This is a genomic window from Pseudomonas ulcerans (assembly GCF_036324125.1).
GTDB lineage: Bacteria > Pseudomonadota > Gammaproteobacteria > Pseudomonadales > Pseudomonadaceae > Aquipseudomonas > Aquipseudomonas ulcerans.
The window spans coordinates 1-55,469 of record NZ_JAZDQN010000042.1 but is presented as its reverse complement, the minus strand read 5'-3'; the positions used below and the strand labels follow the sequence as shown (position 1 = coordinate 55,469).

At 64.3% G+C, this 55,469-nt stretch carries 53 protein-coding genes and 2 tRNA genes; 27 read left to right on the top strand and 28 right to left on the bottom strand.

Annotated elements, in window-relative coordinates; translation table 11 throughout:
* Nucleotides 1-236: 236 nt before the first annotated feature.
* The 4 genes from tauA to tauD are packed head-to-tail and all read left to right on the top strand — an operon-like array spanning nt 237 to nt 3,693.
* Nucleotides 237-1,214, top strand: coding sequence for a taurine ABC transporter substrate-binding protein (gene tauA / locus V0R59_RS26285; protein WP_330077616.1), 978 nt, complete (start codon nt 237-239; stop codon nt 1,212-1,214).
* 14 nt (nt 1,215-1,228) lie between these two features.
* Nucleotides 1,229-2,008, top strand: a complete 780-nt coding sequence (tauB, locus tag V0R59_RS26280) for a taurine ABC transporter ATP-binding subunit (protein WP_330077615.1) — start codon at nt 1,229-1,231, stop codon at nt 2,006-2,008.
* Complete coding sequence (tauC, locus tag V0R59_RS26275; protein WP_330077614.1) at nt 2,005-2,835, top strand: taurine ABC transporter permease TauC; 831 nt, start codon at nt 2,005-2,007, stop codon at nt 2,833-2,835. Before tauB ends, tauC begins: the two co-directional genes overlap by 4 nt.
* A 24-nt stretch (nt 2,836-2,859) precedes the next feature.
* Nucleotides 2,860-3,693 (top strand): taurine dioxygenase, encoded by an 834-nt coding sequence (gene tauD, locus V0R59_RS26270; protein WP_330077613.1) that lies wholly within the window; start codon nt 2,860-2,862, stop codon nt 3,691-3,693.
* A 68-nt stretch (nt 3,694-3,761) separates the two neighbouring features.
* Here the strand turns inward: tauD and V0R59_RS26265 are convergent, their stop codons facing one another.
* From V0R59_RS26265 to V0R59_RS26255, 3 genes are all read right to left on the bottom strand, one after another.
* Nucleotides 3,762-6,098 (bottom strand): FdhF/YdeP family oxidoreductase, encoded by a 2,337-nt coding sequence (locus tag V0R59_RS26265; protein ID WP_330077612.1) that lies wholly within the window; start codon nt 6,096-6,098, stop codon nt 3,762-3,764.
* Complete coding sequence (gene fdhD / locus V0R59_RS26260; RefSeq protein WP_330077611.1) at nt 6,095-6,931, bottom strand: formate dehydrogenase accessory sulfurtransferase FdhD; 837 nt, start codon at nt 6,929-6,931, stop codon at nt 6,095-6,097. The genes V0R59_RS26265 and fdhD overlap by 4 nt, the downstream gene beginning before the upstream one ends.
* Before the next feature lie 95 nt (nt 6,932-7,026).
* A complete protein-coding gene (locus tag V0R59_RS26255; RefSeq protein ID WP_330077610.1) occupies nt 7,027-7,914 on the bottom strand; it encodes a LysR family transcriptional regulator in 888 nt (295 codons plus the stop codon).
* A gap of 83 nt (nt 7,915-7,997) precedes the next feature.
* Here V0R59_RS26255 and lysM point away from each other — a divergent pair, with 83 nt between their 5' ends.
* Nucleotides 7,998-8,438 (top strand): peptidoglycan-binding protein LysM, encoded by a 441-nt coding sequence (gene lysM / locus V0R59_RS26250; protein WP_330077609.1) that lies wholly within the window; start codon nt 7,998-8,000, stop codon nt 8,436-8,438.
* Between the two features lie 133 nt (nt 8,439-8,571).
* Here lysM and yrfG read toward each other — a convergent pair whose 3' ends face one another.
* Nucleotides 8,572-9,234: a GMP/IMP nucleotidase gene (gene yrfG / locus V0R59_RS26245; RefSeq protein WP_330077608.1), complete on the bottom strand. Its 663-nt coding sequence runs from the start codon at nt 9,232-9,234 to the stop codon at nt 8,572-8,574.
* A gap of 73 nt (nt 9,235-9,307) precedes the next feature.
* Here yrfG and nudE point away from each other — a divergent pair, with 73 nt between their 5' ends.
* Nucleotides 9,308-9,874 (top strand): ADP compounds hydrolase NudE, encoded by a 567-nt coding sequence (nudE, locus tag V0R59_RS26240; RefSeq protein ID WP_330077607.1) that lies wholly within the window; start codon nt 9,308-9,310, stop codon nt 9,872-9,874.
* Nucleotides 9,871-10,698, top strand: a complete 828-nt coding sequence (cysQ, locus tag V0R59_RS26235; protein WP_330077606.1) for a 3'(2'),5'-bisphosphate nucleotidase CysQ — start codon at nt 9,871-9,873, stop codon at nt 10,696-10,698. The genes nudE and cysQ overlap by 4 nt, the downstream gene beginning before the upstream one ends.
* Here the strand turns inward: cysQ and V0R59_RS26230 are convergent.
* The 7 genes from V0R59_RS26230 to rfbB are packed head-to-tail and all read right to left on the bottom strand — an operon-like array spanning nt 10,687 to nt 17,759.
* A complete protein-coding gene (locus tag V0R59_RS26230) occupies nt 10,687-11,142 on the bottom strand; it encodes a YiiD C-terminal domain-containing protein (protein WP_330077605.1) in 456 nt (151 codons plus the stop codon). The genes cysQ and V0R59_RS26230 overlap by 12 nt on opposite strands.
* Nucleotides 11,142-12,554 (bottom strand): sigma-54-dependent transcriptional regulator, encoded by a 1,413-nt coding sequence (locus V0R59_RS26225; RefSeq protein ID WP_330077604.1) that lies wholly within the window; start codon nt 12,552-12,554, stop codon nt 11,142-11,144. The genes V0R59_RS26230 and V0R59_RS26225 overlap by 1 nt, the downstream gene beginning before the upstream one ends.
* Complete coding sequence (locus V0R59_RS26220; protein ID WP_330077603.1) at nt 12,551-14,365, bottom strand: sensor histidine kinase; 1,815 nt, start codon at nt 14,363-14,365, stop codon at nt 12,551-12,553. Before V0R59_RS26220 ends, V0R59_RS26225 begins: the two co-directional genes overlap by 4 nt.
* A gap of 40 nt (nt 14,366-14,405) precedes the next feature.
* A complete protein-coding gene (rfbD, locus tag V0R59_RS26215) occupies nt 14,406-15,266 on the bottom strand; it encodes a dTDP-4-dehydrorhamnose reductase (RefSeq protein ID WP_330077602.1) in 861 nt (286 codons plus the stop codon).
* Nucleotides 15,263-15,808: a dTDP-4-dehydrorhamnose 3,5-epimerase gene (gene rfbC, locus V0R59_RS26210; RefSeq protein WP_330077601.1), complete on the bottom strand. Its 546-nt coding sequence runs from the start codon at nt 15,806-15,808 to the stop codon at nt 15,263-15,265. The genes rfbD and rfbC overlap by 4 nt, the downstream gene beginning before the upstream one ends.
* A complete protein-coding gene (gene rfbA, locus V0R59_RS26205) occupies nt 15,805-16,680 on the bottom strand; it encodes a glucose-1-phosphate thymidylyltransferase RfbA (protein WP_330077600.1) in 876 nt (291 codons plus the stop codon). Before rfbA ends, rfbC begins: the two co-directional genes overlap by 4 nt.
* A complete protein-coding gene (rfbB, locus tag V0R59_RS26200; RefSeq protein ID WP_330077599.1) occupies nt 16,677-17,759 on the bottom strand; it encodes a dTDP-glucose 4,6-dehydratase in 1,083 nt (360 codons plus the stop codon). The genes rfbA and rfbB overlap by 4 nt, the downstream gene beginning before the upstream one ends.
* 210 nt (nt 17,760-17,969) lie before the next feature.
* Between rfbB and V0R59_RS26195 the strand changes: the two genes are divergently transcribed.
* The 3 genes from V0R59_RS26195 to V0R59_RS26185 all read left to right on the top strand — a co-directional run bounded on the left by V0R59_RS26195 (nt 17,970) and on the right by V0R59_RS26185 (nt 22,515).
* Nucleotides 17,970-20,870 (top strand): aminotransferase, encoded by a 2,901-nt coding sequence (locus tag V0R59_RS26195; protein ID WP_330077598.1) that lies wholly within the window; start codon nt 17,970-17,972, stop codon nt 20,868-20,870.
* 141 nt (nt 20,871-21,011) lie between these two features.
* Nucleotides 21,012-22,121 carry an agmatine deiminase gene (gene aguA / locus V0R59_RS26190; protein WP_330077597.1) on the top strand — a complete coding sequence of 370 codons (1,110 nt, stop codon included), beginning with the start codon at nt 21,012-21,014 and terminating at the stop codon, nt 22,119-22,121.
* A gap of 193 nt (nt 22,122-22,314) precedes the next feature.
* Nucleotides 22,315-22,515, top strand: a complete 201-nt coding sequence (locus V0R59_RS26185) for a hypothetical protein (RefSeq protein ID WP_330077596.1) — start codon at nt 22,315-22,317, stop codon at nt 22,513-22,515.
* 83 nt (nt 22,516-22,598) lie between these two features.
* Here the strand turns inward: V0R59_RS26185 and V0R59_RS26180 are convergent, their stop codons facing one another.
* The gene (locus V0R59_RS26180) at nt 22,599-24,686 is read right to left on the bottom strand and encodes a TonB-dependent receptor (RefSeq protein WP_330077595.1); all 2,088 of its coding nucleotides are present in this window, start codon (nt 24,684-24,686) and stop codon (nt 22,599-22,601) included.
* Nucleotides 24,687-25,174: 488 nt separating this feature from the next.
* On the opposite strand from V0R59_RS26180, the gene V0R59_RS26175 reads away from it, so the two are divergent.
* From V0R59_RS26175 to V0R59_RS26165, 3 genes are all read left to right on the top strand, one after another.
* Nucleotides 25,175-26,452 carry an OprD family porin gene (locus tag V0R59_RS26175; RefSeq protein WP_330077594.1) on the top strand — a complete coding sequence of 426 codons (1,278 nt, stop codon included), beginning with the start codon at nt 25,175-25,177 and terminating at the stop codon, nt 26,450-26,452.
* Between the two features lie 169 nt (nt 26,453-26,621).
* Nucleotides 26,622-26,873, top strand: a complete 252-nt coding sequence (locus V0R59_RS26170; RefSeq protein ID WP_330077593.1) for a helix-turn-helix transcriptional regulator — start codon at nt 26,622-26,624, stop codon at nt 26,871-26,873.
* Nucleotides 26,866-27,039: a hypothetical protein gene (locus tag V0R59_RS26165; RefSeq protein WP_330077592.1), complete on the top strand. Its 174-nt coding sequence runs from the start codon at nt 26,866-26,868 to the stop codon at nt 27,037-27,039. Before V0R59_RS26170 ends, V0R59_RS26165 begins: the two co-directional genes overlap by 8 nt.
* A gap of 14 nt (nt 27,040-27,053) precedes the next feature.
* Here V0R59_RS26165 and feaR read toward each other — a convergent pair whose 3' ends face one another.
* On the bottom strand, nt 27,054-28,001 hold the full coding sequence (gene feaR, locus V0R59_RS26160; RefSeq protein ID WP_330077591.1) for a transcriptional regulator FeaR: 948 nt from the start codon (nt 27,999-28,001) through the stop codon (nt 27,054-27,056).
* 216 nt (nt 28,002-28,217) lie between these two features.
* On the opposite strand from feaR, the gene V0R59_RS26155 reads away from it, so the two are divergent.
* From V0R59_RS26155 to V0R59_RS26135, 5 genes are all read left to right on the top strand, one after another.
* The gene (locus V0R59_RS26155; protein WP_330077590.1) at nt 28,218-29,627 is read left to right on the top strand and encodes an APC family permease; all 1,410 of its coding nucleotides are present in this window, start codon (nt 28,218-28,220) and stop codon (nt 29,625-29,627) included.
* 23 nt (nt 29,628-29,650) lie between these two features.
* Nucleotides 29,651-30,952, top strand: a complete 1,302-nt coding sequence (locus tag V0R59_RS26150; protein ID WP_330077589.1) for an NAD(P)/FAD-dependent oxidoreductase — start codon at nt 29,651-29,653, stop codon at nt 30,950-30,952.
* A gap of 55 nt (nt 30,953-31,007) precedes the next feature.
* A complete protein-coding gene (locus V0R59_RS26145; RefSeq protein ID WP_330077588.1) occupies nt 31,008-31,397 on the top strand; it encodes a nuclear transport factor 2 family protein in 390 nt (129 codons plus the stop codon).
* A gap of 18 nt (nt 31,398-31,415) precedes the next feature.
* On the top strand, nt 31,416-32,705 hold the full coding sequence (locus V0R59_RS26140) for an alginate export family protein (protein WP_330077587.1): 1,290 nt from the start codon (nt 31,416-31,418) through the stop codon (nt 32,703-32,705).
* Nucleotides 32,706-32,797: 92 nt separating this feature from the next.
* Nucleotides 32,798-33,490, top strand: coding sequence for a CatB-related O-acetyltransferase (locus V0R59_RS26135; RefSeq protein WP_330077586.1), 693 nt, complete (start codon nt 32,798-32,800; stop codon nt 33,488-33,490).
* A 78-nt stretch (nt 33,491-33,568) separates the two neighbouring features.
* Here V0R59_RS26135 and V0R59_RS26130 read toward each other — a convergent pair whose 3' ends face one another.
* Together V0R59_RS26130 and V0R59_RS26125 are read right to left on the bottom strand one after the other, a co-directional pair.
* Nucleotides 33,569-34,021: a DUF2846 domain-containing protein gene (locus V0R59_RS26130; RefSeq protein ID WP_330077585.1), complete on the bottom strand. Its 453-nt coding sequence runs from the start codon at nt 34,019-34,021 to the stop codon at nt 33,569-33,571.
* A gap of 126 nt (nt 34,022-34,147) precedes the next feature.
* On the bottom strand, nt 34,148-35,281 hold the full coding sequence (locus tag V0R59_RS26125) for a Fic family protein (RefSeq protein WP_330077584.1): 1,134 nt from the start codon (nt 35,279-35,281) through the stop codon (nt 34,148-34,150).
* A gap of 521 nt (nt 35,282-35,802) precedes the next feature.
* On the opposite strand from V0R59_RS26125, the gene V0R59_RS26120 reads away from it, so the two are divergent.
* Nucleotides 35,803-36,117, top strand: a complete 315-nt coding sequence (locus V0R59_RS26120; protein WP_330077583.1) for a DUF3077 domain-containing protein — start codon at nt 35,803-35,805, stop codon at nt 36,115-36,117.
* A gap of 45 nt (nt 36,118-36,162) precedes the next feature.
* Here the strand turns inward: V0R59_RS26120 and V0R59_RS26115 are convergent, their stop codons facing one another.
* Nucleotides 36,163-37,179 (bottom strand): DNA topoisomerase IB, encoded by a 1,017-nt coding sequence (locus V0R59_RS26115; RefSeq protein ID WP_330077582.1) that lies wholly within the window; start codon nt 37,177-37,179, stop codon nt 36,163-36,165.
* Between the two features lie 196 nt (nt 37,180-37,375).
* Between V0R59_RS26115 and V0R59_RS26110 the strand changes: the two genes are divergently transcribed.
* Nucleotides 37,376-38,359 (top strand): NAD-dependent epimerase/dehydratase family protein, encoded by a 984-nt coding sequence (locus V0R59_RS26110; protein ID WP_330077581.1) that lies wholly within the window; start codon nt 37,376-37,378, stop codon nt 38,357-38,359.
* 131 nt (nt 38,360-38,490) lie between these two features.
* Here V0R59_RS26110 and V0R59_RS26105 read toward each other — a convergent pair.
* From V0R59_RS26105 to V0R59_RS26075, 7 genes are all read right to left on the bottom strand, one after another.
* Nucleotides 38,491-38,566, bottom strand: a tRNA-Thr gene (locus V0R59_RS26105).
* Between the two features lie 501 nt (nt 38,567-39,067).
* Nucleotides 39,068-40,312, bottom strand: coding sequence for a methyltransferase (locus V0R59_RS26100; RefSeq protein WP_330077580.1), 1,245 nt, complete (start codon nt 40,310-40,312; stop codon nt 39,068-39,070).
* A gap of 131 nt (nt 40,313-40,443) precedes the next feature.
* Entirely contained in the window at nt 40,444-41,133 is a 690-nt protein-coding gene (locus V0R59_RS26095) for an ABC transporter permease (RefSeq protein ID WP_330077579.1), read from the bottom strand.
* Nucleotides 41,130-41,825: an ABC transporter permease gene (locus V0R59_RS26090; protein ID WP_330077578.1), complete on the bottom strand. Its 696-nt coding sequence runs from the start codon at nt 41,823-41,825 to the stop codon at nt 41,130-41,132. Before V0R59_RS26090 ends, V0R59_RS26095 begins: the two co-directional genes overlap by 4 nt.
* A gap of 55 nt (nt 41,826-41,880) precedes the next feature.
* A complete protein-coding gene (locus V0R59_RS26085) occupies nt 41,881-42,633 on the bottom strand; it encodes an ABC transporter substrate-binding protein (RefSeq protein ID WP_330077577.1) in 753 nt (250 codons plus the stop codon).
* Between the two features lie 13 nt (nt 42,634-42,646).
* Nucleotides 42,647-43,420: an ABC transporter ATP-binding protein gene (locus V0R59_RS26080; protein ID WP_330077576.1), complete on the bottom strand. Its 774-nt coding sequence runs from the start codon at nt 43,418-43,420 to the stop codon at nt 42,647-42,649.
* A 506-nt stretch (nt 43,421-43,926) separates the two neighbouring features.
* Nucleotides 43,927-44,361, bottom strand: coding sequence for a hypothetical protein (locus V0R59_RS26075; protein ID WP_330077575.1), 435 nt, complete (start codon nt 44,359-44,361; stop codon nt 43,927-43,929).
* Nucleotides 44,362-44,481: 120 nt separating this feature from the next.
* Here V0R59_RS26075 and V0R59_RS26070 point away from each other — a divergent pair, with 120 nt between their 5' ends.
* Complete coding sequence (locus V0R59_RS26070; protein ID WP_330077574.1) at nt 44,482-45,024, top strand: hypothetical protein; 543 nt, start codon at nt 44,482-44,484, stop codon at nt 45,022-45,024.
* 3 nt (nt 45,025-45,027) lie between these two features.
* On the opposite strand, the gene ppk2 is transcribed toward V0R59_RS26070, so the two are convergent.
* The 5 genes from ppk2 to V0R59_RS26045 form a co-directional block, all read right to left on the bottom strand.
* Nucleotides 45,028-46,071 (bottom strand): polyphosphate kinase 2, encoded by a 1,044-nt coding sequence (gene ppk2 / locus V0R59_RS26065; protein ID WP_330077573.1) that lies wholly within the window; start codon nt 46,069-46,071, stop codon nt 45,028-45,030.
* Between the two features lie 242 nt (nt 46,072-46,313).
* Nucleotides 46,314-46,389, bottom strand: a tRNA-Phe gene (locus V0R59_RS26060).
* Nucleotides 46,390-46,479: 90 nt separating this feature from the next.
* Nucleotides 46,480-46,752, bottom strand: a complete 273-nt coding sequence (locus V0R59_RS26055; RefSeq protein WP_330077572.1) for an oxidative damage protection protein — start codon at nt 46,750-46,752, stop codon at nt 46,480-46,482.
* Nucleotides 46,749-47,816 carry an A/G-specific adenine glycosylase gene (gene mutY / locus V0R59_RS26050; protein ID WP_330077571.1) on the bottom strand — a complete coding sequence of 356 codons (1,068 nt, stop codon included), beginning with the start codon at nt 47,814-47,816 and terminating at the stop codon, nt 46,749-46,751. Before mutY ends, V0R59_RS26055 begins: the two co-directional genes overlap by 4 nt.
* Nucleotides 47,813-50,056: an AsmA family protein gene (locus V0R59_RS26045; protein WP_330077570.1), complete on the bottom strand. Its 2,244-nt coding sequence runs from the start codon at nt 50,054-50,056 to the stop codon at nt 47,813-47,815. The genes mutY and V0R59_RS26045 overlap by 4 nt, the downstream gene beginning before the upstream one ends.
* A 332-nt stretch (nt 50,057-50,388) precedes the next feature.
* Between V0R59_RS26045 and V0R59_RS26040 the strand changes: the two genes are divergently transcribed.
* From V0R59_RS26040 to hisF, 6 genes are all read left to right on the top strand, one after another.
* Nucleotides 50,389-52,050: an OFA family MFS transporter gene (locus V0R59_RS26040; protein WP_330077617.1), complete on the top strand. Its 1,662-nt coding sequence runs from the start codon at nt 50,389-50,391 to the stop codon at nt 52,048-52,050.
* A gap of 246 nt (nt 52,051-52,296) precedes the next feature.
* On the top strand, nt 52,297-52,890 hold the full coding sequence (gene hisB / locus V0R59_RS26035; protein WP_330077569.1) for an imidazoleglycerol-phosphate dehydratase HisB: 594 nt from the start codon (nt 52,297-52,299) through the stop codon (nt 52,888-52,890).
* Complete coding sequence (gene hisH, locus V0R59_RS26030; protein ID WP_330077568.1) at nt 52,890-53,528, top strand: imidazole glycerol phosphate synthase subunit HisH; 639 nt, start codon at nt 52,890-52,892, stop codon at nt 53,526-53,528. The genes hisB and hisH overlap by 1 nt, the downstream gene beginning before the upstream one ends.
* Complete coding sequence (locus tag V0R59_RS26025; protein ID WP_330077567.1) at nt 53,528-53,788, top strand: DUF2164 domain-containing protein; 261 nt, start codon at nt 53,528-53,530, stop codon at nt 53,786-53,788. Before hisH ends, V0R59_RS26025 begins: the two co-directional genes overlap by 1 nt.
* Before the next feature lie 42 nt (nt 53,789-53,830).
* Nucleotides 53,831-54,568: a 1-(5-phosphoribosyl)-5-[(5-phosphoribosylamino)methylideneamino]imidazole-4-carboxamide isomerase gene (hisA, locus tag V0R59_RS26020; protein WP_042120549.1), complete on the top strand. Its 738-nt coding sequence runs from the start codon at nt 53,831-53,833 to the stop codon at nt 54,566-54,568.
* 10 nt (nt 54,569-54,578) lie between these two features.
* Complete coding sequence (hisF, locus tag V0R59_RS26015; RefSeq protein WP_042120547.1) at nt 54,579-55,349, top strand: imidazole glycerol phosphate synthase subunit HisF; 771 nt, start codon at nt 54,579-54,581, stop codon at nt 55,347-55,349.
* Nucleotides 55,350-55,469: the final 120 nt, after the last annotated feature.

Below are 55,469 nucleotides of genomic sequence, written 5' to 3'. Positions count from 1 at the left end.
TGCCTCTGCACACAACCAACCACCGCACGGGGGGGCTTTTGGGGGCCCGGGTTCCCCCCGCTTTCAGTATCTTGATTCGACACCGTCATCGCGGGTGAACCCGCTCCTACAAGGTCCGCGCAAGGTTTTGGGAATTTGTCTCCTAAGCTAATTCTAAAAAGTTATTTATTTCTAATTTCTTAGATCAATTAGTCTTTCAACCGCTCACCACCGAATCCGCCCGCCAGGAGTCCTTCATGACCTTCTTCGCCCCGTTGCGCCTGTTTTCTGCCCTGACCCTGGCCGGTGCCGCCATGTTCGTGCAGGCCGCCGACCTCACCGTCGCCTACCAGACCACCGTCGATCCGGCCAAGGTGGCCCAGGTCGATGGCCGCTACGAGCAGGCCAGCAAGGCCAGCATCGACTGGCGCAAGTTCGACAACGGCGCCGACGTGATCACCGCCGTGGCCTCGGGCGACGTGCAGATCGGCTACCTCGGCTCCAGCCCGCTGGCCGCCGCCGCGAGCCGCAAGCTGCCGGTGGAAACCTTCCTCATCGCCACCCAGATCGGCGCCGCCGAAGCCCTGGTCGCCCGTGACGGCGCCGGGATCAACTCGCCGCAGGACCTGGTCGGCAAGAAAGTCGCCGTGCCCTTCGTCTCCACCGGCCACTACAGCCTGCTGGCCGCGCTGAAACAGTGGAACATCGACCCGTCGAAAGTGCAGATCCTCAACCTCGCGCCACCGGCGATCACCGCCGCCTGGAAGCGTGGCGACATCGACGCCACCTACGTCTGGGACCCGGCCCTGGGCGTGGCCAAGGAAAACGGCAAGGTGCTGATCACCTCCGGTGACCTGGCCAAGAAAGGCGCGCCGACCTTCGACGCCTGGATCGTGCGCAAGGACTTCGCCAGCAAGCACCCCGAGGTGGTCAAGGCCTTCGCCAAGGTGACCCTCGACGCCTACGCCGACTACCGCAAGGACCCGCAAGCCTGGCTGGCGGACAAGGCCAACGTCGACAAGCTGGCCAAGCTCTCCGGTGCCAAGACCAGCGACATCCCCGGCCTGCTGCAAGGCAACGTGTTCCCGCTGGCCGCCGACCAGGTCGCCGCCCTCGGCGCGCCGACCACCGAGGCGATCACCGAAACCGCGAAATTCCTGAAAGAGCAGGGCAAGGTCGAGGCGGTCCTGCCGGACTACTCGCCGTACGTCAGCTCGAAGTTCATCACCAACTGAGTCACGGAGTCGTCATGGCCCTGCTACAGCTGGAGCGCATCAGCGCACAGTACCCCGGCGCCGCCGAACCGGTGCTCGCCGACATTTCCCTGAGCCTGGGCCCGCAGCAACTGCTGGTGGCCCTCGGCCCTTCCGGCAGCGGCAAGACCTCGCTGCTCAACCTGATCGCAGGCTTCGTCAGCCCCAGCGCCGGACGCATCACCCTCGACGGGGTGCCGGTGCAAGGGCCCGGTGCCGAGCGTGGCGTGGTGTTCCAGGACGATGCCCTGCTGCCCTGGCAGGACGTGCTGGCCAACGTCGCCTTCGGCCTGGAACTGGCCGGTGTGCCCCGTGCCAGGCGTGAGCAGAAGGCGCGGGAAATGCTCGCCCTGGTGGACCTCGCCGATTTCGCCGAGCGACGCATTTGGCAGCTCTCCGGCGGCCAGAAACAGCGCGTCGGCCTGGCCCGCGCGCTGGCTGCCGATCCGCGGGTGTTGCTGATGGACGAACCCTTCGGCGCCCTCGATGCCTTCACCCGCGAGCAGATGCAGGAGCTGCTGCTGCAGGTCTGGCAGCGCACGGCCAAACCGGTGTTCCTGATTACCCACGACATCGAGGAAGCGGTCTTCCTCGCCACCGACCTGATCCTTCTCGCGCCCAATCCCGGGCGGGTGGTGGAGCGCCTGCACCTGGACTTCGGCCAGCGCTACGCGGCGGGCGAGTCGGCGCGTTCGATCAAGTCCGATCGGTCCTTCATCGAAACCCGCGAGCACGTGCTGTCCCGGGTCTTCTCGCAACGCAAGGAGTCCGCATGAGCAGCCTCGAACTGCCGGTCACGGCCAAACCCACTGCGGCGGCTCCCCGCGTGCGGCGGACCCTGAGCACCCGCTGGATCAGCGGCCTGACCCTCGGCGGCCTGCTTGCCCTGTGGTGGCTGGTGACCGCCGCGGAATGGATCGAGCCGCTGTTCCTGCCGTCGCCGGAAGCGGTGCTGGGCAAGGCCTGGATCCTGCTGACCCAGGGCTACATGGAATCGACCCTGTGGCAGCACCTCGGTGCCAGCCTCGGCCGTATCGGCCTGGCCCTCGGTGCGGCGATCCTCACCGCGATCCCGATCGGCATTGCCATCGGCCACAACCGCGTCGCCCGCGGCATCCTCGACCCGTTGATCGAGTTCTACCGGCCGATCCCGCCGCTGGCCTACCTGCCGCTGATCGTGATCTGGTGCGGCATCGGTGAGCTGTCCAAGGTGCTGCTGATCTACCTGGCGATCTTCGCCCCGATCGCCATTGCCACCGCCACCGGCGTGCGCACCGTCGACCCGGCCAAGCTGCGCGCTGCGCAGTCGCTGGGGGCGAGCAAGGTGCAGCTGATCCGCCACGTGATCCTGCCCAGCGCCTTGCCGGACATCCTCACCGGCGTGCGCATCGGCCTTGGCGTGGGTTGGTCGACCCTGGTCGCCGCCGAGCTGATCGCCGCTACCAGCGGCCTGGGCTTCATGGTCCAGTCGGCGGCGCAGTTCCTGGTCACCGACGTGGTGGTGCTGGGGATCCTGGTCATCGCCCTGATCGCCTTCGCCCTGGAGATGGGCCTGCGCGCCCTGCAACGCAAGCTGGTGCCATGGCACGGCCAGAGCCACTGAAACGAATTCATTAGTGAGACAGACATGAGCCTGATCATTACCCCGCTGAGCCCGGCGCTCGGCGCGCAAATCAGTGGCGTGGACCTGAGCCGCACGCTCGATGCCGACACCCGCGATGCCATCGAGCAGGCCCTGCTCGCGCACCAGGTGCTGTTCTTCCGCGAGCAGGCGATCAACCCCCGGCAGCAGGCCGACTTCGCCGCACGCTTCGGCGACCTGCATATCCACCCGATCTACCCCAACGTGCCGGAAACCCCGCAGGTGCTGGTGCTGGATACCGCCGTGACCGATGTGCGCGACAACGCCATCTGGCACACCGACGTGACCTTCCTGCCGACCCCGGCGCTGGGCGCGGTGCTGGCGGCCAAGCAGCTTCCCGCTTACGGTGGCGACACGCTGTGGGCCAGCGGTATCGCCGCCTACGAGGCGCTGTCGGAGCCGTTGAAGCAGTTGCTGGACGGGCTGACAGCGACCCACGATTTCACCAAGTCCTTCCCGCTGGCGCGCTTTGGCAGCACCCCGGAAGACCTGGCGCGCTGGGAGGCCACGCGCAAGGCCAACCCGCCGATTTCCCATCCGGTGATCCGCACGCACCCGGTGAGCGGGCGCAAGTCGTTGTTCGTCAGTGACGGGTTCACCACGCGGATCAATGAGTTGAGCGAGCTGGAGAGCGAAGCGATCCTGAAGCTGCTGTTCGCCCACGCCACGCGGCCGGAGTTCACCATTCGCTGGCGCTGGCAGGAGAATGACGTGGCGTTCTGGGATAACCGGGTGACCCAGCATTACGCGGTGGATGATTACCGGCCGCAGCGGCGGGTGATGCATCGGGCGACGATCCTGGGGGATGTGCCGTTCTGAGATCCTGAGGCCGATAGGAATTCTGTGGGAGCGGGTAAACCCGCTCCCACAGGGGGCCGTGTCCAGCCTTAGATGATCCGGGCCTCTGCACTGGCTGGCTTCAACTGGATCGCCACGAACTTCGACGTCGGCGTATGGCTGCCATCGCCGACACTCTCCAGCGGCACCAGCGGGTTCACTTCGGGGTAGTACGCAGCCGCCTGCCCCGCCGGGATATCGAAGGCCAGCAAGGTAAAGCCCGTCACCCGCCGCTCCAGCCCATCTCCCCACAGCGACACGATGTCGGCCTTGTCCCCAGGATTGAAGCCCAGGCGAATGATGTCGGCTTCGTTGGCGAACAGCACGTTGCGCTGCCCGCGTACCCCGCGATAACGGTCATCCAGCCCGTAGATGGTGGTGTTGTACTGATCGTGGGAACGCATCGACTGCATGATCAGGTCCGGCAGCTTGCCGGTGGCACGCACGCCTTCGTGGAGCAGGTCGTCCGGCAGGCGGTTGGCCTTGAAGTTGGCCTTGCCGCTGGCGGTCTTCCAGATGCGCTTGCCGGCGTTGTTGCCCAGGTAGAAGCCGCCCGGGTGCTGCAGCCGCTCGTTGAACTGCTCGAAACCAGGGATGGTGTGCATGATCAGGTCGCGGATGCGGCCGTAGTCGGCGATCAGCCAGTTCCAGTCCACCGGGTGGTTGCCCAGGGTCGCGGCGGCGATGCCGGCGACCACCGCCGGCTCCGAGCGCATGTGCCGCGACAGCGGCTTGAGCTGGCCATTGGAGGCGTGGACCATGCTGAACGAGTCTTCCACGGTCACCGCCTGCGGGCCTTCGCCCTGCTGATCGATGTCGGTGCGGCCCAGGCAAGGCAGGATCAGCGCTTCCTTGCCATGGATCAGGTGGCTGCGGTTGAGCTTGGTGCTGATCTGCACGGTCAGGTCGCAGTTGCGCAGGGCCTGCGCGGTGCGGTCGGTGTCCGGCGTGGCCTGGGCGAAGTTGCCGCCCAGGCCGATGAAGACCTTGGCCCGGCCTTCGAGCATGGCGTGGATCGCCTCGACGGTGTTGTGGCCGTTATGCCGCGGCACCGGGAAGCCGAAATGTCGCTCCAGCGAGTCCAGCAGCGCCACCGGCGGACGCTCGTTGATACCCATGGTGCGGTCGCCCTGCACGTTGCTGTGGCCGCGCACCGGGCACAGGCCGGCGCCCGGCTGGCCGAGGTTGCCGCGCAGCAGCATGAGGTTGGCGATTTCCTGGATGGTCGCCACCGAGTGGCGATGCTGGGTGATGCCCATGGCCCAGCACATGATGACTTTCTTCGCCTTGACGTACATCCGCGCGGCCAGCTCGATCTCGCCCAGCGGCAGGCCGGACTGGGTTTCGATCTGTGCCCACGGGGTGGCGTCGACCGCCGCCAGGTACTCGTCGACGGTGGCGGTGTGCTCGGCGATGAAGGCGTGGTCGAAGACCGGCTCGCCACCACTGGCCTGGGCCTCGCGCTCCCACTGCAGGAGGAACTTGGCCATGCCGCGCATCATCGCCATGTCGCCGCCCAGGGCCGGGCGGAAGAATGCGGTGTTGGTCGGGCGGTCGCCGTTGGTCAGCATCTCGATCGGGTGCTGCGGATGCTGGAAGCGTTCCAGGCCGCGCTCCTTGAGCGGGTTGATGCACACCACCTGGGCGCCGCGCTGTACCGCCTCGCGCAGCGGTTCGAGCATGCGCGGGTGGTTGGTGCCGGGGTTCTGGCCCCAGACGAACAGGGCGTCGGCGTGCTCGAAGTCATCGAAGGTCACGGTGCCCTTGCCCACGCCGACGCTCTGGCCGAGAGCCACGCCGCTGGCCTCGTGGCACATGTTCGAGCAGTCCGGGAAGTTGTTGGTGCCGTAGGCGCGGACGAACAGCTGGTACAGGTACGCCGCTTCGTTGCTGGCCCGGCCCGAGGTGTAGAACTCGGCCTGGTCGGGGCTCTCCAGCGCCTTGAGGTGACGAGCGATGGTAGCGAAGGCGTCGTCCCAGCTGATCGGCTTGTAGCGGTCGCTGGCCGGGTCGTAGACCATCGGCTCGGTCAGGCGGCCCTGGTATTCGAGCCAGTAGTCGCTCTGCGCCAGCAGCGAGGTGATGCTGTGGCGGGCGAAGAAGGCCGGGTCGACGCGGCGCTTGGTCGCTTCCCAGTTCACCGCCTTGGCGCCGTTCTCGCAGAACTTGACCATGCCGTGTTCCGGCGAGTCGCCCCAGGCGCAGCCGGGGCAGTCGAAGCCGCCGTTCTGGTTGGTCTTGAGCAGGGCGCGGATGTTCTTCAGGGCGTTGTCGCTGCCGATCCACGCCTGCGCGACGCTGCGCAGCGCGCCCCAGCCGCCGGCGGCGCCGTGGTAGGGCTTGTAGCGCGGAACGGGTTTCTGGTCGGCTTGATGATGCAGGCTCACGATCGCTTCTCCCGCGCCGGGCTGTAGACCCGTGGCGCACTGTGTTGCGGCAGGTGGATGAGGTTCAGGTTGTGCCGCCGGGCCCATTGCAGGGCCAGGCCGGTGGGCGATGACAGGCTGACCAGGGTCTGGATGCCGGCGCGCAGGACCTTCTGGATCAGTTCCAGGCTGCAGCGGCTGGTGACGATGGCCAGGCCGCCACGGGTGTCGATGCGCTGGCGGACCAGGGCGCCGATCAGCTTGTCGAGGGCGTTGTGGCGGCCGATGTCTTCGCGACCGAGCAGCAGTTCACCGCTGGCGTCCATGAACAGTGCTGCGTGGACCGCGCCGCAGTGCTGGCCGAGGGGCTGGAAGGCGCTGATGCGCTGGCGCAGGCCGGCCAGCCATTGGGCCGGTGGCAGGGGTGCGCCGGGCAGTACTTTCAGGTCCGGCAGGGCCTGCTCCACGGCCTCGACGCCGCACAGGCCGCAGCCGCTGGTGCCGGCCAGCTGGCGACGCTGGGTCTTGAGGTTCCAGAACGCACGGCTGGCGATTTCCACCTGGGCGTGCAGGGCCGAACCGCTGCCGGCCAGCTTGATGTCGTAGATGTCGTCGGCGCTGTCGACGATGCCGCTGCCAATGCTGAAGCCGACCACGAAATCGTCGAGGTCGGTGGGACTGACCAGCATCACCGCCTGGCTGATGCCGTTGTAGGCGATGGCCAGGGCCACTTCCTCGGCGAGGTCGGCGCTGGCAGGGGAGCAATCTTCTAGCTGGCTGTACTCGTATCGCACGCTGGCGGCAGGGGCTTCCAGTGTCGTGGAAGCCGCGCAAACCGGTGGTTTGCTGCTCATTTATGGGTTACCCGAGGGCTAATCAGCCTTAAGCCTAGGCCTGTGCTCGGGTATCGTCTAATCGCTTGTACCGATGCCTTGATAGAGGCCGTCGATCATGCCTCGTCGAGCAATTTGCGGTATTCGGCGATGCAGGCTTCGGCCAGGGCCGAGCGCGGTGCCGTGCGCCGCATGATCAGGCCCAGCGGGGCCAGGCTGGTGGCCTGTTCGATGGGCTGCAGGCGCAGGCCGCCGGTCATCGCTTCGAGGCCGCTGCCCAGCGGCATCACCGCGCAGCACAGGCCGCCGTGGACCGCCTGGACCAACTGATGGACGGCATCGGTCTGCAACAGCAGGCGCGGGTTGAGGCCGCGACTGTGGAAGTTGTGGTCCACCGACTGGCGAAAGTGCATGCCGGCGGTGAGCAGGCCCAGGGGCAGCTCGGCCAGGGCTTGCCAGGTCAGCGGAGCGTCGTCGAAATGGAAGTGCGCCGGGTTGTAGAGCAGGCCCATGGGCGATTCGCCCAGGGGCAGGGCTTCGAAACGCTCCTGGTCGAGGCGTTCCAGATACGACAGGCCGAGGTCGAGGCGATTGCTGGTGAGCTGTTCGAGGATCTGTTCGGAGCTGAGGGCGCTGAGTTCGAAGGCCAGGTCCGGGTGCTGGCGATGCAGGCGTTGCAGCAACGGCAGCGGATCGAAGCTGGACAGCGGCACCATGCCCAGGCGCAGGGTCCCGGCCAGGTGCCCGCGACAGGCGGCGGCCTCGGCCTGCAGGCCGTCGTAGGCGGCCAGCACCGAGCGTGCCCAGGCCAGCACCCGCTCGCCCTGGGCGGTGAAGCCTTCGAAGCGCTGGCCGCGGTTGACCAGCTCCAGCCCCAGCTCGCGTTCGAGGTTGCGCAGGCGCATCGACAGGGTCGGCTGGGTCACGTGGCACAGCGCGGCGGCCTGGCCGAAGTGGCGGGTTTCGTCCAGGGCGATGAGGAATTTCAGCTGTTTGATGTCCATCGTCGTCTCGGGGCTGGCGGGCGAGGCATTCTAACCTGACCTAGACTTTGGACTCCGAGATTCCTTCAATCAGGGAGAGCGTCATGAGTCTGTTCAGTTTCGTGAAAGAAGCGGGAGAAAAGCTCATCGATCTGCTAACGCCGGGCAATGCCAATGCCGGCGAACAGCTCAAGGAGCATGTGGCGAAGGTGGGGTTGGGCAACCCGAACGTGCAGGCCACGGTGAATGGCGACGTGGTGACAGTGACGGGCGAGGTGGCGAGCCAGGAAGAGAAGGAGAAGATCCTCCTGGCCCTGGGCAATATCGCCGGGGTGGCGTCGGTGGATGACCAGATCACGGTGACCGGGCCGGTCGTCGCCGCAGCGCGGTTCGTGGTGGTGAAGAAGGGTGACACGCTCAGCGCCATCTCGCTGGCGGTCTATGGCAATGCCAACCAGTACAACAAGATCTTCGAGGCCAACAAGCCGATGCTGAGCCATCCGGACAAGATCTATCCGGGGCAGTCGCTGCGGATTCCGGAGTAACGCAGGTTCAGGGGCGTTGTGCGGACCCTGTGGGAGCGGGTTTACCCGCGATTACGGTAGTGGGCCCACCGACGCAATCGCGGGTAAATCGGACCGCCGAACCGCCGCTCCCACAAGAGATCTGCGTCGTCTTTCAGAGTCCTTCCAGTAACACCCGGTAGTCTTCCTGCGCCGCGAATTCCTCGGTATCGCGCGCAGGCTTGCGGCTGTCCGGCTGGCGCACCGCGAGCAGGTGGGCGACGCCGAAGGTGCGGGCGCTGCGCAGGATGGCCAGGGTGTCGTCGATGAACAGGCTGCGTGCCGGGTCGAAGCCGGTATCGGCCTGCAACGCGCTCCAGAACTGCTGGCTCTCCTTGGGATAGCCATAGTCGTGGGAGCTGATCATCCGTTCGAAGTACGGCGCCAGCGCCACCCGTTCCAGCTTCAGCGATAGCGAATCGCGGTGGGCGTTGGTGATCAGGATCACCCGCTTGCCGGCATCGCGCAGCGCCGCGAGAAACACGTCGGCATCCGGGCGCAGGGCGATCAGGTCGGCGGTTTCCAGCTTCAGTTCACGCACCGGCAGCTTCAGCTCGGCGCTCCAGAAATCCAGGCAGTACCAGTTCAGCGAGCCGGCATGGCGCTCGAACAGCGGCTGGATTTCCAGCTCGGCCATGGCCTGGCTGATGCCATGGTGCTCGGCATAGCGGCGGGGCAGGTGTTCGAGCCAGAAGTGGTTGTCGTAGTGCAGGTCGAGAAGGGTGCCGTCCATGTCCAGCAGGACGGTGTCGATATCGCGCCAGGCGAGGGCAGGCATGTGAAATATTCTCGTTCGGTCAGGCCGTGGTGGACGGTATAGTAACCCGTTACCGCCAAGGAGCCGCCCCCTCATGCGCCAGAAACCCACCGTCCTCTCCAGCGAGATCGTCGCCAGCAGTCGCCTGTTCCGTGTCGAAGCCGTGCAATTGCGCTTTTCCAACGGCGTCGAGCGCACCTACGAACGCCTGGTGGGCCGCGGCAACGGCTACGGCGCGGTGATGATCGTGGCGATGCTCGACAGCGAGCACGCCGTGCTGGTGGAGGAATACTGTGGCGGTACCGACGAATACGAGATGTCCCTGCCCAAGGGCCTGATCGAGCCGGGCGAGGACGTGCTGGCTGCCGCCAACCGCGAGCTGAAGGAAGAGGCCGGCTACGGCGCTCGCCAGCTGGAGCACATCACCGAGCTGTCGCTTTCCCCCGGCTACATGAGCCAGAAGATCCAGGTGGTGCTGGCCACCGACCTCTACGAAGAACACCTGCCAGGCGACGAGCCGGAGCCGATGCGGGTCGACCGCGTCAGCCTGCGCGAGCTGTCGGCACTGGCCCAGCATCCGCAGTTCTCCGAGGGGCGGGCGCTGGCGGCGCTGTACCTGGTGCGCGACCTGCTGACCCAACGAGGAGTATTCCAGGCATGAACTACATCGACCTGATGCCACAAGTGGTGGACCTGGCCCGTCGTGCCGGCACGGCGATCCTGCCGTTCTGGCGGGCGGGCGTGGAGGTGGTGACCAAGGCCGACGAGTCGCCGGTGACCGCTGCCGACCTGGCCGCCCACAAGGTCATCGCGCAGGGCCTGAAGGCCCTGGCCCCAGAGATCCCGGTACTGTCCGAGGAAGACTGCGACATCCCCCTGGAGCAGCGCCAGGCCTGGCGGCGCTGGTGGCTGGTGGACCCGCTGGACGGGACCAAGGAATTCATCGCCGGCACCGACGAGTTCACCGTCAACATCGCGTTGATCGAACAGGGCCGGGTGGTCTTCGGCGTGGTGGCGATGCCGGTCAATGGCCGCTGCTACTACGGCGGGCAGGGCATTGGTGCCTGGCGTTCCGAAGCCGATGGCAGCGTCGAACCGATCCAGGTGCGCCTGGCGCCGCCGGCCGGCGAGTCGTTCACCGTGGTCGCCAGCCGCCGCCACTCCAGCCCGGAGCAGGAGCGCCTGCTGGCCGGCCTCGGCGAGGCGCTGGGTGAGCTGGAACTGGCCAATATCGGCAGTTCGCTGAAATTCTGCCTGCTGGCCGAGGGCGCTGCCGACTGCTACCCACGCCTGGCGCCGACCTCGCAATGGGACACTGCGGCGGCCCAGGGCGTGCTGGAAGGGGCGGGCGGTGAAGTTCTTGGCCTGGATGGCCAAGCCTTCGTCTATCCCGCCCGGGAATCCCTGCGCAACGCCTTCTTCCTCGGCCTGCCAGCCGCCGCGCCATGGCGAGGCAAGCTGCTGACCCTCGCTTCAGCGATGTAGGACGTACTGCCCGTCGAACACCACGGCGGGCAGTTCTGCATTTTCGTTGAAGATCCGCGTGTGCAGGCTCAGGCGCGCGCGGCCGTAGCGCTGGTAAGTGCTGACGAAACGCTTCCAGACCTTCTCTTCCGGCGCCTCGCACACCGCGATCGCTGCGCCGGTCACCGGCAGCGGATAGCTGATGGTGCCTTCCTGGATGACGATATGCCCGTCATCGATCCCGGCCTCGCGCAAGCGCAGGTGCAGCCAGCCCCAGCCCGCCAGCACCGCGCCGCAGTACAGGCTGCCGCCGAACATGGTGCTCTTGTGGTTGACGTTGGGTTCCAGTGGCAGCCGCAGGCGCAGGCGCTGCTGCTCCCAGTCGAGCACGTGCATGTCCATCTCGCGAGTCAGCGGGATGTCCTGGTGCAGGACGTCCTGCAGGTACTGGCTGGCGCTGCTCATCAGCGGTGGTCCTCCAGGTCGTCGGTGGTGCTGGCGTTGCTGTCGGCGAAGCTCAGGCCGTGCTTGCGCAGCTTGTCGTGCAGGGTCTTGCGCGGGATGCCGAGGGCTTCGGCGAGGCTGCGCATGGAGCTGTGGGCGCGGGCCAGTTCGGCGGCGATCAGCGAGCGCTCGAAATGCTCGACCTGTTCGCTGAGGTTGCCGTTGGCCGGCGGCAGGTCCTGCGCCGCGCCCGGGCTTTCCACCTGGCCGTCGAGGGCCAGTTCCAGGCCGAGGGCGAAGCGTTCGGCGGCGTTCTGCAGCTCGCGCACATTGCCCGGCCAGGTGTGCCGCAGCAGCAACGCCCGTTGCGCCGGTTGCAGCGCGTGCGCCGGCAGGCCGTGGCGTTCGCTGGCGGCATCGGCGAAATGCTGGAACAGCACGAGGATGTCGTCGCCGCGCTCGCGCAGCGGCGGGATGCGCAGCGGCGCGACGTTGAGGCGGTAATACAGGTCGGCGCGGAAGCGGCCCTGGTCGGCGGCCTGGCGCAGGTCTTCCTTGGTCGCGGCGATCACGCGGATATCCAGGGGAATCTGCTGGTTGCCGCCGAGGCGCTCCAGCACCCGTTCCTGGAGCATGCGCAGGAGCTTGACCTGCACGTCCAGGCTCATGCTCTCGATCTCGTCGAGGAACAGGGTGCCGCCGTTGGCGAACTCGAACTTGCCGATCCGGCGCTTCTGCGCGCCGGTGAAGGCGCCGGGCTCGTGGCCGAACAGCTCGCTTTCCACCACCGACTCGGCCAGGGCGCCGGCGTTGATCGCCACGAACGGGCCGTCGCGGCGAGCCGACAGGTCGTGCAGGGCGCGCGCCACCACCTCCTTGCCGGCGCCGGTCTCGCCGAGGATCAGCACGTCGGCGCGGGTCGCGGCGAGGGCGCCGATCTGCTCACGCAGGCGCTGGATCGACGGCGAGTGGCCGACCAGGCGCCCGCTCAGCTCCTGGCGGTCGCTCAGGGCCAGGCGCAGGCTGCGGTTGTCCAGGACCAGGCGGCGCAGGGCCAGGGCGCGGCGCACGCTGTCGAGCAGGGCATCGCTGGCGAAGGGTTTTTCCAGGAAGTCATAGGCCCCCGCGCGCATCGCCTGCACCGCCAATGGCACGTCGCCGTGGCCGGTGATCAGCAGCACCGGCAACTCCGGGTCCTGGCCATGCAGTTGCTCCAGCAGTTGCAGGCCGTCGATGCCGGGCATGCGGATATCGCTGACCACCACGCCGGGCCAGTCGGCCTCGATGCGTCGGGCCAGGCCCTGGGCGTCGCTCAGCGGCAGCACGCGCAGGCCGGCGAGGTCGAGGGTCTGGCTGAGGGCCTGGCGCAGGTGCGGGTCGTCGTCCACCAGGATCACCTGGGTACGGCTGTCGATCAGGGGCTCTGCACTCATGCCGAGAGGTCCTCCGAAGTCTGAAGATTGGCGCCGGGCTTGGCCACGCGCAGTTGCAGGGTCAGCAAGGCACCGCCCTCCGGATGGTTGGCCAGCAGCAACTCGCCACCCAGGGCACGCATCAGCGTGTCACAGATCGCCAGGCCCAGGCCAAGGCCCTGGGTGCGGGTCTTGGTGGTGAAAAAGGGTTCGCGGGCACGGGCCAGGGCCTGGCTGGTGAAGCCCGGGCCGTTGTCGCGGATCGTCAGGTAGACGCAGTCTTCGCGGCGCTCGGCACTTATCCACAGTTTGCGCGGGTTGGCCTTCTCGGTAAGCGCGTCGAGGGCGTTGGCCAGCAGGTTGCCGAGTACCTGGCGCAGGCGGGTTTCCCCGGCCTGGACCCACAGGGTGGCTTCCGGCAGGTCGCGCACCAGTTCCACGGCCATGGCCCGGCGCCGCTTGGCCAGCAGGGCCAGGGCGTCGTCCAGCGCCGGTTGCAGGGCCACGCTTTCCGGAGCGTGGCGGTCGCGCCGGGCGAAGGCGCGCAGGTGGGCGATGATCGAGGCCATGCGCCCGGTCAGTTCGTTGATCAGCTTGAGGTTGCCGCGCACGTCTTCGGTGCGCTGGTGGTCGAGCAGGACCTCGGCGTTTTCCGCGTAGCTGCGGATCGCCGCCAGCGGCTGGTTGAGCTCGTGGCTGATGCTCGCCGACATGGTGCCGAGCACCGACAGCTTGCCGGCCTGGACCAGCTCGTCCTGGGCACGGGCGGCCTCCTGCTGGGCCTGCTCGCGTTCCAGGACCTCGGTCTTCAGGCGGCTGTTGAGGCCTTCGAGGTCGGCGGTGCGCTCGGCCACGCGCTTTTCCAGGTCGTGGCGGGCGTGAGCCTCGAAGTCGATGCGGTCCATGTAGTGGCGGCGCCGCTGCATCACCAGGCCGACCAGCAGCATCACCACCAGCAGGGTGGCGCCGCCCACCGCCATCACCGTGCTGACGGAACGGTCCACCAGCACCCGCGGCGCGAGGATATTCACCTCCCAGCCGGTTTCCGGGATCGAGCGGGTCTGCACCAGCCAGGCCTGGCGGTTGAGGTTGAGCGGTTGCGGTTCCTGGGTCGGGTAGGGCTGGATCGCGGTGATCGCCTGGCGCTCTTCATCGCTCAGCGGGCGGGTGGCGCGGAAACGCCATTCCGGGCGGGAGGTCAGCACCACCACGCCGTTGCTGTCGGTCAGCAGCAGCTGTTCCGGGCTTTTGCCCCAGAGGGTCTCGGTGTGGTCGAGGTCGACCTTGACCACCAGCACGCCAATCACTTCGCCGTTGTCCCACACCGGCGCGCCGAAGAAGTAGCCGCGCTTGGCCGAGGTGGTGCCCTGGCCGAAGAAGCGCCCCAGGCGCCCGGCGGTGGCATCGCTGAAGTACGGGCGGAAGGCGAAGTTGCGGCCGATGAAGCTGTCCTTCTTGTCCCAGTTGGAAGCGGCCAGGGTATTGCCCTTGGCGTCCATCAGGTAGATGACTTCGGCGCCGGTCTGGCTGCTGATCTCCTTGAGCCGGCGGTTGGCATTGGTCAGCAGCTCCAGGCGCAGCGGGTCGGCGAGCACGGCGCGCAACGTCGGCAGGTCGCCGAGGATCTGCGGCAGGGCCTCGTAGCGGTGCAGGGTGCCGAGCAGGTTGGCGACGTAGAGGTCGAGGGTCTGCCGGTTCTGGTTGGCCAGCTCTTCCTGGTAGTAGTGTTCGGCGAGGTGCTTGAGCGGCCAGAGCAGCGGTGCCAGGCACAGGGCCAGCAGGGCGAGGCTGCGCCAGCGGGGGCGGCGGGGAAGGCTGGGAGTCATGGTCATAGCGTGGAAAATGCGCCAGGAAAGTCTGGCGCATTATGCGCTACTTCAGGCAGTCGATCAGCGCCTGGTGCCAGTCGGGCTGGCTGACGTTCCATTCGCGTTGCAGGCGGCTGCAGTCGAGGCGCGAGTTGAGCGGTCGGCGTGCCGGGGTCGGGTATTCGCTGGACGGGATGGGGACGAGGTTGGCGCAGGGCTTGCCCTGGGTCTTCAACTGTTCGCCGATGGCCTGGGCGAAGCCGAACCAGGACGTTTCGCCCCGGGCGGTCAGGTGGTAGGTGCCCCAGGCACCGGCCTGCCCCGACTGCCAGCGCTCGATCAACTGGCGGGTGCTGGCGGCAATGGTCCCGGCCCAGGTCGGCGCGCCGATCTGGTCGGCCACCACCCGCAGTTCCGGCTTCTCTTGCAACAGGCGCTGCATGGTCAACAGGAAGTTGCGGCCGTGGGTCGAGTACACCCAGCTGGTGCGCAGGATCAGGTGCTGTCCGCCGACCGCAGCGATCGCCTGTTCGCCGGCCAGCTTGCTCTGGCCGTAGACACCCAGCGGGTTGGTGGCGTCGTCCTCGGTGTAGGGCGCGGCCTTTTCACCGTCGAAGACGTAGTCGGTGGAGTAATGGATCAGCGGGATGCCCAGGCGCGCGGCTTCCTCGGCGAACACGCCGGGGGCGTGGGCGTTGATGGCGAAGGCCTGCTCCGGCTCGCTTTGCGCCTGGTCCACCGCCGTGTGTGCGGCGGCGTTGATGATCAGGTCGGGAGCAAGGGCACGGACCCGCTCGGCGATGCGCTCGGGGTGCGCAAGGTCGAGCAGGTCGTGGCCGAGGACGTGCAGTTCGCCAAGGTCGCCCAATGTCCGTTGCAGGGCCTGGGCCACCTGGCCGTTGCGGCCGCTGATGAGGATCTTCATGGGAACAGGTCTGCGTCCTTGAGCAGCTTGCCGTTCTGGTCCTTGGCCGAGAGCAGTGGTTCTGCTTCGAGTTGCCAGTCGATGGCCAGGTCAGGATCATCCCAGCGTATGCAGCGTTCGGCGGCTGGGTTGTAGTAGTCGGTGGTCTTGTAGAGGAATTCCGCATACTCGCTCAGCACGACGAAGCCGTGGCCGAATCCTGGCGGAATCCATAACTGCCGGTTGTTTTTGTCGGACAGCCGGGTGCTGGTCCAGCGACCGAAATGCGGCGAGCTGCGACGCAGGTCGACGGCGACATCGAGTACCTCACCCGCTGTAACCCGTACGACCTTGCCCTGGGCATTTTCGATCTGGTAGTGCAAACCACGCAGCACACCCTTCTGCGAGCGCGAGTGGTTATCCTGGACGAAGTGAGCATTCACGCCGGTTTGCTCGGCGAAATCATTCTCGTTGAAACTTTCGTAGAAAAAACCGCGTGCGTCGCCGAATACCTTCGGCTCGAGAATCAGAACGTCGGGCAGTGTGCTGGTGGTTACCTTCATCGTGTCTTGCTCATCAGACCAAGCAGATATTTACCATAGCCTGTCTTGCTCAACGCGTTGGCTTGAACGGTCAACTGTTCGTTGTTGATCCAGCCTTGCTGGTAAGCGATTTCTTCCAGGCAGGCAACCTTCAGTCCCTGGCGATGCTCGATGGTCTGAACATACTGCGAGGCCTCCAGCAGGCTGTCGTGGGTTCCGGTATCGAGCCAGGCGAAGCCACGGCCCAGGCGCTCTACGCGCAGGTCGCCACGTTTCAGGTAGGCATTGTTGACGTCGGTGATTTCCAGTTCTCCCCGCGGCGATGGCTTGACCGCCTTGGCAATGCTGACGACGTCGTTGTCGTAGAAATACAGCCCGGTAACTGCATAGCTGGATTTTGGCTGTGCCGGCTTTTCCTCGATCGACAGGGCACGTCCTTCGGCGTCGTACTCCACGACACCGAAACGCTCGGGATCCTTGACCCAGTAACCGAACACGGTCGCGCCTTTGGCGTGGCTGGCAGCCTTGACCAATTGGGGAGTAAAGCCTTGGCCGTGGAAAATGTTGTCACCCAGTACCAGGCAAACCGAATCGTTGCCGATGAACTCCTCGCCGATCAGGAACGCCTGGGCCAGGCCGTCCGGGGATGGCTGCTCGGCATAGCTGATCTCGACGCCGAACTGGCTGCCATCGCCCAGTAACTGACGGTATTGCGGCAGGTCCTGCGGGGTAGAGATCAGCAGGATTTCGCGGATGCCGGCGAGCATCAGCACCGAGATCGGGTAGTAGATCATCGGTTTGTCGTAGATCGGCAGCAGTTGCTTGGAAACGCCGAGGGTAATGGGGTGCAGACGGGTGCCGGAGCCACCCGCCAGGACGATACCTTTGGTCATGCGATCAGATCCTTGAAGTCGGAGGTGCCCAGGCGTTGCCCTTGGTAGCTACCGTCCTGTACGTGGCGGCACCATTCCAGGTTATCCAGATACCACTGGACAGTCTTGCGCAGGCCGGTCTCGAAGGTTTCTTCGGGAACCCAGCCCAGTTCACGTTCGATCTTGCTGGCGTCGATGGCGTAGCGCTGATCGTGGCCAGGACGATCCTGGACGTAGGTGATCAGGTCGGCATAGTTGGCCACGCCTTCCGGACGCTGTGGCGCCAGCTCTTCGAGCAGGGCGCAGATACCGCGCACCACGTCGATGTTCTTCTGTTCGTTGTGCCCGCCGATGTTGTAGGTCTCGCCGACCACACCCTCGGTCACCACCTTGAACAGGGCGCGTGCATGGTCCTCGACGAACAGCCAGTCGCGTACTTGCAGGCCGTTGCCATACACCGGCAGAGGCTTGCCCGCCAGGGCGTTGAGGATCACCAGCGGAATGAGTTTTTCCGGGAAGTGGAACGGGCCGTAGTTGTTCGAGCAGTTGGTCAGCAGCACGGGCAGGCCGTAGGTGCGGTTCCAGGCGCGGACCAGGTGGTCGGACGCGGCCTTGCTCGCCGAGTACGGCGAACTTGGCGCGTACGGGGTAGTCTCGGTGAACAGGTCGTCGACACCGTGCAGGTCGCCATACACTTCGTCGGTGGAAATGTGGTGGAAGCGGAAGGCTTCGCGCTCGCCGGCCGGCAGTTTCGACCAGTAGCCACGGGCGGCTTCCAGCAGGCTGTAGGTGCCGACGATGTTGGTCTGGATGAAGTCCGACGGGCCGTCGATGGAGCGGTCGACATGCGACTCGGCTGCCAGGTGCATGATTGCGTGGGGCTTGAAGCGTTCGAGCAGGGCACCGACGGTGGCTTGGTCGACGATATCGGCCTGGACGAACTCATAGCGGGTGTTGGTCGCGATGCGGGCCAACGACTCCAGATTGCCAGCGTAGGTCAACTTGTCCAGGTTGAGCACTTCGTGGTCGGTGTTGTCGATCAGGTGGCGCACCAGCGCCGAACCAATGAAACCGGCTCCACCGGTGATGAGAATTCGCATGTAGGGCTGCCTTTCTTCCATAGCTGACATTTACAAAAGTTGCATAGCTTGTGTGCAGGGGCGGGCCGGTGCAAGCAGATTGCGCCGGATAACCGCTTTGTGTCGTTTTAATCAACGGGCCCTACATACTTTGTGCGCAATTTTAATCACTCCACTTGCTTAATGGCAGTGCTGATGGCGATATATCGGCAAAAAAGCCGAGGCCTCCATATGTCCCTCAATACTTTGATCCATCGCGCCAGCCAGCCTTGCCCTTCCCTCAGCGAACGCCAGGCCCGTGCCCTGCTCAACCAGCACTATGGCCTGGACGGAGGCTTGCAGGCGCTGGGCAGCCAGCAGGACCTGAATTTCCGTGTCGACAGCGAGCAGGGCCGCTTCGTGCTGAAGGTCTGCCATGGCGCCTATTCGGCGGTGGAGCTGGAGGCCCAGCATGCTGCACTTGGTTACCTGGGCGAACGCGGGGTCCCCGTGCCCGCCGTGCGCGCGGCGGCAAGCGGGGAGCAACTGCTGGCCCTGGACATCGACGGCCAGGCCGTTCGCGCCCGGTTGCTGGACTATATCGACGGGCAGACCCTGACCCGCCTCAAGCACATGGAACCGCGCCTGGTCGCCGAGCTTGGCGCGCTCTGCGCCCGGGTCGATCAGGCCCTGACCGGGTTCAGCCACCCGGGACTCACGCGCACCCTGCAATGGGACCCGCAACACGCCCAGGCGCTGATCGCTCATCTATTGCCGGTGCTGGCCGACGGCCCGCGCAAGGCGCGTGTCGCCGCCGCTGCAGCCCAGGCGCAACAAGCCCTGGCACCGCTCCAGGAGCATCTGCCGAAGCAGGCCGTGCACCTCGATATCACCGACGACAATGCAGTCTGGCAGCGCGATGCCGAGCGCCAGTGGCAACTGCAAGGGGTGATCGACTTCGGCGACCTGCTGCACACCTGGCGCATAGCCGACCTTTCGGTGACCTGCGCCGCGCTGCTGCACCACGCCGAAGGGGACCCGCTGCGCATCCTCCCGGCCGTATCCGCCTATCACGCTGTCAATCCGCTGGACGAAGCCGAGCTCAAGGCCCTGTGGCCGCTGATCGTCGCCCGCGCCGCCGTGCTGGTGCTCAGCAGCGAGCAACAGGTGAGCATCGAGCCGGAAAATGAATACATCCGCGCCAACCTGGCCCACGAGTGGGAAATCTTCGAGGTCGCCGACAGCGTGCCGTTCGCCCTGATGGAAGCGGCGATTCTCCAGGCGGCGGGCCTGACCCCCGAACCCCTGGACCTGGATGACTGCGCGCCATTGCTGCCGGCCCTGAGCGGACAGCCTGTAACACGTGTGGATCTCGGCGTTCTCAGCAGCCATTTCAACGCGGGCAACTGGGAGGCACCGGGCATCGACCAGCAACTGTTGTTGCAGCATCCGGCCCCGGCCTCGTCGCTGTACGGCCAGTACCGACTGTCCCGGACCCATATCGACAACCCGCGGGAGCCAGACACCTTCGCACTCCAGGTGGAGCTGCACCTGGAGCCGGGCAGCGAACTGCATGCGTCCTTCGCCGGCACCTGGCACGCCGATGGGCCGAACAGCGGCTGCCTGCAAGGCGCCCACGCTGGCCTGTGGCTATGGGGTTGTGGCGATGGTCTGGCGGATGGACAGATCGTTGAAGCCGGGCAGTCGATCGGCCGCAGCGGCAGCAACATCACCGTGCAGCTTTGCCGGGTGCCTGGGCTGCGTCCGCCGGCCTTTGTCACGCCATCGCGGGCAGAAGCCTGGCGCGTGGTCTGTCCGTCGCCGGCTGCGCTGCTCGGTTTCGATTGCGACGCCGAACCGCTGGGTGATGCCCAGGCCCTGCTGGCCCGCCGCGATGCCAGCTTCGCCCGCTCGCAGAAGCACTACTACCAGCAGCCACCCCAGATCGAGCGCGGCTGGCGCAACTACCTGATCGACCTGCAGGGGCGCTCCTATCTGGACATGCTCAACAACGTCGCGGTGCTCGGCCACGGGCATCCGCGCATGGTCAGCGAGGCGGCCAGGCAGTGGTCGCTGCTCAACACCAACTCACGCTTCCACTACGCGGCCATCGCCGAGTTCTCCGAGCGTCTGCTGGCCCTGGCGCCGCAGGGCATGGACCGGGTGTTCCTGGTCAACAGCGGTACCGAGGCCAACGACCTGGCGATACGCCTGGCCTGGGCTGCCAGTGGCGGGCGCGATGTGCTCAGCGTGCTGGAGGCGTACCACGGCTGGTCGGTGGCCACCGATGCCATCTCCACGTCCATCGCCGACAACCCCCAGGCCCTGACCACCCGGCCGGAATGGGTACATCCGGTGACGGCGCCGAACACGTATCGCGGCAAGTACCGCGGCGTAGACAGCACCGCCGACTATGTGCGGGATGTCGATGCCACCCTGGCCGAAGTAGATGCCACGGGGCGCCAGCTGGCCGGTTTCATCTGCGAGCCGGTGTATGGCAATGCCGGGGGCATCCCGCTGCCGCCGGGCTATCTGGAGCAGGTCTACAGCCGCGTGCGCGAGCGTGGCGGCGTGTGCATCGCCGACGAGGTGCAGGTTGGCTACGGGCGCATGGGCGAGCATTTCTGGGGCTTCGAAGAGCAGGGCGTGGTGCCGGACATCATCACCATGGCCAAGGGCATGGGTAACGGCCACCCGCTGGGCGCGGTGATCACCCGGCGCGAGATCGCCGAGGCGCTGGAAGCCGAGGGCTATTTCTTCTCCTCCGCCGGCGGCAGCCCGGTGAGCTGCCGGATCGGCATGGCGGTGCTGGACGTGATGGCCGAGGAAGGGCTGTGGGAGAACGCGCGAGAAGTCGGCGGCTACTTCAAGGCGCGCCTGCAGCAACTGGTCGATGAATATCCGCTTGCCGGTGCGGTGCACGGCTCCGGTTTCTACCTGGGCCTGGAGCTGGTGCGCAGCCCCGACACCCTGGAACCCGCCACGGAAGAAACCCTGTACCTGTGCAACCGCCTGCGTGACCTGGGCATTTTCATGCAGCCCACTGGCGACTACCTGAACATCCTCAAGATCAAGCCGCCGATGTGCACCACGCGGGAAAGCGTCGATTTCTTTGTCGACAGCATCGCGCGGGTGTTGTCAGAAGAGCTCTAGGTCGTGAATCGGAGCCGCTCATCCCGATTCTTATCGAGATGAGTGGCTTTTTATACGTGATTGTTTTGTTTCATGGCTTTCAATGTCGATATTTATCGGATATAAATCGGCTCACTGCACATCCAACCCAAGGCCCGAACCATGAAGACGCTGAATTCCACTCCCCGTGCCGATGGCTTCCACATGCCCGCCGAATGGGCGCCGCAAACCCAGGTCTGGATGATCTGGCCGGAGCGTCCGGACAACTGGCGTCTTGGTGGCAAGCCGGCGCAGGCCGCCCATACCGCCGTGGCCAAGGCCATCGCCCGCTTCGAGCCGGTCACTGTCGGTGTGTCTGCGGCGCAGTATGAAAATGCCGTGTCGCGCCTGGGTAACGAGCCGAACATCCGCGTGGTGGAAATCAGCAACGACGACGCCTGGGTCCGTGACACCGGCCCGACCTTCGTCATCAACGACAGCGGCGAAGTGCGCGGCGTCGATTGGGGCTTCAATGCCTGGGGCGGTTTCAATGGCGGCCTGTACGCGCCGTGGAACCGTGACGAGCAGGTGGCCGGCAAGATCATGGGCCTGGAGCGCTGCGGTCGTTATGTCACCGAGGATTTCGTCCTTGAAGGCGGTTCGATCCACGTCGACGGCGAGGGCACCCTGATCACCACCGAGGAATGCCTGCTCAACGCCAACCGCAACCCGCACCTGAATCGCGAGCAGATCGAGGAGATCCTGCGCGAGAACCTGGCGGTCGACACCATCGTCTGGCTGCCGGACGGCCTGTACAACGACGAGACCGACGGCCACGTCGACAACTTCTGCTGTTACGTAAGCCCGGGCGAAGTGTTACTGGCCTGGACCGATGATTCCAAGGACCCCAACTACAACCGCTGCCGCGCTGCCCTGGCGGTGCTGGAAAGCCAGCGCGATGCCAAGGGACGCGCCTTCGTGGTGCACAAGATGCCGATTCCGGGCCCTTTGTATGCCACCCAGGACGAGTGCGACGGCGTCGATCTGGTCGCCGGCAGCCAGGAGCGCAACCCGTCGGTGCGCCTGGCCGGTTCCTACGTCAACTTCCTGATCGTCAACGGCGGCATCATCGCACCGAGCTTCAACGACCCCGCCGATGCCGAGGCCAGAGCGATCCTGGCCCGCCTGTTCCCGGCGCACGAGGTGGTGATGGTGCCGGGTCGTGAACTGCTCCTTGGTGGTGGCAACATCCACTGCCTGACCCAGCAGCAGCCAGCGCCAGTAAAGCGTTGATAAATCGATGAAAAACAAGCCCGTCCGATGACGGGCTTTTTTCTGCCCGGACGACAGCCGGCGTGGGGCATGGCACAGCTCTTGTATTTGGTTGGATGTGTTACTTCGCAGATGGACGGCTCGTGCCTCGCACGGAGTTGTCACAAAAGTTGAGTAATTTAGTCGCTCACGCCTCTGGGGGAGTACGTGTGAAATGAATGCAGCACGTGAGACGGCTATGCACCCGACAGTCATGAATCACGAAGCGCTCCAGGTACTGGCGCAGTGGTTGAAGCACAACGGACCAATCCGGGTCAGGAAGACCGATCCACGGCGTCTGCTGGCAGAGCGTTATCCAGCGGGCCTGATCACCGAAGCGGAGCTCGATGCTCTGGCGGGGATCTGGCACGGCTGAGAGGGCAGCGGTTGAAATGAAAGAAGGGCGCCACCGGGGGACGGTGGCGCCCTTTTTCGTTGTACGGGCCCGGGCCTTGTCGATCAGAAGCTGTAGGTTCCGGTAACCACCAGGCTGCGCGGATCACCGAACTGGATCTGTGCGGCACTGGTCGCCGAGGCGTAGTAGGTCTTGTCGGTGATGTTGCTCAGCGCCGCGCGCAGGTCCCAGTCCTTGGTCCGGTAGCCCGCCAGCGCATCCCAGGTGCCGTAGCCCGGCAGGGCGATGCTGTTGCGGGTATCGGCATAACGCTCGCCGACGAAGGTCAGGCCGGTCTCGGCGTACCAGCCCATTTCCGGTTTCCAGGTGATGAACACGCTGCCATTGCGCTTGGCCACGTCCGAGATGCGATTGCCGGCGTTGCCATCGGTGTCGTCGACGATGATCGCGTCCTGCAGGCCGATGCCACCGCGCATGTACCAGTCGCCGCCCAGCTTGCCGGTAGCGGTCAGCTCGATGCCGCGGGAGCGTTGCAGGCCGGTGAGGATCCAGCGTTCCAGGTCCAGCGGGTCGCGGTTGCGGCGGTTGTACAGTTCCAGCTCATACACCGCGAGGGTGGTGCTCAGGCGCTCGTCCAGCCAGTCGCTCTTGACCCCGATTTCCTTCTGTCGGGTGGTTTCCGGGTCGGTGCTGTTGGTGTTGCCCGCCGCGCCCGGGGTGATGCCGATCAGGCCGCCGCCGGGTGGCGAGAAGGTCTTGCTCCACGAGGCATAGAACGAGTGTTCCTTCCACGGCGTATAGACCACGCCGATGCGCGGGCTGGTGCCGGTGCTGTCCTGTTTCTCGTTGCGGCCGTTGACCTTGCTGGTGGTTTCCACCTCGAAGCGGTCGAAGCGCACGCCAGCGAGGATCTGCCACTGGTCGTTCAGGCGGATCTGGTCCTGCACGTACAGGCCGCTGCTTTCGACCCGGGTGTGGTTGTCGCTGGAGATGGTCATGCGCCCGGTGTGCTGCAGGTGCTGGTTCGGATTGTAGATGTTCACCGAAGGCACGCCGGTGCCGCTGCGCAGCAGCGAGTTGCGCCGCTGTTCGCCCAGTTCCAGGCCAACCAGCAGCGTGTGTTCCAGGCCGTAGGTGTCGATCCGGCCTTCGGCTTCCAGGTTGTTGAACAGGTTGCGGGTGTCCAGGTCCTGCTGCCAGCGCTGGCGGGTCACCAGGCCGGTGGCCGGGGTGTAGCCGGTCAGGTAGGTGTTGTCGAAGTCGCTGGCCAGGGTGAACAGGCCGAGGGTGTGGCGCAGTTGCCAGTTCTCGTTCAACTGGTAGTTGAGGCGCGAGCGCAGCGACTCCGCACGGTCGTCGATGTAGTCGCGCTGGGTGTCGCCATAGGTGGTGCTGCGGCTGACGTCTGCCGGACGGCCGGTCAGCGGGTTGCCGGGAATGCCGCGGTCCGGGGTGCGGTTGAAGCGGCTGTATTCGTATTGCACCAGCCAGTTCAGGTCCGGCGTCAGTTGCCAGCTCATCGACGGTGCGAACAACTGCCGGCTGCCATCGACACCGTCGCGGAAGCTGTTGTTGTCACGATTGCCCAGGTTCAGGCGCAGGCTGATGGTATCGCTCGGGTCGGCACTGAGGTCGGCGTACAGGCTGCGCAGGTCTTCGCTGCCGCCCTGCGCCTCGATGCTGGAGCGGCGCCCGGCCTCCGGTGCCTTGCTCACCCGGTTGATGATCCTGCCCTGGCTGCCCCGGCCATAGAGCACTGCCGCCGGGCCCTTGAGCACCTCGACCCGCTCGATGTTGTTGAGGTCGCGCACGTACTGGCTGTCATCGCGGATGCCGTCCAGATAGAAGTCGTTGCTCGCGTCGAAGCCGCGGATGCGCACGCTGTCGAAGCGGGTGTCGGCTCCGCTGCTGACGTTGGGCAGGCCGCTCAGGGCCTTGCCCAGCTCGGTGGTGCCGTAGTCCAGCGTGTTGCTGGTCTTGATCGAGTCGATGGCCTGCGGCACATAGCGCGCCGGGGTCGAAGTGCGGGTCGCCGTGGTCACTTCCTTGACCCGCGGATCATCGCGCTCGCTGTCGCTGTCTGCGGTGACCGACAGTTCCGGCAGGGTGGTAGTGGCAGCCAGGGCCAGGCTGGAGCCGAACAGAAGGGATAAACCCAGTGACAGGTGACTAAGGCGGCAGGGGGAAGGCATGTAAGTGGATATCCGGCGATGTTATTGGATGTGAAAACGCGCAGATGATAATGCTTGGCATTTGCAAACGTTAACTCTTTAGTTGTTTGCTTGGGGGCTATTTGTTTCTAAATGTATCTGGTTTGGGTTTCCGGCTTTTACGTCAAGAACGCCGCATGTTCACCAGGTTTTTGGATCCATGTTCGCGGATTTTGCGAATGGGGTACTGGGAGAGGTCGCTCGACTTTGTCGGAATCTGCGTCATCGGTAGCAAAAAACATGAAACTTGCCATCATTCGTTCACGATTTTTTGACAGGCCATTCCGCCCACGGATAGGATTCGGCCCCTACGCCTGTAGGCCCATTGGCCAAGACTCAAATAATAAAAGGCCCGCTGCGATCACTCGCGCGGGCCTTTTATTTTCAGTCCGTGAGCGTCAACCCACGCAGGGGGCGTGGTCTGGCGTTTGGCCACAGCGCGTATCAAATCACGTAATAAGGAAAACAAGATGTTGAAAACCCGGATCAGTCTGCTCGCACTGGGGCTTATGGCCGCCACTTCGGCAATGGCAAACGATCAAGCAGAGTCCAAGGGCTTCGTTGAAGACAGCAGCGCCACCCTGCTGCTGCGCAATGCGTACATGAACCGCGACAAGAAGCACACCAAAGACGACCAGATGATGTGGGGTCAGGGCTTCATCGGCAAGTTCAGCTCCGGCTTCACCCAGGGCACCGTTGGTGTGGGTGTCGACGCCTTCGGTCTGTACGCAGTGCGTCTGGACGGTGGCACCGGCCATAACGATGCTGCTGGCATCGATTTCTTCAAGCGTGGCGACAGCGGCAACGCCCAGCACGACATCTCCCGTGGTGGCGCAGCGGTCAAGTTCCGCGTTTCCAACACCGTGCTGAAGTACGGCGACCAGATGCCAGCGCTGCCGGTCCTGCAATACGACGACGCTCGCCTGCTGCCAGAGAGCTACACCGGTACCTCGATCAACTCCAAGGAAATCGAAGGCCTGGAGCTGAACGCCGGTCGCTACACCCGCGAAGCGCGCAAGTCCACCGAGCAGCGTGACAGCGGCCTGAAGTCGATCAACGTCTTCGGCGGTAGCTACAAGTTCATGCCGAACCTGACCGCCTCGCTGTACACCTCCGATGTCGAAGACGTGCTGAAGAAGCACTACCTGGGCGTCAACTACGTCCACGCCATCGCCAAGGACCAGTCCCTGACCCTGGACTTCAACGGCTACAAGTCGGACATCGACAAGAAGTACGTGCAGAAGGCCAAGCTGACCGGTGACGACAACACCATCTGGAGCCTGGCGGCCACCTACGCCTTCGGTCCTCACTCGGTCACCCTGGCGCACCAGCGCAGCACCGGCAGCACCGGCTACCAGTACGGCTGGTACCAGAACGATGCAGGCGTGGGTGACGGTGGTTCGACCATCTACCTGGCCAACTCCTACTGGTCCGACTTCAACGCCGAAGACGAGCGTTCCTGGCAGATCGCCTACGGTCTGGACTTCGGCGCCTTCGGCGTACCGGGCCTGACCTACAACATCGCCTACGTGCGTGGTGACAACATCCACACCGACAATGGTCGTGGCACCGAGCGCGAGATCTTCAACCAGGTCAAATACGTCGTCCAGGAAGGCCCTGCCAAGGACCTGAGCCTGAAACTGCGTGGTTCCTGGCTGCGCACTTCGGACAACGTCCGCGTCAACGGCTACAACGACGACGGCAACGAAGTCCGTATCTTCGTCGAGTACCCGATCAGCATCTTCTGATTCTGATGTCGTACGAAAAAGGGGCCGCTCATGCGGCCCCTTTTTCGTTTCCGTGTCCCGTAATTCAAAAGGCTCTCCCGTTACGCGACGGATGGTAGGGGGCGGTTTTTGATTTTTTTTTGAGTCACGTATACGGTACATAGGTCTCCAATTGTTACGTATAAAGAACATGGATCCTTCTTTCCTGATTTCCCGCCTCGCTCTACAGATCCGCCAGCGCCGTCTCAATCTGGGGATGACTCAAGCTGAACTCGCGAAACTGGCGGGGCTGACCCGGCAAAAAATCATTGCGGTGGAGAAAGGCAGTCTGACGATCGGCATGTTCGCGTATGCCCATGTCCTCGGGGCGCTGGATTGCGAGCTCAAGGTGGTGCCGGCAGCGATGCCGACCCTGGAAGAAGTGCAGGGGCTGTTTGACTGATGAAGACATCGTTGAAAGTCGCTACGCCCAAAGTTTCCCGGTGAACGGCTGGGAAGTGCTGGAGCGCGTTCTGGCGAAATCGCCCGAGCTTTGCGAGCAGGCGCCACATGTGGCTGCAGCGATCCGCAAAAATGCCGCACCTTTCATTCAGACCTTCGGAGGCTGAAAAGTCAGCGCCCCTTACCCACGCCGCTCCCGATACTCACTCGGCGACACCCCGAACTCGCTCTTGAACGCTCGGGAAAAATGGCTCAGTTCCTTGAACCCCCAGCTCAGCGCGATGTGGGTGATCTTCAGCTCGCTTTGCAGGATCGCTTCGGCACAGCGCTGCAGGCGTCGCTGCAGGATGTAGCGGCCAACGCTGGTGTCGGCCTGGGCGAACAGGCGATGCAGGTTGCGCACCGAGGTGCCGGCCGCTGCCGCGATGCGCTCCGGGCAGAGGCTCTCGTCCGCCAGGTGTCGCTCGATGAAGACCTTGGCCTTGCTCATCACCACCGAGGGCGCGACCTGGGCAGGCTCGCCGGGGCGCGCGGTCAGCACCGGACGCAGCAAGGCCAGGATCGCTTCCAGCACGGCCTGGGATTCCTGGCTGGAGAGCGGGCTGTCGAGGGTCAGTTGCCGGACCAGCATGGCACTCATCGTACCGATGGCCGAACCCGCCTCGATGCGTTGGTTGAGGCACAGGCGCTGTTCCTTGAAGCGCTGCAGCACCTCGCTGCGCGGCAGGATCACCGAGACCTGGTCGCTCAGACCACGAAAGCGGAAGTCGCTGGGCCGGGCGACGTCCAGCAGCACCAGGTCGCCGCGGGTCAGGCGGCTTTCCCGGTCGCACTGATCGATCAGGGCTTCGCCATCGAGCTGCATCACCAGGTAGAAGAAGTCCTTGTCGTCGCCGCGGATATCCCGCAACGAGCGGTGCACGTGGGAGCAGTTGCTGGTGATGCGCGCGCCTTCCACATGGCTGCGCTGGCTGTCCAGCGCGGTGACGGCGCCCTGGAAGCGGGTGATGCGTTCGTCGAGCGGGGGTTCGACATGGAAGGTGCCGCAACTGGAGGCCAGGTCGCCGTGCCAGGCTTCGAAACCGGCGCGGCCCCGGAACAGATGTGCATGCTGCAAGGATTGGTTCATCGCTCACCTCGGGCGGCGGCTGCTGTTCTTGTTGTGTGTCGTGCTGCGCAAGGCAGGCAAGGGACAATTTACTAACATGTTAATTGTTGTTTCAAGGTGCCTTGCCGATCGCTGACCGGTGGCACGGCCAGGCAAGCGCCTGGCACGGGAGGGCGTGGTGGTGCGGGCGAGAAGGGCAGATGATCAGGGCTCGTATCCCTCACTGCGTACCCGGCCATGAACAACAACAACAGCCAGCATTTGCAGCAGACCCTGCGCTGGACCGATGCCTTCGCCCTGTCGATGGCGGTTTCCGGCTCCATCTTCGCTTCCTTCGGCTTCGCCCTCGGCGTGCTCGGCCCGGTGGGCGCCCTGGCACTCTGGGTCGGCTCGGCCGTCATCGGCGCGTGCCAGAACTGGATCTTCCTCGAAGTCTCGGCAATGTTCCCGGACAAGCCCGGCGGCATCGCCATGATCGCCACCGAGGGCTGGCGCCGGCGTTGCAGCCTGGTCGGGCCGCTGGCCTCGTTCGGCTACTGGCTGGGCTGGTCGGCGGTGCTGTCCATCGTCAGCGTCAGCGCTGGCGCGCTGATCCAGGCGCAGTGGTTCGCCAGCCAGGCCTGGGTCTACGAGCTGGGCCCGCTCAGCGTCGGGCTGCCGCAATTGATCGGTGCCGGCCTGTTGCTGCTCTTCTGGCAATTCAACCGTCTGGGCGTGCATATGGCAGCGTCCGTGTCCAAGTACATGGGGGCGCTGCTGCTGGTGCCGATCCTGGTGCTGGCGGTGTCGCCGGTGTTCGGCGAGGGCTGGAGCTTCGCGCGTTTCCGCCATGCGCTGGACGCGCCGCTGGTGCTGGACTGGACCTTCTGGCGCACCGCGCTGGTGTGGCTGTTCCTGGTCAGCTGGAGCGCCTATGGCACCGAGATGTGCGCCGCCTTCGGTCCGGAATACCGCAGCCAGCGCGACATGCGCCTTGCCCTGCTGACCTCCGGCAGCTACACCGTGCTGGTGTTCGCCGCCGTGGCGTTCGGCCTGGGTGGGCTGGTGGACCGTGAGGCCGCGCTGGCCAATCCCAGCGGCTTCTATATCGATGCTTTCAACGCCGTTGTTGGCAACGGATTCAGCGACTTCTTCATCGCCGCGCTGCTGGTCGGCCTGTTCATGGGCCTCAATGCCGCGCTGGCCGACGGCTCCCGGGCACTCTACGGCATGGCCCTGGAAGGCCTGACCATCCGCCAGTTGGGCACCCTGAACAAGCACCAGGTGCCAGGGCGCTGCATGAGTGTGGCGGTGGTGCTGAATCTGGCGATGATCTTCCTGTTGTCGTCGCCGCTGGCGATGCTGGTGACGGCGAACATTGGTTACCTGGTGGCGATCTTCTTCGCGTTGTCCGGCTTCATCCTGCTGCGCCGCGATGCCCCCGATCAGCCGCGCCCGGTGCGCCTGGGGCGTGGCTGGATCCCGGTGGCCTGGGTGCTCAGCCTGTTCACCGGCGTGGTCGTGGTGGTCGGCACTGCCTCGGCGGAACTGGCCGGCTATGGCGGGCTGAAGGAAGTCGCCACCGGCATCGGCATTCTCCTGTTGTCGCTGGTGCTCTACGCCATTCGCCGTCTGCAGGACCGGCACCCGCTGCACAACGCGATCTGATACGACAAGAACAAGGTGAACCCATGTTGTCCGTAGAAACCCCCACCACCTACTACACCGCCACGCGCAAGTACGACCTGAAGTTCGCCGATCTCGAAGAGGATCTGGAGGCCGAAGTCGTGGTCATCGGCGGCGGCTTTTCCGGGGTGAATACCGCGCTGGAACTGGCCGAGCGCGGCGTCAGCGACGTCATCGTGCTGGAAGCGCGCTACCTCGGCTTCGGCGGCTCCGGCCGCAATGGCGGGCACATCATGGCCGGCATCGGCCACGACCTGGAAAAGATCCGCAAGAGCGTGGGCGAGGAGGGCCTCAAGGCGGTCTTCGAGATCAGCGACCTCGGCTCCTCGATCATCCAGGCGCGTATCGCCAAATACGGCATCGACGCCGATTTCCGCCACGGCTACGGCTACCTCGGCTTCAACAAGCGTCAGGGCAAGCTGCTTCAGGCGTGGGAAAAGGAGTTCAGGCAGCTCAATCCGGACCACGAGATCGCCTACCTGGAAGGCAGCGAAGTCCGCAGCATCGTCGGTTCGGATGTGTACAGTTGCGCGCTCAAGCACATGGGCAACGGCCACCTGCATTCGCTGAACATGCTGCTGGGCTCGGCCAAGGCCCTGGTGGAACTGGGCGGGCGGGTCTTCGAGAACACCCCGGTGCTGGAAGTGACCTACGGCGACACCATCCATGTGCGCACGGCCAAGGGCTCGATTCGGGCGAAGAAGATCCTCTGGTCCTGCGGGGCGTTTCTCGATCGCCTGGAGCCGGAGTTGCACAAGAGCATCGTCAACACCTATGCCTTCCAGCTGGTCACCGAGCCGCTGCCGGATGCGCTGATCCAGCAGATCAGCCCGATTCGCGGCGCCTTCAGCGATATCCGCCCGGTGATCGAGTACTACCGGGTGACCAACGAAAACCGCCTGCTGTTCGGCTCTGCCACGCGGCTGCTGGAGTACATCCCCAACGACCTGAAAGCGTGGAACCGCAAGCTGATGCTCAAGGTGTTCCCGTACCTTGAGCCGGTGCGCATCGACCTGGCCTGGGGCGGGCCGATGGAGTGCACGGCCAACCTGTTCCCGCAGGTCGGCACCTTGCCGGGTCGGCCCAACGCCTATTTCGTGCAGGGCTATTCCGGGTTTGGCGTCACCCCCAGCCATGTCATCAGCCGGGTGGTCGCCGATGGCATGACCACGGGTTCGCAGCACTGGGACGTGATGAGCGCGATCCCGCGCACCACCATTCCGGCCAAGGACCGCCTGCGCAACCTGATCTGCACCTTCGGCAAGGTCAGCCACCAGCTCGCCGGCTACCGCAACGGCCGACGCTGATCTCTTCCTGAACCGCCCCTCAGGGGCACCCCACTTCGACCGAGAGGATTCGAACATGCCTTCTGCTGCCCTGAAAAACGCATTGCAAGGCCGTCTCGACCTGCTGCAGCAGCTCTGGGAGCGCCGCGACAGCGACGCCATCGTGCGTGAGCTGTACACCGAGAACACCGAAATTACCGGCGCCGGCAGCGCTGCCCTGTACAGCGGCAGCGTGCAATTGCGCGAGTTGCTGGCCGCGCTGGTCACTGACTCGCGTGGCGCCTCGATCCGTATCGACCGCCTCACCGCACTGGGCGACAACGCGGCCTACACCTGGGTGACCTGGCGCGTGCTACCACTCGACGGCGAGGCGTTCTCGATGAAGAGCCTGTTCGTCTGGTGCCTGGTCGACGGTGCCTGGCGCGTGCTTGCCGACATGTACGCCGAAGGCGAAATCCCGGCCTGATCTTTCCGAGGACTGACGATGCGAAAACAACAATTACAGGCATCCCTGCCACTGCTCCTCGCGCTCTCGCCGCTGGCTGGCGCGGTCACGCTGTACGAAGACGCCGACACTGAAATCGCCGCCTGGCTACAGGGCGCCGTCGGGGTTTTCCACAGCGGCGAGAGTTATGCACAGACCGGCATGCGCGAACCCGGCAGTGTCGATTGGCAGGAAGCCACCTTGCAGTACGGGGTCGAGTTCAAGCGGCGAGGTATCGGACCGGGCCAGCTGTTCGGCGCCCTCGACTGGGTCAGCAGCGCCAGCTTCGGTGATGGCGATGCAGCCGGCTGGAGCGTAGGCGACGAGCGTACGACCAAGATCGAAAACGCCTACCTTGGTTGGCGGACCGACCTGTTCGAGATTTCCGGTGGACGACAGAACGTGGTAGTGGGTGATGGCTTCCTGATTTCCGGAGACGCCTTGAACATCGGCCGGGGCCTGCTGGACGGTGAGGTCAATCGCGGTGGCGCCTACTACCTCACCGGACGCAAGGCCTTCGACCAGACCGCGATCCTGCGCTGGGGTGGCGAGCAGGGCTGGCGTGGCGACCTGATGTGGCTGAAGTCCGACAACCCGGCACAGGCCAGCCCTGAAATGGGAGTGGCGACGCTGGAGCATGTCGCCGAGGCTGGCACGCTCGGGCTCACGGCGATCAAGGTGACCGACACCGACGAGACACTGGCCGACATCCTCTATCCCGAGCGCAAGGGGATGAAGCTCTACAGCGTGCGCGGCCAGGGCAACGCCGGCATCAGCGACCTGTTCCTGGCAGGCGAGCATGCCTGGGAGCGCAAGGCCGGCGGCAACGAAAGCGCCTGGTACCTGGAGGCCGGCTGGACCTTCTCGCAGTTGCCGGGCAAGCCGGTGGTCAACTACCGCTACAGCCGTTTTTCCGAGGGGTACGACCCGTTGTTCTACGGCAATGGCCGGGCGCTTGGCACCTGGTTCCAGGGGGAAGTCGCGTCCAACTACGCGGGGCCGTTCAACAGCAATACGCGGGTGCAACATGTCGGGGTCAAGGCGGCGGTGTCGGACCGCGTCAATATTGGCGCGCTGTTCTATGACTTCGACACGCTCGACCGCAGCCTCGGCAACCGCGACGCGCGCGAGCTGGACCTGTATGCGGAATGGGCGATCGACCAGCATTGGTCGCTGTTGCCTTTGGTGGGGTATTACAAGCCGCAGCGCAGTGCGCAGGAGGGTGGCAGCCAGCTGGGCACGACGGGTGGCAATCTGTATGGGCAGGTGTTGCTGGTGTTCGCTTTCTAGGCCCTGGCGCATGCATTTTCTACCCCGAGCCGCTACCATTCCGGGCCCTTGCAGCTAGGCTCAAGGGCTTCGTAACGGCGCTGGAGTAATGGATGGCCCTCACTGATTGGTACTGGAACCGCTGGATTCGCCGTCACGGCTGCAAGCTCGGCAGTCGCTTGAGCAAGTTCCACCGCAAGTCTGTTCTCACCATCGAGGAAGACGTGCGCATGGGCAGCGTGCAGGTCGCCTGTCACGATCTCGCCATCGGCGCCCACAGCTACCTGCGCGGTGACGCCAAGCTGCAGTTCGTCAGCCGCATCGGCCGCTACTGCTCCATCGGCAATGGCGTGGTGCTCGGCCAGGAAAAGCGCAACCATCCCACCGACTGGCTCAGCACCCATCCGTTCCAGTACACCGATACCGCCTGGGAATACGACGCGCCCATCGAGATGGCCACCATCGGCCACGACGTCTGGATCGGCCATGAGGCGCTGATCCTCGAAGGCGTGCACATCGGCACTGGCGCCGTGGTCGCCACCCGTGCGCTGGTCACCCAGGACGTCCCGCCTTACGCCGTGGTCGCGGGCGTGCCGGCGCGGGTCATTCGCTACCGCTATCCCGACGAGATGATCGAGCGGCTGTTGAACAGCCAGTGGTGGGAGCGGGATTTCGCGCAGTTGAAGACGTTGCCCTTGAATGATCCGCAGAAATGCCTGGAATCGCTGGATGGGCTGGCGATGGCGAGGTATCGGCAGTTCAGGTTGACGCGCAAGGGGTGTGAGGTGGTGGGCGGGGAGCGCTGAGATACGGGTGCTTGGGACGGCTTTCGAAAGGCGGCCGGTGGCGGCCTTCCGAAAGTGGATCACACGGCAGCGAAGAACCTACTTCGACGCCGCCAGTTTGCAGCAGTCCTTCAGGTCACGTTGTGCCTGGGCTTCGGAGATCTGCTCCAGGTTCGCGCCACCTACGAAGGCACCCATCTTGATGTACTGGCGCAGGTAGTAGTTCTTGCCCGGCTCGGTGACCAGGGTCAGGGTGTTGTCGCTGAACTCGGACTCTGTGCCGATCACGTGTTTGCCCGGGGCCAGGAAGCGGTGGAAGTACACGCCCTTGGCGGTTTCGCCGATCAGTTGGCCATCAACGGTCAGCGACTTCTTCAGGGCCTGGCCGACGAAGCTGTCACGGTAGATATACAGGCCGGACTTGTCGGCTGGCGGTGCGGCGAAGGTCTTGAGTTGAGTGTCCGCTTCGGTGGAACCCATAGGTACCGAGGCGCAACCGGTCAGGATGGCGAAGCCCAGGGCAGCACTCAGCAGCTTGATGCTGTTACGCATTGAAAATCCTTTTTACGAATAAGAAATGAAGGACAGGCACGATGACGCCTGTGATTGCATTGTGCCATGCCTTCAATTGAGGGTTCTGCTGCTATTACGGGTTTTTTTGCACGGGTGTGAGCAGGATCAATTTTGCGCGCGGTCGGTGATCTGATAGCGCGTGCTACGCCCTCCACCTGGCAGCTTTTCCAGCACGCCCTTCTCCAGCAGGTCCGCCAGGTGCCGGGTCGCCGTTGCCTTGCTCACCTTGGCCACGGCCTGGTACTGCGCGGCACTGATGCCGTGTTCGAACCCCTTGGCGCCGCCATCCAGCAGGCGGTTGACGACCTTCAGTTGCTCCACTGAAAGCGGCGTCTGACGATGCGCTTGCCAGAAGCGCGTCTTGTCCAGCACGCGGTCGATGATCGCCAGGGCCTGCTCCAACGCTGCCAACAAGGTCTGCAGGAACCACACCAGCCATGGTGTTACGTCCAGTGTGCCTTTCTGGGTCTGTTCGAGGATGCGGTAATAGCTCTGGCGTCTTTCGAGGATGCTTGCCGACATGGCGTAGAAGCGGATCGCCTGATGCTCGCCTTGTGCCAGGGCCAGGTCGGTGAGGGCGCGGGTCAGGCGGCCATTGCCATCGTCGAAAGGGTGCAGGGTGACGAACCAGAGGTGGACCAGTCCGGCGCGGAGCAGGGGGTCGAGGGTGCGTGAGTCGCCGTTGAACCAGTCGATGAAGGTGGCCAGTTGCTGTTTCAGCCCTTTGCGCGGTGGCGCCTCGAAATGTACGGTCGGGCGATCCAGGCGGCCGGAAACCACCTGCATGGGTTCGTCGCCGCGCAGGCTGCCGACGCTCAGGGGGCGGTGTGCCAAGGTCGTGTCTTGATTGGGGAACAGCAGTTCGTGCCAATGCAGCAGGCGCTCCAGCGTCAGGGGCTGGTCGGGCTCGGCAATGGCATCGAGCATCAGTTCGGCGAGGCCTTCGCTGCGGGCGCTGGCCGGGTTCGTTTCGGGCTCGTCCACGCCTAGTCGGCGCGCAAGGGACGAGCGCACCGAGCCGACGTTGAGGGTTTCGCCTTCGATGGCGGAGGACGTAATGATGTTTTGCAGCAGGGCGTCGAGCATGCTCTGGCGGCTTTGCTCATCGTCCACTGAGCCTATTTTCCCGAGTAGATGGCCCTGCTGATGTACGCACTGGCGCAACAGCTCGCTGAGCTGGTCTGCCTGCCAGTGAAAGGCGGGCCATTGCGCGTGTTGCCAGATCCAGAAGGGGTCCATAAATGCCTCTGAGCCGAATAAACTCACTATTCGGCTCATTTGGTGAGCCGAATAGTGAGTTTATTCGGCTCATGGGCATTGGCAAATCACTTTGAATGGCCAATCTTCGGCACGCTTATGAGCTTCGCGACTTCCCCGGCGACTTCCCCGGTGACTTCCCCAGTGACTTCCCCGGTGGCGAGGGAGGAGGGGATGGAATAGCGGGTGCGCTCGCATGACGTCAATGATGCCGGTGGCAGGGTTTCCTTGCCTCATCCGAGGTTGAGCGTTAGGCTCTCGCGGTCGCTGCATATCAGCGATCGGGTTTGGTCGCCCGACAAAAGCTTGCGAACAGATACACCCCCATAGCTGCTGGCGTTTCTGCGTCGGTTGCGTGCTATGGCGGCTGTGTGCGGGAGGCCTTGTGCCTGCCGGGTTTGCTTGCTTTTCCCGGTCGACCAACCTGTACACAGTCGTCACCAATCTGTTTGGTCGCGGAATGGTGATGGCTCCAAGCGAAATAAAAAGCAAGGAGTTGCACCATGAACAAGATCGTTCCAGATCCACCCTCCGCCCTCGTTGGCAAAACGGCCATGGTCGCCTTCGGGCACTGCAAGGCCGGTCGCAGTCCCATGTTCACCGTCCGCGCGGAAATCGACGCGGAAGATGCCCTGGTCCATGCATCCCTGTTGATAAAAGGGATCTACGACACCCTCCAGCAACTCACCGAATTCGCCGAAGACGTGCCCAAGAACGGGCTGCTCTTCTCGTCGCTGTACTCGGCGGAAATGGCGAAGGGCTTGGTGGATGCCGTGCTCGATGGCATGGAGATGGGGCGCATGGGCGTGAGCAACTAGCGGCCCGCTGCGGGAAGGCTCACCGGAAGGTGGGCCTTTCGGGTTTCAGGCCTGCGTCAGTTTTTCCAGGAAACGCATCAGCAGGCTTTCTTCATCCCGCAGCCCTTTGCGCGCAGCGGCCATGCGCAAGCCGGCCAGCTCACCCGCATGGAACGCCTCGATCAGCGCCGGGTGGATGTAGCACTTGCGGCAAACCGCCGGGGTATTGCGCAGCTCGCTGGCGACTTCCTTGATGATCGCGACCACATGCTTCTTCGCCGTGGTTTCCGGTTGCCACTCCAGTTCCCGCAACAGGGTCAATGCCAGCGCACTGCCGGCCCAGGTGCGGTAGTGCTTGGCGGTGAACTCGGCGCCGGTCAGTTCCTGCAGGTAGCGGTTGATATCGCTGGAGGTGACGCTGTGGCGCTCGCCGTTCTCGTCCAGGTACTGGAACAGTTGCTGGCCAGGCAGTTCCAGGCAGCGCTTGATGATACGGGCGAGACGGCGGTCGTTGACGCTGACTTCGTGCTCGATGCCGCTCTTGCCGCGGAAGTGGAAACGGATGGTGCTGCCGCTGACATCGACATGGCGGTTGCGCAGGGTGGTGAGGCCGTAGGAACGGTTCTGCTCGGCGTAGCGGGTGTTGCCGATGCGGATGAGGGTTTCGTCCAGCAGGTAGATCACGGTGGCGAGGACTTTCTCGCGGCTGTGTTCGGGCCTGGCGAGGTGCTGTTGCAGGGTTTCGCGCAGGGAGGGCAGGGCTTTGCCGAAGGCCAGCAGGCTGCCGTACTTGTCCTCGTCACGGATCTCGCGCCAGCGCGGGTGGTAGCGGTACTGCTTGCGACCCCGGGCGTCGCGGCCGGTGGCCTGGAGATGACCGTCGGGGTCGGGGCAGATCCACACGCTGGTGTAGGCCGGGGGGATGGCCAGGGCGTTGATGCGCTTGATTTCGTCCGGGTCGCGGATGCGTTCGCCCTGCGGGTCGAAGTAGGCGAATTTGCCGCGCAGCTTGCGGCGGGAGAAGCCGGGTGTGGTGTCGTCGACGTAGTGCAGGCCGGCAGGGAGGATTGGGGTTTCGCTCACGGTGGGGCTCGCTTGGGGATCGCCGGTTCGTTATTGATTAGCCCTTGGGTTGGTTGATTAAGTTCCGATGTCTTTGTGCGGGGTTGCCGGGTTTGGTAGCTATCCGTCGGTGGGGTTCGGCGCAGGGTTGCTCGTTGACTCTGCCCCTAGGGGCAGCCCTCATGATGAGTTCCACTCGTCGTGGAAAGGCATACCTATGCAAACGCTATCGCTCGTCACGGGTGCCAATGGGCATCTGGGAAACACCCTGGTCAAGGCATTGCTCGCCAGAGGGCAGCATGTGCGCGCTGGCGTACGTGATCCGCAGCAGTCCAGTGAACTGAACGCACTCGGCTGTCAGGTGGTGCGTGCCGAACTGCTGGATCCGGACTCGCTGCGCCATGCCTTGAAAGGTGTGGACGTGTTGTACCAGGTGGCGGCTGTGTTCAAGCACTGGGCGAAAGATCCGCACGCCGAAATCGTCGACGTCAACGTGCAGGGCACCCGCAACGTCTTGCGCGCTGCTGTCGAGGCAGGCGTCAAGCGAGTGGTGTATGTCAGTTCCGTGGCTGCCGTGGGGCACGGCCGCGAGCAGTTGGATGAAGCTGCCTGGAACATCGAACAGGAGAATCCGTATTACCTCTCGAAGATTCTGTCCGAGCGCGCGGCGTGGGATATCGCAAGAACGCTTGATCTGCCGATGGTCGCCGTTTTGCCCTCAGCGATCATCGGCCCAAATGCCACACGGCTGACCGACACCATGGGCTTTCTCGCTGCCGTTCTGGAGCGCAGGCTGATAATGAATCCGAACTTTCACTTCAACTTCGTCGATGTTCGTGATGTCGCGGATGGCGTGATACGTGCCGCCGAGCGCGGTCGTCCTGGCCAACGCTACATCTTGGCAAACTCGCAGCCATCGTCATTGGCAGACGTGATTCTGGCACTCAACGCTTGTTGCCCTGGATACAGGTTGCCAACCCTCGCACCTAGGACACTGCTCATGCTGATCGCGTGGCTGCAAGAGCTGCGGGCGAGCATCACCGGCAAACCGGCCGAACTGCTGCGCAGTCAGGTAAGGATGTTTTACGGGGTGCAGCAGCGTTACTGCATCGACAAAGCGGTCACGGAATTAGGGTACCGGCCACGACCGGCACAGGAGGCTCTGTCACAGGCGTTCGCGTACCTTTTGGCGCGTCGATAGCCGGGGCCGAATTGCTCGTTGGGTTGTCGCTACCCTCGCAATCCGACGAAACGCCAAAACGAAAAAACCCGCCAGAAGGCGGGTTTTTCGGGGGCTCCAGAGATTTTGAAAGCTTTCTCTGGAACCTTGTATGGTGCCGGCACCAGGAATCGAACCCGGGACCTACTGATTACAAGTCAGTTGCTCTACCATCTGAGCTATACCGGCCGGTAGGCGCGCTATTATAGCGATCGGTTTGGTTCTGTAAACCTATTCCGTGTGTGACGCGTGGAAGCCCCGCATTTCGGGGCTTTCGGCGTTGTGTGGGGGGAGGGCTAGTGTCCCAAGGCTTTGTGGGAACAGAGCCAGCGGGAGGTCAAACCGCCGCGAGCGGGATCGGAGCAGGCATGAAGCTGATATCTGCGGTGTGTCAGGAGAACTCGGGACTCAGGTTTTACGACGGCTGCGCCGCCGATCGCGGATGAATCCGCTCCTACACTGACCGCGCCGCACTTGTGGGCCTGGTTCCAGCACCTCGCCCAACCCGATCTGAACCACCCCCGCCTAATTCGCTTTAACGCTTATGCACAAACCACATCGACCGCTTGCAGCCCATGCAAGTGCGCTACCCCGTCGCATTGACGCCGGTGCAAACGGCTGGTTTCTCAAGCCTTTAACAGGTCCGCCAAAACCGCTCAAGCACGCGCTTCTCTGCGCTCAGGTGCTTTTTCAGCCTTGCGCCGTGAACTTGCCCACAGAGTTATCCACAGGTTGTTCCGCCAGCAGCATGAGGTTGCGCGGGGTCAGGTGGTGGGGGCAGAAGGTGCCGAGGCGGACGTCGTAGCCCTGTTCTCGCAAGTAGAGCGCTCGATCGAGGACGAGCCAGAGTTCGAGCGGGCGGCGGAACAGGTTGCGCACCAGTTCCAGGTTGCGGACCTGGGCCAGCCGCTGCCAGCCGGCCGCTTCGAGAGTTGGCCAGTCGGGGGCTTCCTTTATAGGGAGGCCCTTGAGGGCGGCGAGGTCCTGGCAGTACTCGGCGAAGGACTTTTGCAGCCAACTGCTCGGCAGGGACGGCGTGGGGAGGTAGGCGTCGCTTTCCCGCAGCCGGCGTTGCAGCAGGTCGAAGCCCAGGCGCCAGGCCATGGACTGATCCCGCTGGCGGCGCACACGGCTGCCGGCGGTCACGGTTTCGCTCAGCGGCAGGCCGAGGTCGTCGAGGTCGAGTTGCAGCGTCGAGGCGCGGGCGGCTGTGGATAAGGGTTGGTAGTAGGGGCCGGTGGTGCGGTTGTAGCAGCAGGGGGCGATCGCCAGTTGCGTACAGCCGGTGGCGCTGGCGAGCTGGATCAGGCGCACGTGAAGGTCGCCGCAGGCGTGCAGGGCGACCGGGGTGTGGGATGGATTCAGGGACGCGGCAGCGCTTTCGGCCATGACGTCCTGCAGGCGGTGCTCGGCGGGCAAATGGTGATGCTGGCTGAGCTGTTCACCTGCGGCGACCAGTGCGGGGTCGTATTCCAGGCAGGTGAGGTGCTGGTCCGCGCCCAGCAGGCGTCGGCCGAGGTGGCCCTTGCCTGAACACCAGTCCAGCCAGTGGAGCGGACGTCGAGTGAAGTCGAGATGCCCGGCGAAGGCTTCGATCTGCTCCCATTTGCGACCGGGGACGTCGACGTTCAGGCGCGGGCTGGCGGGGGCGATATCCGTTGTGGATAAGTCGCCGACGGCGGCGAGGTCGCGGGCTTGGGCGGCCAGTTGTGGATAAGGGGCTGGCGCCGGAACGCTGTAGGGATCGTTGTGGGCGGATTCGGCTTCGGGCAGGGTCTGCTTGCGCAGCCATTCGGCCAGCTCCGGGTGCGTTGACTCCCAAGGCAGGTGCAAGGTGGTAAAGGGGCGCGGGTGCCAGAGGTGATGGTGCTGGCGCAGGAAGTGGTCCAGGGCCTGGAAGCGGGGGAGGAGTTGGTCGTTTTCCAGGTAGGACATGAGCATCAGGCCAGTAGCTTGGGGTTGTGGGGAGCTTTCGGGCCTCATCGCTGCGGTTCGGCGTCCCGACAAGCCAGCTCCCACAGGGATCGCAGGGAGCCGGACTTCATCAGCAGCAACGCAAAATCAGACTACCGCCCTTGCGCCGCATCCACCCGCAACCAGCGCTCCAGCAGCTTGAACCCCTGTACCAGGACGAACGAGATCACCAGGTAGAACACCCCGGCGGCGAAGAAGATCTCCACCGGCATGTAGGTCCGCGCGATGATCGTCCGCGCCATGCCGGTGATGTCCAGCAGGGTCACGGTACTGGCCAGGGCGCTGGCCTTGAGCATCAGGATCACTTCGTTGCTGTACGCTGGCAGGCCGATGCGCGCGGCACGCGGCAGCATGATATGCAGCATGGCGGTGGCCCGGGACATGCCCAGCGCCCGCGCCGCTTCGATCTCGCCACGGGGAATGGCCTGCAGCGAGCCGCGCAGGATCTCGGCGATGTAGGCGGCGGTGTGCAGGGTCATGGTCAGCGCGGTACACCAGAACGGGTCGCGCAGGTAGGGCCACAGCGCGCTGTTCTTGACCACGTCGAACTGCGCCAGGCCGTAGTAGACCAGGAACAGCTGCACCAGCAGCGGGGTTCCGCGGAAAAAGAAGATGTAGCCGTAGGGCAGCGCCCGCACGTACCACAGCCGCGAAGAGCGGGCGATGCCCAGCGGAATGGCGATGATCAGGCCGATGATGACGGCGAGCGCCAGCAGTTCCAGGGTGAGGGTGGCACCCTGGGCCAGGCGCGGCAGCCATTTGATGATGACTTCCCAATTCATGAGTTGGCCCTCGCGAAACCGCGACCGGCGCGTTTTTCCATGAAGTGCATGCCGGTCATGGCAATGATGGTCAGCCCCAGGTAGATGAACGCAGCCACCATGTAGAAGGTGAAGGGTTCCTTGGTGGTGGTCACGCCGTTCTGCGCCTGGCGCATGATTTCTTCCAGGCCGATCACCGAGACCAGCGCGGTGTCCTTCATCAGGATCATGAACAGGTTGCCGAGGCCAGGCAGGGCGATGCGCCACATTTGCGGCAGGACCAGCCGCGAGAAGATCCGTCCTTTCGACAGGCCGAGGGCCATGCCCGCTTCACGATGCCCCTTGGGGATAGCCAGCAGTGCGCCGCGGAACACTTCCGTGGCATAGGCGCCGAAGCACAGGCCGAGGGCGATGACGCCGGCGGCGAAGGCGCTGAGTTCCAGGCCGGGCATGCCCAGCAGGTCGCCCAGATGGCTCATCAGGGCAACGGAGCCGAAATAGATGAACAGCACCCAGAGCAGTTCCGGGACGCCGCGAACGATGGTCGAGTAGCTGCCGCCGATCCAGCGCAGCGGTTTGAGCGGCGAGGTCTTGGCCAGGGCGCCGAGCAGTCCGAGGACCAGGCCCAGGCAGAGGGCCGAGAGCGCCAGTTTGACGGTCATCAGCGTGCCAGCAGCGAGGGCCGGGCCGAATCCGTGTAGGTCGATTGTCATGGGCAGGCGTGTTCAAGGGACCGGCACCGCGCAAGGTGGTGCCGGTCGGGGTGAATCAATAGATGCTGAACGGGAAGTACTTGTCGTTGATCTTCTTGTACGTACCGTCGGCGATGATTTCCTTCAGCGCGGCGTTCAGCTTCTCGCGCAGCGGGTCGTTCTTGCGTACGGCGATGCCGATTTCGTCGCTTTCCACCACGGGTTCACCCTTGAACTCGTAGTTCTTGCCGGCATCGGATTTCAGCCAGTCGTAGTTCACGTACTTGTCCGCCAGCAGGGCGTCGACACGACCGGAAGTCAGGTCGAGGTAGGCGTTTTCCTGGGTGTCGTACAGCTTCAGGGTGATGTCGCTGCCGTAGGTGTCTTCCAGCCAGGTGCCGGACAGGGTGGCGCGCTGGGTACCGATGGTCTTGCCCTTCAGGTAGGCCTTGTCGGTCTTGAAGTCGACGTTCTTCGGCGCGATGAACTGCAGCTTGTTGGAGTAGTAGCGGTCGGTGAAGTCGACGGCCTGCTTGCGCTCGTCGGTGATCGACAGCGAGGAGACGATGAAGTCGTACTTCTTGGCCAGCAGCGACGGAATGATGCCGTCCCAGTCGGAGGTGACCACTTCGCACTCGACCTTCATCTTGGCGCACAGGGCGTCGCCGATGTCCTTGTCGAAGCCGACCACCTGGCCGCTGGCATCCTTGCTGTTGAACGGTGGGTAGGCCGCCTCGATACCCATCTTGAGTTTTTCAGCGGCCATGGCGTTGGCCGAGAACACCAGCGAGGCGGCAGCGGCCAGGAGGAATTTCTTGTAGTTCTGCATGCGTGTTGCTCCGTTAGCGGTTGCTGGACATGAATTGCTTACAACGCGCCGAGGTCGGGTTTTCGAAAACCTGCTGCGGCGATCCCTGCTCTTCGATCAGGCCTTGATGAAGGAAGACGACTTCGCTGGACACTTGCCGGGCGAAGTTCATCTCGTGGGTCACCAGCAGCATGGTGCGGCCTTCGTCGGCCAGTGCGCGGATGACGTTGAGGACTTCCTGGACCATTTCCGGGTCAAGCGCGGAGGTGGGTTCGTCGAACAGGATGACCTTGGGCTTCATCGCCAGGGTGCGGGCGATGGCCGCGCGTTGCTGCTGGCCGCCCGAGAGTTCGGTGGGGTAGCTGTGCCGCTTGTTGTGGATGCCGACCTTGTCCAGCAGCGCTTCGGCATGCTCGATGGCCTCGGCCTTGCTCTGGCCCAGCACCCGGCGTGGCGCCTCGATGATGTTGTCGAGGATGGTCATGTGCGGCCACAGGTTGAAGTTCTGGAAGACGAAGCCGATTTCGCTGCGCATCCGGTTGATCTGCTTGCCGTCGGCAGCGACCAGTTCGCCGTTGCGCGCGGCTTTCAGCTTGAGCGCCTCGCCGGCGACGAGGATTTCGCCCTGGTGCGGGTTTTCCAGGAGGTTGATGCAGCGCAGCAAGGTCGACTTGCCGGAACCGGAGGAACCGAGGATGGAGATCACGTCGCCGTCACGGGCGGTGAGGGAAATGCCCTTGAGAATCTCCTGCTCACCGTAGCGTTTGTGCAGGTTGCGGATTTCCAGCGCGGGCGTGGCCTGGGCCATGTGCGGTCCTCATATGTTCTGTGCGTTCTGCTTGTTGGCGGCCGTCCTGGCGAGGCGCCACGCTAGCATAGCGCTCGGATCGCAGCCAAGAAGGTCGAGCAGAGTGGTCGGCCATGGGAAAGGCAGGTGTCGCATCGTCGTAGTGGACTGTCGCGTCGCTGTCCGCCGTTTTGCTTCGCGGGGCCGGATCCGGGATGAAAAAAGGCGCGATGGTGCCAGTTTTGGCCGCTGCTGGAAAGCCGTATTTGGTCGCGACTATTGTCGGTAGCGCCGGGGTGAAGGATGGGGATGGCTTGCGATCGCGGCCCGCGATCGGCGGCGAAGCCGTCGTAAAACCTGAGCCCCGAGTTTTCTGACACACCGAGAGCACAGGTTTTATGGGCGCTTCGCGCCCAATCGCAGATGAATCCGCTCCCACAGGGTCGCGGCTATTTATGTGCGACAGGAGATGTGTAGATACCCATGCTCATCGCTGGCAAGCCAGCTCCCACAGGGTTCCGTTTGCCTCAGGCAAATTTCTTCTGCTTCGACACCAGCTCCGATGCCGCCACATAGGCGTCCTGGAATTCCTCGCTCTCCAGCCAGGCCATGGCCTCGGCTTCCTCGGTGCCGTCCAGCCATTTGCGGTAGGCGCAGAAGACCATGCAAATGTAGTCGGTGGCGTGGTCTTCGCTGTGGCCCTTGAGCACCAGGGTCAGCAGCGGGTCGACCATGAATACCGCGATCATCGCTTCCAGGCTGGTTTCCTGGGCGTTCTTCATCTTGTCGAACAGGCCGGCGTAGCTGTTGGAGCTCATGGCCTTGTCGAACACCTGCTGGACGCTGGCGCTGGACGCCTCGCCACCGCTCTTGACCGCCTGGCCGCTGCGCACCATGCGGTTCTCGCGGGCCTTGGCGGCGGCGCGCTTGGCGCGTTTCTGTTGCTTGGTATTGGAGGCCATAGGGTGTTCCTTTTGCGAAGTCAGTCAAATTGCGCGTATTGAATCGCAGTTGATCGGGAAACCCAAGCCGGGGAGGGCGGTCACAGGCTGGTTATCGGATCACTGGAAGGGAATCCCCCAATGAAAGCCATCGCACCACTGTGCCTCGTCGCCGCCACCTTGAGCGGCTGCGGCAATATCGCCGCGGTCAAATCCTTCAATACGCAGTTTGCTTCGCCCGACGGTGGCGAGACGGCGCGACTGCGGGTGATATCCGACGGTATGGTGCGTGGCGTGCCGGGGCTGGAATGCGTTGACTGGTACAGCCCGGGCGCCGGGGTGATAGTCGTGCCGAACGAGACCTTCGCCCAGCGCAATAACGAGCACCTCGGCATGCCGGGCGGCAAGTCGGTCCCGGCCGGTTGGGCGAGCAGTGAAGTGAAGGTGGCGGCCGGCAAGCCGCTGACCCTGACCTTTCTCGATGGCGGCCGTGCGGTGAGCTACAACCAGAAAAGCACCTGCCTGGGGATGTTCACTTTCACCCCCAAGGCCGGTGCCGACTACGAGCTGACGCTGCATGGCTACAACGCCTGCGGTGTCGAATTCAACCGCATCGATGGCGCTGCACCGGAGCCGGTGAAGGCCGCCAAGGCGGACTATTGCAGCGCCATCGCCAACTTCTGAGGTTCAGCGCGGCAGTGTCAGCGCACTGACCCGGCCGCGCAGTTCCACCTCATCCTCGTCCCGCAGGTCTTCCTCGATCTCCCGCGAGGCGCGGCCCACCAGCAGCGGGTCGGGCTCGTGGGCGACACGGAAGTCCTTGCCGGGGTAGTCCAGCGAATGCAGGAAGTGGCGGATGCAGTTGATCCGCGCACGCTTCTTGTCGTCCGACTTGATGACCGTCCACGGTGCATCGGCGGTGTCGGTGTGGAAGAACATGGCTTCCTTGGCCGCGGTGTACTCGCCCCACTTGTCCAGCGACTTGATGTCGATGGGCGACAGCTTCCAGTGCTTGAGCGGGTCGTCGCGGCGCGAGATGAAGCGGCGCAGCTGCTCTTCGCGGTTCACAGAGAACCAGTACTTGAACAGCAGGATGCCGCTGTTGCACAGCATGCGCTCCAGCTCCGGGGCCTGGCGCATGAATTCCAGGTATTGCAGCGGCGAGCAGAAGTCCATTACCCGCTCGACGCCGGCGCGGTTGTACCAGGAGCGGTCGAAGAAGACCATCTCGCCCGCGGTCGGCAGGTGCTGGATATAGCGCTGGAAGTACCACTGGCCTTTTTCCTGCTCGGAAGGCTTCTCCAGGGCGACGATGCGAGCGCCGCGCGGGTTGAGGTGCTCCATGAAGCGCTTGATGGTCCCGCCCTTGCCCGCAGCATCGCGGCCTTCGAAAAGGATGACCACGCGCTGCCCGGTTTCCTTGACCCAGTTCTGCACTTTCAGCAGCTCGATCTGCAGCGCGTGCTTGGCCTTGTCGTATTCGGCGCGGCGCATGCGCGTGCTGTACGGATAGCCGTGGGGCAGCTTGGCGGACGAGCTGTCTTCGCTGGTGCCGTGGGGCGCATGGGCGACTTTGATGGCGGCGGGGCTGTCGGCCTCGATATCGGTCTCGACGATCGGAGCGGGCTTGCGAGGGCGGTGGTATGGGCGGGTGGCTGGCTGTGGGGGTGTAGCGTGGTGCGCGGTTACCCCGGGCTCAGGGAGCGGGAGTACGGGGGATTCATCACTCATGGAGGGGCCTTCTGTTCCTTCGAATGTCCTTCTCCACAACTTACATAGATCGAGTGATGGCGTATTGATGTCGATCAATGCGCGCATCCTCTGTAGGAGCGGGTTCACCGGGACGCCGGACCGCCGCGATTGCGATGGTAAGGCCACTGCCGCCATCGCGGGTGAACCCGCTCCCACGGGGACTATTCCAGCGAAAAACAAAAAGCCCCTGAATCTTTCGATTCAGGGGCTTTGCGTTGTCTTGGTGCCCAGAGACGGAGTCGAACCGCCGACACGAGGATTTTCAATCCTCTGCTCTACCGACTGAGCTATCTGGGCAACGGGGCGCATTAAAAGGCTTTTTCAGGATTGCGTCAACAACAATTTCAAAATTTTTTTAATTAATACCGACGCTTACGTTTCCTGGCCTCATTCCGACGGCGGAACGTAGCCTTCGGCCTTCTCGAAATCCTCGCCGGAGAAGAACTTGTCCATCTCGCCCTGGATGAACTTGCGGTCGTCGGCATTCATCATGTTCAGGCGCTTTTCGTTGATGAGCATGGTCTGCTCCTTCTGCCAGTCGGCCCAGGCCTTCTGCGAGATGTGCTCGTAGATGTCCTGGCCCTTCGGGCCCGGGTACGGCGGGCGCTCCAGGGCTGGCAGTTCTTCTTTGTACTTGCGGCACATTACGGTGCGGGTCATCGCGACTCTCCTGCAATCAATACGTCGGCCGCGCGTTTCAGCAGCTTCTTGACCGGGGCGGCGAGGCCCAGGCGCGGCGGGGTGGCGAGGTTATACCAGAGCCAGTCGGCCTCGGCCACGTGGTCGCCGGACTGGCCGACGCGTACCAGCCATGGCTCGATGGCCAGCTGGAAATGGCTGAAGGTGTGGGTCAGGCCATCGAGGGCGTGACGGCTGTCGATATGCAACTGGTGCTGGTCGGCGAGGTGTTCCAGGTCGTCCAGGTCGTCCAGTTCCGGCAGGCTCCACAACCCGCCCCACAAGCCGGTGGACGGGCGCCGGTAAAGCAGGATGGCGCCTTCGTCGTTGGCCAGCAGCGGCATCAGGGTGCGCTTCTGCGGCAGCTCCTTGCGCGGCTTGGGCAACGGGTAGCGGATCTCCTGTCCGAGCATGTGCGCCTCGCAGCCTCGCTCCAGCGGGCACAGCAGGCAACTGGGCTTGCTGCGGGTGCAGAGGGTGGCGCCCAGATCCATCATCGCCTGGGTGTAGTGGTTGACCCGGGCGTGGGGCGTGAAGCGCTCTGCATTGGCCCACAGCGCCTTCGCCACCTTCGGCTCGCCCGGATAGCCTTCCTGGGCGGTGTAGCGCGCCAGCACGCGCTTGACGTTGCCGTCGAGGATCGGCGCCCGCAGGCCCATGCTGATGCTGGCGATGGCGCCTGCGGTGGACAGGCCGATGCCGGGCAGCTCGGTGAGCTTTTCCACATCGCGGGGAAACTCGCCGCCGTACTGCTCGACCACGATCCTCGCCGTCTTCTGCAGGTTGCGCGCGCGGGTGTAGTAGCCCAGCCCGGTCCACAGGTGCAGCACTTCGTCTTCTGGCGCCGCAGCCAGCGCCTGGACGTCCGGCAGGGCGTCCATGAAGCGGCTGAAGTAGTTGAGCACGGTGCTGACCTGGGTCTGCTGCAGCATGATCTCGGAGACCCACACCCGATACGGGGTGATGCCCTGTTGCCAGGGCAGGTCGTGACGGCCGTTGCGGTCGAACCAGTCGAGGACCGCGGTGGAAAACTGCTCGGGGGTCATCGTTTGAACAGGCCCTTCAGTGCGTCCTTGAGCTCGGGACTGACCTTGTCGCCAAGCTTCTCGTCGAGTTTTTCATTGAGTTTTTCGTTGATGCGGTTGCCCAGCGCCTGGCCGGCCAGCTTGCCGACACCGTCCTGGTCGACCCGGCAGGCCCGTGCGCCCAGCTCCAACGGGCCACGGCAGCGCAGCGGGAATTCCAGCCCGGCGAAGCGCTCGTTGACCTGGCAGGCCGGGTCCGGCATCTCGCGCTTGTCGCCCTCGACGATCACGCCGACGCGGTAGTCCATGCCCAGCACGCGCAGGTCGATGTCGCCATTGCCGTTCACGGTGAGGCCGGGGATGCGGACTTTCAGGTCCGGGTTGCTGGCCACGCCGTTGCGCAGCACCAGGCTGCCCTTGAGCTCCTGGAACGGCGTGTCCTTGCCACGCGGCTCGCCGCTCAGGGGCTTGCGGTTGAGCATGGCGATGCCCTGGCACAGTTGCTGTTCGAGGTTGGCGTTGACCAGCACGCCGTCGTTGATGACGAAGTCGGCCTTGCCGTTGAGGGTATCGATCAGCGCCTTCTGGCTGTTGCCGCTGGCGGTCAGGTCGCTGTTCAGGGTCAGCAGGCCCTTGACTGGCGGGGTGTCGCCGTCGTGCTTGATGAAGTGCTCCACCGGCACGCGGCTGATGCTGGTTTTCACGCCCACCTGCGGTACCGCCGGACGCACGTCGAGGGTGCCGCGGCTGTCGAAGGTGCCGTTGTACAGGCCGCCACGCAGGGCTTCCAGGGTGACCAGGCCGCCCTGGCCATTGGCTTTCAGCTCGGCGTTCTGGATCGGCAGCTTGTCCAGGGTCAGCTCGCCGAAGTTCAGGTCGGCCTGCAGGTCGAGGGCGCGCAGGCGGTCCACGGGCAGCAGCTTGTCGGTGCTCCATGCAACCTGGGTCGGTGCGTCCGGCAGCGGTGAGGTGCCCGGGCCGGAGATGGCGGCGGCTTCGCTGCTCTTCACCTCGGCCTGGCGTGCGGCGCCGGCGCTGGCTGCGGCTTCACTCTTGGCCAGCAGGTAGCGGTCGGCGTCGAACTTGTCGTTCTTCAGCTGGATGCGCAGGGCCTGCCTGGCGAAGTCTTCCAGCGCAAGGCGGCCGGTGAAGGTGCTGGCGTCCAGCTTCAGGGCCAGGTCTTCCAGGGCCAGGCTGGTTTTCGTGCCTTCCAGGCGACCGACCAGTTCGACGGCGGTCAGGGTGCTCGGATCGTTCATCGCCGGCAGCTCGACGCCGACACTGTCGAGGAACTTGCGCAGGTCGAACTGGGCGACGGAAATCCCACCGGTCAGCTTCGGCTCGCTGGTCAGGTCGCGCACGTGCAGTTCACCGAGGGCGCGCAGCTGGTTGGCGGAGAGCTTGAGGCCGTTCCACTCGGCGACGTTGGCGGCCAGGTCGGCCAGCAACTGGCCCTGGGCGGAGAAGGTCATGCTCTTCTGCGCCAGCGGCTCGCCGGACAGTTCTCCGGTGAGCTTCATGTCTTCCAGCTGGTAGCGGCGCAGGGCGCGGTCGAAGCGGGCTTCGCCCTTGAGTTCGACGCGGGCGCGCAGGACCGGCTGGCCGGAGCTGAGGAAGGCGGTCAGCTTGAGTGGAATGTTGACGCCGTCGTGCACGGCCTCGGTGCTCAGCTGGATGCTTTCGGCGCTGAAGCTCTGGCCGCTGCGGGCGTCGTTGTACTGCACCCGGGCGTTGTTGACGGTGAGGCTGTCGATATCCAGCTTCAGCGGGCGCTCGGCGGCGGCCGGTTTGCTCGGGCTTTCGCTCGGGGCAGGGGCCGGGGCGGCTTCGGCAGTGCTGGCCGGGGTGCTGGAAGGCAGCGGTTTGCCGAAGTCTTCCCAGTTGCCGTGGCCGTTTTCGTCACGGTTCAGGGTCAGGTTCAGACCCTCGACACGCACGTCGCTCATCTGCACTTCGCGGCGCAGCAGCGGCAGCACGCGCACCGACAGGCCGAGCATCTGCAGGTCGGCGAAGGGTTCGGTGGGCTTGTTCAGGGTGGCGACGCTCGCCTCGTGCAGCTCCAGGCCCAGCCAGGGGAACAGGCTCCAGCCGATGTCGCCGTTGAGGGTCAGCTCGACATGAGCCTTGTCGCGAGCCAGTTGGCGGATCTCGTCTTTGTAGTCGTTGGGATCGAAGAGGTGGGTCAGGGCGAAGCCTCCGGCCACCACGATCAGCAACAGCCCGAGAACCACCAGCCCCAGGATTTTGCCGAACGCTTTCATGGGCGAGTCCTTGTAGTCCGATGTCTTTTAAGTCAGCCGCAGAGTATAGCCTTGCGCCCTTGACGACCGCGATGGCTGCGTCGCCAGGGGTTCGACCACGATCCGTAACAAGGTTTCGCGGAAAAAAGTCTCAGTTGCGCGAGAAAGAGCGATATCAGTTTGGATTCAGTTAGCTAGCTAAGTGCTACTCTTGCACCCGTTCCCGGGCCTTGCTGCGACGGATTGTCGCGACAGGGCCGGCTGCCCGAAAAAACGACTCGCTGCCTGCGTGCGCCAAAGTCGAGGGGCTTCCGGCTGCGGTCCGAGGGGACTACTTATCTACGAGGGCAATAATAATGAGCAGCATCACTGCGGGAGCCGTCGACAGCACGCCTGGCTTCCTCTCCAAGGAGCGCATCGTCGCTCGACCCGGCTTCAACCGCTGGCTGGTTCCACCCGCGGCCCTGGCCATCCACCTGTGCATCGGCATGGCCTATGGTTTCTCGGTGTTCTGGCTGCCGCTGTCCAAGGCCATCGGCATCACCGCGCCGGTGGCCTGTTCGGCTGACATCGGCTTCTTCGCCCAGGTCTTCTCGTCCAGCTGCGACTGGCCGATCTCCATGCTCGGCTGGATCTACACCCTGTTCTTCATCTTCCTCGGTTGCTCGGCGGCGATCTGGGGTGGCTGGCTGGAACATGCCGGTCCGCGCAAGGCCGGTGTGGTCTCGGCGTTGTGCTGGTGCGGCGGCCTGCTGATTTCCGCGCTGGGCGTTTATACCCACCAGATCTGGCTTATGTGGATCGGATCGGGCGTGATCGGTGGTATCGGCCTGGGCCTGGGCTATATCTCGCCGGTCTCGACCCTGATCAAGTGGTTCCCGGACAAGCGCGGCATGGCTACCGGCATGGCGATCATGGGCTTCGGTGGCGGTGCGATGGTCGGTGCACCGCTGGCCGCGGCGCTGATGAACCACTTCGCCAGCCCTGAAGGCGTCGGTGTATGGCAGAGCTTCGTGGTGATGGCGGCGATCTACTTCGTCTTCATGATCGGCGGCGCCTTGTCCTACCGCGTGCCGCCTACCGGCTGGAAACCCGAAGGCTGGACCGCCCCGGCGAAGAAGGTCAACAACGCGATGATCACCCACCGCCACGTGCACGTCAGCGTGGCCTGGAAGACCCCGCAGTTCGCCCTGATCTGGCTGGTGCTGTGCCTCAACGTGTCCGCCGGCATCGGCATCCTCGGCATGGCTTCGCCGCTGCTGCAGGAAGTCTTCGCCGGCAAGCTGCTGGGCAACAACCTGACCTTCAGCGAGCTGGACGCCGGGCAACTGGCGCAGATCGCCGCGATCGCAGCGGGCTTCACCGGCCTGCTCAGCCTGTTCAACATCGGCGGGCGCTTCTTCTGGGCGTCGTTCTCCGACTACATCGGGCGCAAGAACACCTACTTCGCCTTCTTCGCGCTGGGCTTCGCCCTGTACGCGCTGGTGCCGAACATGGGGCACCTGGGCAACATCGCCCTGTTCGTCGCGGCGTTCTGCATCATCCTGTCGATGTACGGCGGCGGCTTCGCCACGGTGCCGGCCTACCTGGCCGACCTGTTCGGTACGCAGATGGTCGGCGCGATCCACGGCCGCCTGCTGACGGCCTGGGCGGCGGCGGGCGTGCTGGGTCCGGTGCTGGTCAACTACCTGCGCGAATACCAGTTGAAGATCGGCGTCGAGCGGGCTGCGGCCTACGACATCACCCTGTACATCCTCGCCGGCCTGCTGGTGCTGGGCTTCATCTGCAACGCCCTGGTGCGTCCGGTGGCCGACAAGTACTTCATGACCGAAGAGCAACTGGCTGCCGAGCAGGCGCTGGGGCATGACAAGGGCGCCGACGCCAGCACCGTGCTGGAGTGGTCGGCGTCGCCGGCGAGCAAGCCGCTGGTGGTCGCGGCGTGGCTGGTGGTGGGGATTCCGCTGGCCTGGGGTGTCTGGGCGACGTTGCAGAAGACGGCAGTGCTGTTCCATTAACTCCTGCATCCGGGGCCGCTTTGCGGCCCAATCGCTGGCAAGCCAGCTCCCACAGGTACTGCACAAGTCTTAAGGTTTGTGCAGACCCTGTGGGAGCTGGCTTGCCAGCGATGAGGCCGGAAAATCCGCAGCAGCCCGAAAATCGGGCGCAAAACCCCGGAACCACACGTCATCTTCGTTTCAAGATGCGACGTTCTGGGCCTATAATGACCGCCTTTTTCGCCCAATGATTTTGCGGAGCTGGTGATGGTCGAACGTAAGGCATCCGTCGAGCGCAATACCCTGGAAACCCAGATCAAGGCCTCGATCAACCTGGATGGCACTGGCAAGGCCCGATTCGATATCGGCGTGCCGTTCCTTGAGCACATGCTGGATCAGATTTCCCGTCACGGGCTGATCGACCTGGACATCGAGTGCAAGGGCGACCTGCATATCGACGATCACCATACCGTCGAGGACGTCGGCATCACCCTGGGCCAGGCCTTCAACCAGGCCATCGGCGACAAGAAGGGCATCCGCCGCTATGGCCACGCCTACGTGCCGCTGGACGAAGCGCTGTCGCGCGTGGTGATCGACTTCTCCGGCCGTCCCGGCCTGCAGATGCACGTGCCGTACACCCGCGCCAGCGTGGGCGGCTTCGACGTCGACCTGTTCCAGGAATTCTTCCAGGGCTTCGTCAACCACGCCAACGTCACCCTGCACATCGACAACCTGCGCGGGCACAACACCCACCACCAGATCGAGACCGTGTTCAAGGCCTTCGGCCGCGCGCTGCGCATGGCCATCGAGCTGGACGAGCGCATGGCCGGGCAGATGCCTTCCACCAAGGGATGCCTCTGATGCAGACGGTCGCCGTTATCGACTATGGCATGGGCAACCTGCACTCCGTGGCCAAGGCCCTGGAGCACGTGGGGGCCGGCAAGGTGCTGATCACCAGCGATGCCAACGTGATCCGCGAAGCTGATCGCGTGGTGTTCCCCGGCGTCGGCGCGATGCGCGACTGCATGGCCGAGATCCGCCGCCTGGGCTTCGACGCCCTGGTCCGCGAAGTCAGCCAGGATCGCCCGTTCCTCGGCATCTGCGTCGGCATGCAAGCGCTGCTCGACCACAGCGAGGAAAACGACGGGGTCGAGGGCATCGGCCTGTTCCCCGGCAAGGTGCGCTTCTTCGGCAAGGACCTGCACGAAGACGGCGAGCACCTGAAAGTGCCGCACATGGGCTGGAACGAGGTCAGCCAGGTGGTCGACCACCCGCTCTGGCACGACATTCCCGATCGCGCGCGTTTCTACTTCGTGCACAGCTACTACATCGAGTCCGGCAAGCCGTCCCAGGTGGTCGGTCGCGGTCACTACGGCGTCGATTTCGCCGCGGTGCTGGCCGAAGGCTCGCGCTTCGCCACCCAGTTCCACCCGGAGAAAAGCCATACCCACGGCCTGCAGTTGCTGCAGAACTTCGCCGCCTGGGATGGGCGCTGGTAATGAGCCGCTCCAGGAACAAGGCCCCGGTCATGACCCTTACCTCCGAACAGGAGCGTGAGGCCCTGGACACCCTCAAGCGCTTCCTCGAAGACCGTTTCGAGCTGCAGCTGGGGTCGTTCGAGGTGGCCGAGGTCCTGGAACTGATCGGCAAAGAAATCGCACCGCACTACTACAACAGGGCGATCTTCGATGTTCAGGCGCAGCTCAAGGAGCGCTTCGAGAGCATCGAGAGCGACCTGTGGGCGCTCGAGAAGAACTGACTTCCCGGGCATCACTGTTTACCGAATAGACAGGTTTTCCAGATGCTGATTATCCCCGCTATCGATCTCAAGGACGGTGCCTGCGTACGTCTGCGCCAAGGCCGCATGGAAGATTCCACCGTATTCTCCGACGACCCGGTGAGCATGGCCGCCAAATGGGTGGAAGGTGGCTGCCGTCGTCTGCATCTGGTCGACCTGAATGGCGCCTTCGAAGGCCAGCCGGTCAACGGCGAAGTGGTCACCGCCATCGCCAAGCGCTACCCGAACCTGCCGATCCAGATCGGCGGCGGCATCCGCTCGCTGGAAACCATCGAGCACTACGTCAAGGCCGGCGTCAGCTACGTGATCATCGGCACCAAGGCGGTCAAGCAGCCTGAATTCGTCGCCGAAGCCTGCCGCGCCTTCCCGGGCAAGGTCATCGTCGGCCTCGACGCCAAGGATGGCTTCGTCGCCACCGACGGCTGGGCCGAGGTCAGCTCGGTGCAGGTCATCGACCTGGCCAAGCGCTTCGAGGCCGATGGCGTCTCGGCGATCGTCTACACCGACATCGCCAAGGACGGCATGATGCAGGGCTGCAACGTGCCCTTCACCAAGGCCCTGGCCGAAGCCACGAAGATTCCGGTGATCGCCTCCGGCGGCATCCACAACCTGGGTGACATCAAGGCCCTGCTGGACGCCAAGGCACCGGGCATCATCGGCGCCATCACCGGTCGTGCCATCTACGAAGGCACCCTGGATGTCGCCGAGGCCCAGGCCTTCTGCGACAGCTACAAAGGCTGAGGAGAACGCCATGGCCCTGGCCAAACGCATCATCCCTTGCCTGGACGTGGACAACGGCCGGGTCGTCAAGGGCGTCAAGTTCGAGAACATCCGCGATGCCGGCGATCCGGTGGAAATCGCCCGTCGCTACGACGAGCAGGGTGCCGACGAGATCACCTTCCTCGACATCACCGCCAGCGTCGATGGCCGTGACACCACCCTGCACACCGTCGAGCGCATGGCCAGCCAGGTGTTCATCCCGCTGACCGTGGGCGGTGGCGTGCGCACCGTGCAGGACATCCGCAACCTGCTCAACGCCGGGGCCGACAAGGTCTCGATCAATACCGCGGCAGTGTTCAACCCAGAGTTCGTCGGCGAAGCGGCGGCGCATTTCGGTTCGCAATGCATCGTCGTGGCCATCGACGCCAAGAAGGTTTCCGGTCCGGGCGAAACCCCGCGCTGGGAAATCTTCACCCATGGCGGGCGCAAGCCTACCGGGCTGGATGCGGTGGAGTGGGCGAAGAAGATGGAAGGCCTGGGTGCCGGTGAGATCCTGCTCACCAGCATGGACCAGGACGGCATGAAGAGCGGCTTCGACCTCGGCGTCACCCGGGCCATCAGCGATGCCCTGGGGATCCCGGTGATCGCTTCCGGTGGCGTGGGCAACCTGCAGCACCTGGCCGACGGCATTCTCGAAGGCCATGCCAGTGCGGTGCTGGCGGCGAGCATCTTCCACTTCGGCGAGTACACGGTGCCTGAGGCCAAGGCCTATATGGCGCAGCGCGGGATTGTCGTTCGCTGATTCATTGCGGATTGGCTGCGTGAACTCTGTGGGAGCGGGTTTACCCGCGATTGCGGCGGTGAATTCACTATCGCAATCGCGGGTAAAACCGCTCCCACAGGGTATGCGTCGCTCTTTAAA

Coding starts and splice junctions, on each gene's coding strand:
- tauA (WP_330077616.1), top strand. CDS start 237: ATGACCTTCTTCGCCCCGTTGCGCCTGTTTTCTGCCCTGACCCTGGCC.
- tauB (WP_330077615.1), top strand. CDS start 1,229: ATGGCCCTGCTACAGCTGGAGCGCATCAGCGCACAGTACCCCGGCGCC.
- tauC (WP_330077614.1), top strand. CDS start 2,005: ATGAGCAGCCTCGAACTGCCGGTCACGGCCAAACCCACTGCGGCGGCT.
- tauD (WP_330077613.1), top strand. CDS start 2,860: ATGAGCCTGATCATTACCCCGCTGAGCCCGGCGCTCGGCGCGCAAATC.
- fdhD (WP_330077611.1), bottom strand. CDS start 6,931: ATGAGCAGCAAACCACCGGTTTGCGCGGCTTCCACGACACTGGAAGCC.
- V0R59_RS26255 (WP_330077610.1), bottom strand. CDS start 7,914: ATGGACATCAAACAGCTGAAATTCCTCATCGCCCTGGACGAAACCCGC.
- lysM (WP_330077609.1), top strand. CDS start 7,998: ATGAGTCTGTTCAGTTTCGTGAAAGAAGCGGGAGAAAAGCTCATCGAT.
- yrfG (WP_330077608.1), bottom strand. CDS start 9,234: ATGCCTGCCCTCGCCTGGCGCGATATCGACACCGTCCTGCTGGACATG.
- nudE (WP_330077607.1), top strand. CDS start 9,308: ATGCGCCAGAAACCCACCGTCCTCTCCAGCGAGATCGTCGCCAGCAGT.
- cysQ (WP_330077606.1), top strand. CDS start 9,871: ATGAACTACATCGACCTGATGCCACAAGTGGTGGACCTGGCCCGTCGT.
- V0R59_RS26230 (WP_330077605.1), bottom strand. CDS start 11,142: ATGAGCAGCGCCAGCCAGTACCTGCAGGACGTCCTGCACCAGGACATC.
- V0R59_RS26225 (WP_330077604.1), bottom strand. CDS start 12,554: ATGAGTGCAGAGCCCCTGATCGACAGCCGTACCCAGGTGATCCTGGTG.
- V0R59_RS26220 (WP_330077603.1), bottom strand. CDS start 14,365: ATGACCATGACTCCCAGCCTTCCCCGCCGCCCCCGCTGGCGCAGCCTC.
- rfbD (WP_330077602.1), bottom strand. CDS start 15,266: ATGAAGATCCTCATCAGCGGCCGCAACGGCCAGGTGGCCCAGGCCCTG.
- rfbC (WP_330077601.1), bottom strand. CDS start 15,808: ATGAAGGTAACCACCAGCACACTGCCCGACGTTCTGATTCTCGAGCCG.
- rfbA (WP_330077600.1), bottom strand. CDS start 16,680: ATGACCAAAGGTATCGTCCTGGCGGGTGGCTCCGGCACCCGTCTGCAC.
- rfbB (WP_330077599.1), bottom strand. CDS start 17,759: ATGCGAATTCTCATCACCGGTGGAGCCGGTTTCATTGGTTCGGCGCTG.
- V0R59_RS26195 (WP_330077598.1), top strand. CDS start 17,970: ATGTCCCTCAATACTTTGATCCATCGCGCCAGCCAGCCTTGCCCTTCC.
- aguA (WP_330077597.1), top strand. CDS start 21,012: ATGAAGACGCTGAATTCCACTCCCCGTGCCGATGGCTTCCACATGCCC.
- V0R59_RS26185 (WP_330077596.1), top strand. CDS start 22,315: ATGAATGCAGCACGTGAGACGGCTATGCACCCGACAGTCATGAATCAC.
- V0R59_RS26180 (WP_330077595.1), bottom strand. CDS start 24,686: ATGCCTTCCCCCTGCCGCCTTAGTCACCTGTCACTGGGTTTATCCCTT.
- V0R59_RS26175 (WP_330077594.1), top strand. CDS start 25,175: ATGTTGAAAACCCGGATCAGTCTGCTCGCACTGGGGCTTATGGCCGCC.
- V0R59_RS26170 (WP_330077593.1), top strand. CDS start 26,622: ATGGATCCTTCTTTCCTGATTTCCCGCCTCGCTCTACAGATCCGCCAG.
- feaR (WP_330077591.1), bottom strand. CDS start 28,001: ATGAACCAATCCTTGCAGCATGCACATCTGTTCCGGGGCCGCGCCGGT.
- V0R59_RS26155 (WP_330077590.1), top strand. CDS start 28,218: ATGAACAACAACAACAGCCAGCATTTGCAGCAGACCCTGCGCTGGACC.
- V0R59_RS26150 (WP_330077589.1), top strand. CDS start 29,651: ATGTTGTCCGTAGAAACCCCCACCACCTACTACACCGCCACGCGCAAG.
- V0R59_RS26145 (WP_330077588.1), top strand. CDS start 31,008: ATGCCTTCTGCTGCCCTGAAAAACGCATTGCAAGGCCGTCTCGACCTG.
- V0R59_RS26140 (WP_330077587.1), top strand. CDS start 31,416: ATGCGAAAACAACAATTACAGGCATCCCTGCCACTGCTCCTCGCGCTC.
- V0R59_RS26135 (WP_330077586.1), top strand. CDS start 32,798: ATGGCCCTCACTGATTGGTACTGGAACCGCTGGATTCGCCGTCACGGC.
- V0R59_RS26130 (WP_330077585.1), bottom strand. CDS start 34,021: ATGCGTAACAGCATCAAGCTGCTGAGTGCTGCCCTGGGCTTCGCCATC.
- V0R59_RS26125 (WP_330077584.1), bottom strand. CDS start 35,281: ATGGACCCCTTCTGGATCTGGCAACACGCGCAATGGCCCGCCTTTCAC.
- V0R59_RS26120 (WP_330077583.1), top strand. CDS start 35,803: ATGAACAAGATCGTTCCAGATCCACCCTCCGCCCTCGTTGGCAAAACG.
- V0R59_RS26110 (WP_330077581.1), top strand. CDS start 37,376: ATGCAAACGCTATCGCTCGTCACGGGTGCCAATGGGCATCTGGGAAAC.
- V0R59_RS26100 (WP_330077580.1), bottom strand. CDS start 40,312: ATGTCCTACCTGGAAAACGACCAACTCCTCCCCCGCTTCCAGGCCCTG.
- V0R59_RS26095 (WP_330077579.1), bottom strand. CDS start 41,133: ATGAATTGGGAAGTCATCATCAAATGGCTGCCGCGCCTGGCCCAGGGT.
- V0R59_RS26090 (WP_330077578.1), bottom strand. CDS start 41,825: ATGACAATCGACCTACACGGATTCGGCCCGGCCCTCGCTGCTGGCACG.
- V0R59_RS26085 (WP_330077577.1), bottom strand. CDS start 42,633: ATGCAGAACTACAAGAAATTCCTCCTGGCCGCTGCCGCCTCGCTGGTG.
- V0R59_RS26080 (WP_330077576.1), bottom strand. CDS start 43,420: ATGGCCCAGGCCACGCCCGCGCTGGAAATCCGCAACCTGCACAAACGC.
- V0R59_RS26075 (WP_330077575.1), bottom strand. CDS start 44,361: ATGGCCTCCAATACCAAGCAACAGAAACGCGCCAAGCGCGCCGCCGCC.
- V0R59_RS26070 (WP_330077574.1), top strand. CDS start 44,482: ATGAAAGCCATCGCACCACTGTGCCTCGTCGCCGCCACCTTGAGCGGC.
- ppk2 (WP_330077573.1), bottom strand. CDS start 46,071: ATGAGTGATGAATCCCCCGTACTCCCGCTCCCTGAGCCCGGGGTAACC.
- V0R59_RS26055 (WP_330077572.1), bottom strand. CDS start 46,752: ATGACCCGCACCGTAATGTGCCGCAAGTACAAAGAAGAACTGCCAGCC.
- mutY (WP_330077571.1), bottom strand. CDS start 47,816: ATGACCCCCGAGCAGTTTTCCACCGCGGTCCTCGACTGGTTCGACCGC.
- V0R59_RS26045 (WP_330077570.1), bottom strand. CDS start 50,056: ATGAAAGCGTTCGGCAAAATCCTGGGGCTGGTGGTTCTCGGGCTGTTG.
- hisB (WP_330077569.1), top strand. CDS start 52,297: ATGGTCGAACGTAAGGCATCCGTCGAGCGCAATACCCTGGAAACCCAG.
- hisH (WP_330077568.1), top strand. CDS start 52,890: ATGCAGACGGTCGCCGTTATCGACTATGGCATGGGCAACCTGCACTCC.
- V0R59_RS26025 (WP_330077567.1), top strand. CDS start 53,528: ATGAGCCGCTCCAGGAACAAGGCCCCGGTCATGACCCTTACCTCCGAA.
- hisA (WP_042120549.1), top strand. CDS start 53,831: ATGCTGATTATCCCCGCTATCGATCTCAAGGACGGTGCCTGCGTACGT.
- hisF (WP_042120547.1), top strand. CDS start 54,579: ATGGCCCTGGCCAAACGCATCATCCCTTGCCTGGACGTGGACAACGGC.